36 protein-coding genes (1 of these 36 cut by a window edge) are annotated in these 40,803 nt (G+C 36.3%); 7 read left to right on the forward strand and 29 right to left on the reverse strand.

Annotation, left to right across the window (positions count from 1 at the left end; translation table 11 throughout):
- Together NK356_RS02285 and NK356_RS02290 are read right to left on the reverse strand one after the other, a co-directional pair.
- Positions 1-463, reverse strand: partial view of a PLP-dependent aminotransferase family protein gene (locus NK356_RS02285; protein WP_253316161.1) — the 5' portion only. 302 nt of this gene lie to the left of the window's left edge; only the first 463 of its 765 coding nucleotides appear in the window; the start codon lies at positions 461-463; its stop codon lies off the left edge, out of view.
- On the reverse strand, positions 381-1,157 hold the full coding sequence (locus tag NK356_RS02290) for an aminotransferase class I/II-fold pyridoxal phosphate-dependent enzyme (RefSeq protein ID WP_253316162.1): 777 nt from the start codon (positions 1,155-1,157) through the stop codon (positions 381-383). Before NK356_RS02290 ends, NK356_RS02285 begins: the two co-directional genes overlap by 83 nt.
- A gap of 94 nt (positions 1,158-1,251) precedes the next feature.
- On the opposite strand from NK356_RS02290, the gene NK356_RS02295 reads away from it, so the two are divergent.
- Complete coding sequence (locus tag NK356_RS02295; protein ID WP_034697891.1) at positions 1,252-1,587, forward strand: antibiotic biosynthesis monooxygenase; 336 nt, start codon at positions 1,252-1,254, stop codon at positions 1,585-1,587.
- Positions 1,588-1,609: 22 nt separating this feature from the next.
- The gene (locus NK356_RS02300) at positions 1,610-2,017 is read left to right on the forward strand and encodes a GNAT family N-acetyltransferase (protein ID WP_034697894.1); all 408 of its coding nucleotides are present in this window, start codon (positions 1,610-1,612) and stop codon (positions 2,015-2,017) included.
- Positions 2,018-2,168: 151 nt separating this feature from the next.
- Here NK356_RS02300 and NK356_RS02305 read toward each other — a convergent pair whose 3' ends face one another.
- The 8 genes from NK356_RS02305 to NK356_RS02340 form a co-directional block, all read right to left on the reverse strand.
- Positions 2,169-2,465, reverse strand: coding sequence for a hypothetical protein (locus NK356_RS02305; RefSeq protein WP_253316163.1), 297 nt, complete (start codon positions 2,463-2,465; stop codon positions 2,169-2,171).
- Positions 2,466-2,620: 155 nt separating this feature from the next.
- Positions 2,621-3,859, reverse strand: a complete 1,239-nt coding sequence (locus NK356_RS02310; RefSeq protein WP_253316164.1) for a hypothetical protein — start codon at positions 3,857-3,859, stop codon at positions 2,621-2,623.
- Between the two features lie 99 nt (positions 3,860-3,958).
- Positions 3,959-4,747: a DUF2625 domain-containing protein gene (locus tag NK356_RS02315; RefSeq protein ID WP_253316165.1), complete on the reverse strand. Its 789-nt coding sequence runs from the start codon at positions 4,745-4,747 to the stop codon at positions 3,959-3,961.
- Positions 4,748-4,757: 10 nt separating this feature from the next.
- Positions 4,758-5,750 (reverse strand): phosphotransferase, encoded by a 993-nt coding sequence (locus NK356_RS02320; protein WP_253316166.1) that lies wholly within the window; start codon positions 5,748-5,750, stop codon positions 4,758-4,760.
- A 78-nt stretch (positions 5,751-5,828) separates the two neighbouring features.
- Positions 5,829-6,986, reverse strand: a complete 1,158-nt coding sequence (locus tag NK356_RS02325; protein ID WP_034697905.1) for an alpha/beta hydrolase-fold protein — start codon at positions 6,984-6,986, stop codon at positions 5,829-5,831.
- Between the two features lie 158 nt (positions 6,987-7,144).
- Positions 7,145-8,638, reverse strand: coding sequence for a BspA family leucine-rich repeat surface protein (locus NK356_RS02330; RefSeq protein ID WP_253316167.1), 1,494 nt, complete (start codon positions 8,636-8,638; stop codon positions 7,145-7,147).
- Positions 8,639-8,923: 285 nt separating this feature from the next.
- Positions 8,924-11,308: a TonB-dependent receptor gene (locus tag NK356_RS02335; protein ID WP_253316168.1), complete on the reverse strand. Its 2,385-nt coding sequence runs from the start codon at positions 11,306-11,308 to the stop codon at positions 8,924-8,926.
- A 210-nt stretch (positions 11,309-11,518) separates the two neighbouring features.
- Positions 11,519-11,785 carry a hypothetical protein gene (locus tag NK356_RS02340; protein ID WP_156106519.1) on the reverse strand — a complete coding sequence of 89 codons (267 nt, stop codon included), beginning with the start codon at positions 11,783-11,785 and terminating at the stop codon, positions 11,519-11,521.
- Between the two features lie 467 nt (positions 11,786-12,252).
- Here NK356_RS02340 and NK356_RS02345 point away from each other — a divergent pair, with 467 nt between their 5' ends.
- Both NK356_RS02345 and NK356_RS02350 read left to right on the forward strand, forming a co-directional pair.
- The gene (locus NK356_RS02345; RefSeq protein ID WP_034698337.1) at positions 12,253-13,041 is read left to right on the forward strand and encodes a LexA family transcriptional regulator; all 789 of its coding nucleotides are present in this window, start codon (positions 12,253-12,255) and stop codon (positions 13,039-13,041) included.
- Positions 13,042-13,317: 276 nt separating this feature from the next.
- A complete protein-coding gene (locus NK356_RS02350) occupies positions 13,318-14,553 on the forward strand; it encodes a YaiO family outer membrane beta-barrel protein (protein ID WP_253316169.1) in 1,236 nt (411 codons plus the stop codon).
- On the opposite strand, the gene NK356_RS02355 is transcribed toward NK356_RS02350, so the two are convergent.
- From NK356_RS02355 to NK356_RS02390, 7 genes are all read right to left on the reverse strand, one after another.
- Positions 14,550-17,987, reverse strand: a complete 3,438-nt coding sequence (locus NK356_RS02355; RefSeq protein WP_253316170.1) for a sulfatase-like hydrolase/transferase — start codon at positions 17,985-17,987, stop codon at positions 14,550-14,552. The genes NK356_RS02350 and NK356_RS02355 overlap by 4 nt on opposite strands.
- Positions 17,981-19,048 (reverse strand): HEAT repeat domain-containing protein, encoded by a 1,068-nt coding sequence (locus tag NK356_RS02360; RefSeq protein ID WP_253316171.1) that lies wholly within the window; start codon positions 19,046-19,048, stop codon positions 17,981-17,983. The genes NK356_RS02355 and NK356_RS02360 overlap by 7 nt, the downstream gene beginning before the upstream one ends.
- Before the next feature lie 9 nt (positions 19,049-19,057).
- Positions 19,058-19,414 carry a response regulator transcription factor gene (locus NK356_RS02365; protein WP_034697917.1) on the reverse strand — a complete coding sequence of 119 codons (357 nt, stop codon included), beginning with the start codon at positions 19,412-19,414 and terminating at the stop codon, positions 19,058-19,060.
- A 28-nt stretch (positions 19,415-19,442) separates the two neighbouring features.
- Positions 19,443-23,339 carry a response regulator gene (locus NK356_RS02375; RefSeq protein WP_367399291.1) on the reverse strand — a complete coding sequence of 1,299 codons (3,897 nt, stop codon included), beginning with the start codon at positions 23,337-23,339 and terminating at the stop codon, positions 19,443-19,445.
- 406 nt (positions 23,340-23,745) lie between these two features.
- Positions 23,746-24,561, reverse strand: coding sequence for a ferritin-like domain-containing protein (locus NK356_RS02380; RefSeq protein WP_034697921.1), 816 nt, complete (start codon positions 24,559-24,561; stop codon positions 23,746-23,748).
- A 24-nt stretch (positions 24,562-24,585) separates the two neighbouring features.
- Positions 24,586-25,296 (reverse strand): ferritin-like domain-containing protein, encoded by a 711-nt coding sequence (locus tag NK356_RS02385; protein ID WP_253316173.1) that lies wholly within the window; start codon positions 25,294-25,296, stop codon positions 24,586-24,588.
- A gap of 79 nt (positions 25,297-25,375) precedes the next feature.
- Complete coding sequence (locus NK356_RS02390) at positions 25,376-25,945, reverse strand: fasciclin domain-containing protein (RefSeq protein WP_253316174.1); 570 nt, start codon at positions 25,943-25,945, stop codon at positions 25,376-25,378.
- Between the two features lie 253 nt (positions 25,946-26,198).
- On the opposite strand from NK356_RS02390, the gene NK356_RS02395 reads away from it, so the two are divergent.
- On the forward strand, positions 26,199-26,768 hold the full coding sequence (locus NK356_RS02395; protein WP_253316175.1) for an RNA polymerase sigma factor: 570 nt from the start codon (positions 26,199-26,201) through the stop codon (positions 26,766-26,768).
- Between the two features lies 1 nt (position 26,769).
- Positions 26,770-27,594 carry an anti-sigma factor gene (locus tag NK356_RS02400; RefSeq protein ID WP_253316176.1) on the forward strand — a complete coding sequence of 275 codons (825 nt, stop codon included), beginning with the start codon at positions 26,770-26,772 and terminating at the stop codon, positions 27,592-27,594.
- A 21-nt stretch (positions 27,595-27,615) separates the two neighbouring features.
- Here the strand turns inward: NK356_RS02400 and NK356_RS02405 are convergent, their stop codons facing one another.
- From NK356_RS02405 to NK356_RS02455, 11 genes are all read right to left on the reverse strand, one after another.
- Complete coding sequence (locus tag NK356_RS02405; RefSeq protein ID WP_034697929.1) at positions 27,616-28,740, reverse strand: ABC transporter permease; 1,125 nt, start codon at positions 28,738-28,740, stop codon at positions 27,616-27,618.
- Positions 28,737-29,843: an ABC transporter permease gene (locus tag NK356_RS02410; protein ID WP_253316177.1), complete on the reverse strand. Its 1,107-nt coding sequence runs from the start codon at positions 29,841-29,843 to the stop codon at positions 28,737-28,739. Before NK356_RS02410 ends, NK356_RS02405 begins: the two co-directional genes overlap by 4 nt.
- Before the next feature lie 46 nt (positions 29,844-29,889).
- A complete protein-coding gene (locus NK356_RS02415; RefSeq protein WP_253316178.1) occupies positions 29,890-30,633 on the reverse strand; it encodes an ABC transporter ATP-binding protein in 744 nt (247 codons plus the stop codon).
- Positions 30,623-31,552, reverse strand: coding sequence for an ABC transporter ATP-binding protein (locus NK356_RS02420; RefSeq protein ID WP_253316179.1), 930 nt, complete (start codon positions 31,550-31,552; stop codon positions 30,623-30,625). Before NK356_RS02420 ends, NK356_RS02415 begins: the two co-directional genes overlap by 11 nt.
- Before the next feature lie 23 nt (positions 31,553-31,575).
- The gene (locus NK356_RS02425; RefSeq protein ID WP_253316180.1) at positions 31,576-32,505 is read right to left on the reverse strand and encodes an HlyD family secretion protein; all 930 of its coding nucleotides are present in this window, start codon (positions 32,503-32,505) and stop codon (positions 31,576-31,578) included.
- A 15-nt stretch (positions 32,506-32,520) separates the two neighbouring features.
- On the reverse strand, positions 32,521-33,807 hold the full coding sequence (locus NK356_RS02430; protein WP_253316181.1) for a TolC family protein: 1,287 nt from the start codon (positions 33,805-33,807) through the stop codon (positions 32,521-32,523).
- An 85-nt stretch (positions 33,808-33,892) separates the two neighbouring features.
- Entirely contained in the window at positions 33,893-34,507 is a 615-nt protein-coding gene (locus NK356_RS02435) for a TetR/AcrR family transcriptional regulator (protein ID WP_034697940.1), read from the reverse strand.
- A 258-nt stretch (positions 34,508-34,765) separates the two neighbouring features.
- On the reverse strand, positions 34,766-36,091 hold the full coding sequence (locus tag NK356_RS02440) for a phosphatidylserine decarboxylase family protein (RefSeq protein WP_253316182.1): 1,326 nt from the start codon (positions 36,089-36,091) through the stop codon (positions 34,766-34,768).
- 218 nt (positions 36,092-36,309) lie between these two features.
- Complete coding sequence (locus tag NK356_RS02445; protein ID WP_253316183.1) at positions 36,310-37,704, reverse strand: alkaline phosphatase; 1,395 nt, start codon at positions 37,702-37,704, stop codon at positions 36,310-36,312.
- Positions 37,705-37,782: 78 nt separating this feature from the next.
- Positions 37,783-38,985, reverse strand: coding sequence for a GTP-binding protein (locus tag NK356_RS02450; protein ID WP_034697945.1), 1,203 nt, complete (start codon positions 38,983-38,985; stop codon positions 37,783-37,785).
- 4 nt (positions 38,986-38,989) lie between these two features.
- The gene (locus NK356_RS02455) at positions 38,990-39,328 is read right to left on the reverse strand and encodes a MerC domain-containing protein (RefSeq protein WP_034697948.1); all 339 of its coding nucleotides are present in this window, start codon (positions 39,326-39,328) and stop codon (positions 38,990-38,992) included.
- A gap of 86 nt (positions 39,329-39,414) precedes the next feature.
- On the opposite strand from NK356_RS02455, the gene NK356_RS02460 reads away from it, so the two are divergent.
- Positions 39,415-39,804: a Fur family transcriptional regulator gene (locus NK356_RS02460; RefSeq protein WP_034697950.1), complete on the forward strand. Its 390-nt coding sequence runs from the start codon at positions 39,415-39,417 to the stop codon at positions 39,802-39,804.
- A gap of 65 nt (positions 39,805-39,869) precedes the next feature.
- Here the strand turns inward: NK356_RS02460 and NK356_RS02465 are convergent, their stop codons facing one another.
- Positions 39,870-40,355: a hypothetical protein gene (locus tag NK356_RS02465; RefSeq protein WP_034697952.1), complete on the reverse strand. Its 486-nt coding sequence runs from the start codon at positions 40,353-40,355 to the stop codon at positions 39,870-39,872.
- Positions 40,356-40,803: the final 448 nt, after the last annotated feature.

A 40,803-nucleotide genomic window follows, 5' to 3' on the forward strand; every position in this document is an offset into this window, starting at 1 on the left:
TTCCCAAATCACCACTTTTAATCAATTCTGCTAATGCATTTTGCATATATCCATCCCCTCCTACATCTATTGCTTTTCTTAGAAGAACCGCTTCCTGAATGAAATTTTTAGGAGCTACCATAAAACCAATACGAATGGAAGAACCCAATATTTTTGAAAATGAACCTATATAAATGACATTCCCCTTATGAGCTCCACTTGCCAAAGGCAGGTATGGTGAGGAGGAATAATGATAATCATAATCGTAATCATCCTCAATAATAGCAAACGAATATTGATTGGAAAGCTCCAACAGTTTCATTCTTCTTTCAACGCTCAAAGTGACTGTTGTAGGATAATGGTGATGAGGAATGAGGTATACAGCAGTTATTTTTTTCTTTTTACATATTTTTTCTAGAGCATTGATGTCCAGTCCATTTTCGTCTACAGGAACTTCTATCACAGACGCCTTTGTTTTTTTCAAAAGCACTGTTTGCCATAGGATATCCTGGTTTTCCGGAAATAATAATATCTTCTGCCTGTAAAAGCAATTGAGCCGCCAGATAAATGCTCATTTGTGCACCATGGGTAATCAATAGGTTATCAGTGGAAATATTCAGACCTCTTGTTGCTGATAGATATCTCGATAACTCTTCTCTTAGTTTTAGTGTACCTTGAGTTGTCCCGACAACTGCTTTTTTAATGCTAAAGCTTCTTGATGTATAGCTACGGTAAATTTTCAATAGCTCATCTATAGGAGAAAGCCGAATATCAGGATGTCCATCATCAATGAAAGTCTCAGGAAGAGCAGTCAGTTCCTGTTGTGACGGATCTTTCTTTGAGATATGAAGCGGAAGATTAAAACTGTTTTCATAGGATACAGATGAATCTTGAGCGTTCCACTTTTGAGGTTTTAAAGTTGGAATATGTTCAGATACTCTAACCTGTTTTCGGGGAATAATCAAGATCCAATCCTGGGCATTGAGTTCTTCATATGCCGCAATTACCGTCTTACGATGTATACCCAGTGTTTTTGCAAGTTCTCTGGTGCCGGGAAGAGCCATTCCAGCCTTTAAATTACCATTTCTTATCGCATTAATAATAGAGATGGCTATCTGTCTGTAAACAGGAAGCTTTTTTTCTTTATCAATATTGATGATATGTTCAAACGGAAACATTCTGGACTACTCTATATGTTTAATCTGGTATACAAATGTAGTCCAAATTACCTATAATTTTGTCCTGTGAATCAAATAAATTTTAATTAAAAGTATGATAGCTGTAATATTTGAAGTCGTACCTGAAGAAGGAAAGAAAGATGAATATCTGGATATAGCGAGATCACTAAAATCTGAGCTGGAAGTGATTCCTGGCTTTATTTCGATTGAACGGTTTCAAAGTCTTGTAGACCCAAAAAAAATCCTCTCCCTGTCCTTTTGGGAAGATGAAAATAGTATAAAAGAATGGCGTAACAGAACCACGCACAGGAAAGCACAACAGACAGGGCGGAATTCTGTGTTTGAAGATTACAGACTGCGTGTAGCTTCCGTCATACGGGATTATGGAATGTCTGAAAGACAGGAAGCGCCTACAGATAATATCTTTTAAAATAATAATAAAAAAATAAAAAATGATTACGTATCAAATTGAAGAAAACATTGGAATAGAAGAATTTACCCAGGTTTTGGTAAACTCTACATTAGGAGAAAGACGTCCCGTCAACGAACCAGAAAGAATAACAGAGATGCTACAGCATGCCAATCTTATTGCAACAGCCCGGGATAATGGGAAATTGATTGGAATATCAAGATCCTTAACCGATTTTGCCTTCTGTACTTATCTTTCGGATCTGGCTGTAGATGAGAATTATCAAAAGAAAGGCATTGGAAAAGAATTAATCCGATTGACAAAAGAACACACTCCAAAAGCTACATTGATTCTATTGGCAGCACCAAAAGCTGTAGGCTACTATCCTAAAATCGGGATGAAACAGTGGGAACAGTGCTATATACTGAACAATGTGGAGGATTTGAAATAATGAAATACCCCGGAAAATAAGAAGACATGTAATTTTAGTACATGTCTTCTTTTAAGTATAATCACTTATTTATATTGTTTTTTTATACCAGCCGAAATATTAATTCCAGAAAGTGGGCTAAGAAATTTTAATTGAGAATTGTTTGATTTCGTTATTTTATTCTAGCAGTTATTGTATCAAATTTTTCAAGCAATAGTAAATTATAAAGTTCTGTGACTTCGTTCCAATCTGTAGCCTGATATCTGGTTTGTTTTCCTTCAAAAATTACGAAAAGTGATAAATCTTTATTTACTTCAATTACATTTTCATTATCAGTTATAACTGAAACCCAAAATGCTCCATGCTCTTCATCCATTAATTGAATGTCTGATATAGCTTTTATTATATCCTTTTCATCAATATTGTCTTTTTGATAGCCGTCAGTATATTGAATATAATTTTCTGTCATATTATCGTTTTTTGAAATTTAGGTACTTTATTATTCTAAAAAATCGTATAAATAAATTAGTAGCCAAATTGTTATTCCTGTTTTCACTTTTAAGCTTCTTACTTGATTCTCTGATATCTTCAACAATTATAAAAAATGATTTCATATAATATCTCTTACCTGTTAAACGGATATTCATTAATCCAATGAAAATTCCTTTTGTTTAAAGGATAATCTTCCTTTTTCTTTCTTATTGTTTTTATTTTTACAGAATCACGACCCTTGTTTCCAGTAAAAATGATACTATCTTTTTGAATATTGTAATGCAGGTAAGCATATAGGTCTTGATGATCTATTTTACGAAGCATAAGTGTTTTCTTTTCAGTATCTAAAACACTCTGAAACGCTTTAGTACTGTCATTGTTCAGGATTACTTTTGTCCGGCTTGGAGAACTTATTAATATTTTTTTCCAGCCAATGGAATCGTTGCATGGTATTTCCTGGTTGTTTATGATAAATTTATCCACAATATAAGCGCTTTCCATCGGAGTAGTCGGAGTTGTATAAAACAGTGCTGATGAAGAACTTAATATGAAAAATGCTACTACAAGCCATTTGAATACAATAACTGTAATACTCTTCCACTTTTTGTCAAATGTTCTTTTTTGAAAACGTAATTGTGATGGCTGATGCAAGATAAAAAAACGATATAAAGCCATTGCATCACCGCTTACAATGAAGAGACAGAGCAAAACAATATGACTGGAAAATATTTTAACCGGCACATCATAGAAAAAGTTCAACAGAGCTACATTAATCATCACTGTCATGGAAAAAAGCGCACCAAAAGTTTTGGTTCTCCTGAAAAGAAGCAAAAGTCCACCCATAACTTCCAACAATCCGGAAACAAATGTATAACCACTGGAAGTTCCCATCATAGTCCATACCATCCCCATTGGTGACATATCTCCAACTTTTTCTTCCAGTCTGCCAATTGAATTTGCAGGAAACTGTCCGTCGTGTAGCTTTGCAAAACCGTACGAAAGCATTATCATGGCTACATAATAGCGTGCTACTACTACCGTAAACCAATGAAGATCTTTAAATGTCCGTTGTTTTTTATCTGCAAGAAGTATAATGAGTGCAGCCATTACCGCTAAGCCAATATTTACAATCACTACCCAATAATCTAATGTAGTATCGCCGCTGCCAGTCATTGTAATATATTCTACCTGTGTTTGCTGAAAAACATTTTTACACAACCACAAGACTCCACTCTTGTGTATTCCTGCTAAAGGTGAAAACTGAGAGGTAAAAATAAAAAGATACCCATAAGAAATAACAAACAAATGCAGGAAACGTAGTACAGCATTGTGCTTTCCTAGATTGGGAAAAGTGACCGGTTTTGTATCCATATTAATAATATTTATTTAAGATAAAAAAGCTCGCATTAATCATATAAATTTTCAGATCGTTTTTGATATATTTTGGGTGAAATTTAAAAGCTCTATCATTTATTTCTCTGTATCAAATCCAAGCTTCTTTCTAAATTCAAGAGTTAGCTTGTAACTTTCTTCAATTGGAACTTCCTTTTTCGATCCTTTACTAATATCCTTACCTTGTTCTGTCCATAAGTAAGGAAAAAAGCTGAATACCTGGTCGCCTTTAAGTTTTGCTACATCTTTTTTCCAATTTGCCCATCTGTATTCTTTGTAAAATTCATCAAGATTTTTATTAAAACAAAAATTCAGAAATTCCGTGTAAGTAATATCAAGAGGTTCATATTCCAAATTATCTGGTGCCAAATAATACACTTTTCCTAAATCGTTTCCAAGTCCTCCGCCATTCAGAATGAAAATACCTCCTATTGCATCGTCAGCAATTAAAAGATATGGAATTGGCTGTCCATAATCCTCAAATGTTTTTCCTCTATTCCATTCCGGCAATGACCTGCTTAGCTTCTCACTACCTGAACCAAGAATTCTTATCCAGCCATTATCAACAAAAAGTCCCCCTGTCATGTATACAATTGAACCCATTGGAGATTTGGTTGTAACTTGGGTTTTATATAAAGCATCCTTTGCTTTGTTGCTATCTACTGGCAATATTTCCACTTTATTTTTTGCGGTGTCTATCCATTCTTTTACAAGAATCCAGCCTGGATCTTTATCGTTTATTAATTCATCAATAGAGCGCATTTTTGTTTGTCCATAAGTTGTTAATGAGAATAAGGATAATATAATAATTGTCAAACATTTTATCATGCTGTTTAGTTTTCTAAAATGATAGTTAGTTGTATACATTTTTCTGTCATTATTTTATCTCAATTTTATGATAAGCAATCCATCGTTTTAAGTTCCCTACCATTCTTTTTAAATGATCTTCATTCAGGAAAATATTGGTCCAATATTCAAATCTGTCGCACTGAACACTTATATAATAGTTCATAATGGCCAGACATGCGTAATGTAAAAACTTTTTTTCTTCGGGAGTAATTTTAGTTATGGTCTCATACCCTTTTATAAAGCTATCTGCTTTTGCCTCATATTCCTCTTGGTTCAAATGGGTTGTAAATAGCTGAAATAGAAAATAAGAAATATCAAAGCATAAATAACCATTACCACAAAAATCAAAGTCAAAGAATGTGATTTCTTTTTCGTTATCAATGTGTAAATTATCAAACCACACATCAAGATGAACCGCTCCATATCTCATGTTCTGTTGGTCTGCATTTTCCAACTTTAGCGTTAAAAAATTGGAAAGATTTTCTAAAAATTCAATTTCGGTAGTGTTTTTACTATAGAATTTTTTTGTCCTTATAACTGGGTTCTTGAGAAGGTTTTGAGCATTGTAAGACATTCTCATCAGTTCTACATTTTCTGTTGATTGATGAACTTTAGCTAATGCTTGTCCAATCAGAAAGCTGGTTTCGGGTGAGAATTTTGCTGTTTTTATACCTTTAGCATATGAAAATAAAACGCCAAATCTTGTTCCTTCCGGAGCTTCTATTTTCTGGATAAACTTGTTTGATTGATCTGCTATGGGAAAAGCAACTTGTCGGTCTGCTTCTTTCAGGTGATTGAGAAGTCTTAGTTCTTCTTGAATTTCTAATTCAGTTCGCCAATCATGGGTGCACACTCTAAAAACGTATTTGTTTTCGCCATCATGAACGATGTATAAATGGTTCATCGCAAGCCGGAAAATGCTGCATTCTGTTTTGTCGGTTAGTCCATACTTTTCTTGAATAAGTTGACCAAGTCTATCAGGTGAAAGTGTACTGTTTATTGTAGGAAATTTCTCTGTCATGTAATTCTCGTTCGTAGCTGGTTATATAGTTTGTGCAATTTCGTTAACATTTTTCGATTTTACACATATTACATCCGTTTATTTAGCTATTTCCTGCAATTCGATTTCTAAATCCTTCTTTTCCTTTTCTTTATAAAATTCAGAATTTGCTAATGAAATATTGAATTCTTTGACAGTTGCAGAATAATCCTGTTGCAGTAAGATTTTAGCCTTTATAATATTTAAATAAGCCTCTGAAAAATTTGGATAAGAATCTATAAGGATTTTCCATGCCTGAATAGCTTTGTCATATTGTTTTTCATTATAAAATGCCCATCCTTTTCCATTTAAAATACCCAATGAAAAATTTAGATTAACACCGTAATTGGATCGTATTTCTTTATCCAAAGATGATTTGATGCTCAAGTCTGTTTGCTTATTTGATATATACTTCGACTGAATGGCAGACCAATCTTCAAATATCTCGTAAAGAGCTGTATTAATAAGTAAACCTGGCGTTGCATTATGATCTGCTTTTTTAAACTCATATCCTTTCATATCCAGAAAGGGATTGTTAATTTTCTTAATGATGGAATCCATTTTCACGAAATCTTCGGGATAATCGTTTCCGATTCCATAGCGATAATATTTTTTTGTATGAAAAGAGCGCTTATTGAATTGGCTTATAGAATCTGTTAAGTCAACATTTTTCTGAGTAAAAAACGGGCTCATAGAAATAATTCCATTCAAGTCATTTATTCTGGAATTCAATAATGAGGTTGTAAAATATCCATATCTGGAATGACCGATTAACACTCTAAAAGCAGAGGCTTTGTACTCTCTTTCAGCTAATGGGATGAGTTGGTCAAATATAAATTTTTCATTCTCCAGTGCAAGGCCGTTGGGATCAGAAATTTTATACTGTGTTTCAAGATAGCGGTATCTTTGTTCTGATTCAACGCTTATTATGATAGAGGAAGGAATTTGTTCATTACTCGTTAAATAGTCAATTGTATTGAGAATATAATGATTACTTCTTTTATTTTGCCGATCAAATACAATGATTAATGGGAATTTATTCCCGGACTTCTTTTGCCATTCTATGGGCACCATTACAGAAATCTTTTTCTCAAATCCAAGACTTGTTGATTTTAATGTTGTGTCTTTTAGTATTTTATATCTTTCATAATTCTGGGCAAGCAGTGAAGAAGTTGCTGAAGTGAAAATTAAAAGAAAGAGTAAATACTTTTTTATCATGGCAATTGGTGTAAATATCAGTTAAGACTCAAATTTACGGATTGTGTTTATATAAAATTTGCAATGATGGGAATGTTTTTTCGATTTTACCCATAAAAAGCTCCAAAGTACAATTACTTTGGAGCTAAATTTAAATAGCTAACCTTTCTGCTGTTCTACTATTGCTTAGTGATTTTATTGAAAAAAGTATCACCTTTAAAGATATAGTCTCCTGAAGGATATTCAGTAAGATCGATGGTGTTTTTCCCTTTTCTAAATAATATATTTTTAATGAGGTTACCGTTATTATCATATAAATAAACATTTTCGTCTACTGAGGATTCCACGTTGATCACTCCTGTCGTTGGATTAGGATACGCGGAAGTTTTCGTTTTTGGGGAAACTTCTCTTGTTGACAGAAAACAGCCGGAAATATAGGAATCTCCAATAATATTAAACCCTTTGTTGATCAGTTGGGCTCTCGCCAGCATCGCTTGCGGTGTAGAATAAACCAATCCTGTTGCATCTATAGTTCCGGATGTTATGGTTGAGCTCGTCCATGTAGGATTACTATTCAGAGCGATGAGAAAATTGCTGTAATTTGTACATGATAAGCCGGCATTTTTAAATCCGAAATAGATTGAATTCCAGCTGAAGTTCTGAAGCTGGATATTCCACGCAGAAATATCCTGGTCAAAATGTGAAGCATCTGCAAACATATTAAATCCGGCAAAATAATCAGCCTTACTTACATCCCAGTTTCCGATGGGCTGATTGAATGATACTGCATTTTCAAACATATGCTCAAAATCTGTTACTTTACCTGTATTCCAGTTATTAAGCGGCTGATTAAATGCTTTCGCATTATAGAATATATAGCGGAAATTAGTAGCATTTTCTGTGTTCCATGAATTTAATGGCTGGTTGAAAGCTATGGCATCTGAAAACATAGATGAGAAATCAGTTCCGGATGTTGTGTTCCAGGCTGAAATATCCTGATTGAAAGAAGACGCAGAGGAAAACATGCTGCTGAAATTGGTTACTTTTGACGTATCCCAGTTTCCGATGTTCTGATTAAACAGAGTTGCTCCGCTGAACATACCGCTCATGTCCGTAATACGGAATGGATTCCAATAAGAAAATGAAGTATGGCCTGTCAAAGATGAACAGTTAAGGAACATTTGTGATAAACTGGTTATCTGTGTCATATCTGGAGTATCTGCAGCCGTTACGTTAAGATTGGGACAGTTGGCGAATGCTCTGTCGAATTGCTGAAGCCATGTCGTATTTCCCCACTGACTCAATTCTATAAGTTCCTGATTTCCTCCGGGAGGTATAGTGCCCGTATTGGCCCTGAACCCGTAAAATAATCCGTTACCGCTGAATACTTTTAATTCGTAAGTGGCCTGCAGAGGATCTGGATGGAATGATGGCCCAAAATAGATGAGCATAGGTTCATTGCTGCTAGAGGTTACATAATCAAACATCCCGTTATGCTCAGGATATCCTACTTCTTCCCAGTGAATGGTGTAATCGGTTCCTGTGCCGCCGAACCTTATGGAATGATCGATAATGCCGTTTGCATTGGGTTTCCAGATGGTAGTAAATTCATTCTGCGCATAGGAAATGCAAAATAAAAGAAGAAAAATGATTATTAGTTGTTTTTTACACATAGATTAAAAGAGGTTTTGTTAGGTTAAAATTGGGTTTAGTAAGACAATTAATTTCCCGGGATTCTTTATCTTATCTCTAATACAAAGGTACTTACGCACAGCGACAGAACTCGTCGTATTAAAAGTTATGACCTCTTTTTTTTAGTTTTTTTTGATTAATTTTTGTGTAAATAGACAGGGTAAAAACAGCCAGAAATAGTTTGCATTCTAAGAAGGATTTTGAATAGATAACCTAAAAAAAATCTGCAGCTATTAATGACTAATAGCTGCAGAAATGAGATTGATTTATATTGTTATTTTCACACCGGCTGAAATATTAATTCCAGGAAGCGGACTGAGAAATTTTAACTGAGAGTTCTGAAGCCTTGCCTCGGTGTTCAACAGATTATTTCCTATAATATAATACTCCAGATCACCTATGCCTAAACTGTTATCCTTATAAGCTAAACGTACATTTAGTAATGAAAATGCCGGCATAGGAAGCTCAGGATTGATATTCTTTCCTAAATATTTTTGTTTTAAATAATGGTCTAAACTTACATTCATGCTGAAGTTCTGTACATTTCCTTCCAGAGAGAATCCGAAACGGCTTGTAGGCATATTAGGCATATAATCACCATCACTCCACTTTCTTATAGAGCTGTCAGCAACGCTTATATTTCTTACCAGATCATAATATCCGCCTATCTCCCACTTTCCTATTTTTCCCAGATCTGCTTTATAAGCGGCTTCAGCTTCAATTCCATTGATTTCTGTATCATCGGAACGCCATTCTTTTACCAGAAAAATTTCTCTGGAAATTCCGGTATGGGCAAGGTAAATATAATTTTTATAAGAAGTATTGTACCAGTTGGCAGATACTCTTAGGTTTTTCAGATTAAGTCCAGCCCCGATTTCAATGGTGTTGGCTGTTTCCTTATCCAGCTTGTCATCTCCATTTTCTTCTGTCAGGATCGCAAAATGATTGTTCCCTGAGTAAAGCTCATTTACTTCCGGAGCTCTTTCTGAATGGTTATATTGTACTTTCAGATAGCCTTTTTTAAAGATATTCCATTGGGCGGAACTATGAAATTGATGAAGGGTGAAATCTCTGTCGCTGAGTTTTCCACCGGATAGTCCACGGCTTCTGACATATTTATTATCTGCTTCCGCTCTACGTTGTACATGATCATTTCTATACCCAAGATCAAACTGAATGATATTAAAATCAAGATGCTGCATCGTAAAAATTCCTATTTCTCTACTGATATTATTAGGTAAATATCTTTGGCCGCCAGTACCTTCCATATCTCTGTATTGTACTTCAAGACCCGTAGTTCCGGTAAGAAATTTAAATTTCTGCTGTGTGATTTCCAGGCGGCCATTGTGCTGGTTTACGGCAAACTGATTGGCGCGGTAACGATCCAGAAGCTCTGCGTTTTTTGAAAATACGCCCATATAATTCAGTTTGATACTTGAAATCGGAGAATGGGTAAACTTGTAACCGGATTCAAACATGGCTTTATGAGATAAGCTTCTGATGTTGATGGGACTATATTCTATTTTGGGTTGTGGTTTTCCATGGCTATGTTTGGGTATTTTAGAGATTGCATACCCGGGAACTCCAAAATAAGAGTAAGAATTCTGATAAGCTCCTCCTGCATAAAATGATTTTCCGATATAGCTGGTGCCTACATAAAATGAATTGCTTTCCGAATGACTATTGGGTATCACTCCATCTTTTGTTTCCACATAATCCTTGATTCCGTTTACTTCACTTTTATAGCGGTCGTTCACGGCATCCTGACCGGGAATGTACAGGTCATTTTTTGGATTGGGATAATATTTACCATCAGCCGGATTATAATACGTAGAACTGAAGGTATAAAGATCATCTTCAGACAGTTCATATTCTATCATATGATCCTTGGCAAACTGGCTGATGTAGGGAAAAAGACTCTTGTTGAGTACACGTCTCGAATTTACATCGATCTGGCACAACGACTGTAAGATGCTGTTGAAACCAACAAGGTTCGGATCATAGCACCTGCTGTCTTTTGATTTTCCAGGAATTCTGACCATTTCCTGCTTCTGATTGGATGCTCCTACCGTCCAGACCCAATTTTTAGCAATGACTCCTTTCGTTGAAAAAGCCTGTTTTTGTCCACTGTTGCTTCCCCCTTCAAGAAGACCTTTGAAATTGACCTTTTTATCCGGCAATTGTCTGGCGATATAATCTGTTTCAATATCTATGGCTCCTCCAATAGCTTTTCCTCCATACAAAACTGATGCTGAGTTTTTGTAAACGGTGATACTCTGAACATTATTCATTTCTATATCCGTATTAAAATCAGGACTTATCCCGGAAAGATCATTCACTGCTGTTCCGTTTTCCAGAATTTTTACACGGTTTCCGCTTAGACTTCTGATCACGGGAGCTCCGGAATTAGGGCCATATCCTGAATTTTGAATTCCTGGAATTTTACTCAATGTTTCTCCCAGTGTATTGGATTGAATAAAATCCAGCTTTTTTCTTGAAATATTTACAGTGTTATAATTAGATTTTCCCTGTACCTGAACGGATTCTATATCCTTTACAATTTTTTTTTCTGGGGTAATTTTCTGAGCTTTCAAAATGGATGGTGAATACATAAGTGTGCCACCCACCAAAAAATAAACGGTCCTTTTCATGTGCATATACTTTAATGATCCGGCAAAGCTAGAAAATTAAATTCACTAATGCAACATTGTTGCTTTATTGGTTATTTATTGAAAAGATTCCTGAATGAATATAAGCGACTGAAAATAAATGCTCTATATGAGGTTTCTATGGTCTACAGGATATAAAAAAACCGCTCTAAAAAGAGCGGTCTGATTTTTTACTGTGAATTTGCTTGCTGATTAGCAAGTAGAACCGCACTCAAGTAATTTGATGTGGATTACACCATTAACAACACATTGTGTCTGGCATAAAGCGTTAGTTACAACAGTGCCTACACCGCCTACTACTCCACCTACTGTAGATCCTACGCCAGAAACAACACCTCCAACGATAGTACCTACACCGCCTACTACTCCACCAACTACACCTCCTAGTCCACCTAGAAGACCGCCGATTGGATCTAGTAATCCGTTACCTGAAATAGCTTTTAATTCGTTTCTGTCCAATTTTTTTAAGTTTTTCATAACTATAATTTTATATGATTATTACATCACGAATATATGAATAATAACTTTACAATTGCAAATTATTTTCAATAAATTAATTATATGTTTTTATTATTTAATATTTCATTAATATAAGTGTATTTTAATAAAAATATGATTTTCACTTATATGTGATTGATTTTCTAAAAGTTAAAAATGATAACTCAATTTGCATAATTTAGAGTTATTATTTTTGCATTAAATACTCTTTATTGGTATTTATTTTTCAACACCTATGAAACCTCTCTAATTTGCCTATAAACAGACTTCTGGCAAGGTGTAAATTGATCATTTGAAGTCTTCAGATGGATTAATTTTTGAAAAAAAGAGAAAAGGAAGATAAAATTTGTGTTCTTCTTGTAGTAAAAACCATTCTGTTCATTGATAACGGAATCAAATTTTGTATTTTTGCTGACATACTTATATCAATGTCAGTTTTTTCAAATAATATACGCTTTTTAAGAGCCAGGAGAAAGCTCTCCCAACAAAATGTAGCCGATGAATTATTGATTTCAAGAGTTCGGTATTCGAAATATGAAAACGGAATTTCTGAACCTCCTATTGAGTTGCTGGTAAAAATCTCAAAATATTTCCATGTAAGTATTGATCTTATGCTGTCTGTAGATATTGAGAAGCATCCGATAGATGAAATGCTGAAGCTTCCGGACAACAGAATTGTTCTTCCGGTTGCGGTAGATACTCATGGAAATGATACGATAGAAATTATTCCTCAGAAAGCTTCCATGGGTTATCTGGAAGGTTATAGCGATATAGATTATATAGAAAGTCTTCAGCGTATTGCTCTTCCTTTTCTTACCAACGGAAAATACAGAGCTTTTCCTGCAGATGGTGATTCTATGCCTCCGTTCAGAAACGGATCTTATATTGTAGGAAAATATGTAGAAGGAATCAATGAATTGAAACCAGGTAAAACTTATGTTTTCGTTACTTTAAATGATGGAATTACCTATAAACGTTTTAAAGAAAGAAAAGAAAATGCAATCTCTGTAAGTGCTGACAATTCTTTTTATGAGCCTTATGATATTCCTTTTGAAGAAGTAGTGGAAATCTGGCAGTACGCCTCAGGAATTTTCCCTGAAGATTTTGAACCGGGCGATTATGAAAGCTACAATTTTAAAGAAATGTTCCGTGAACTGAGACAGGACATCAGGGATCTTGACAAGAAGGTTTCCGGACGTCGCCGTAAGCAATCTTAAGATGTAAAATACTTATATTATAATATCTACTCCCGGTTATACAGCCGGGAGTATTTGTTGATATGACATCTTTTTCTAACAGCATATGATGTCATATTAAAAAAAACAATTCTTTTCAATTACGGTAATAATTATTTCATCATAAATATCTATTATTTGATGTTTTGTGGAATAATAATCTTAAAAAAATAAGTTTTAATGAATAATCTCTGGTTTGAGAGATAAAAGTTCAATATATTTGTGATACCAGATGTAGCTCATTAATAATAAACTTCGATGAAAAGATATCCGACCTTTTTATTAGCATTACTTTTCCCAATTACCCTATATAGCCAGCAGAATCTTACTGCTGATGAATTGTTTGTTAAAGCCCGTACCACTGCTTTTGAGCAGAAAGACTATGCTACATCTATTGCCCTGGCAAAAGAGGCATTGGAAAAAGCACCTAATTATACTGATATTTCCGTTTTTTTGGGAAGATTATATACCTGGAATAAAGATGTAGCGGCAGCAAGAGCTGTGTTTGAAGATCTAGGAAAAAGAGAGGTTCAGGATGAAGATTATTTCCTGGCGTATGCTTCATTGGAATACTGGAATGATCAGAATACAAAAGCTATCGAAATTATAGATAAAGGACTTTCTTATCATTCTAAATCTGAGGCATTACTATTGTTGAAAGCAAAAGTATATTTTGGAATGGATAATTATGAAGAAGCTGACAAAGCGGTAACCACTCTATTATCTATCAATCCAAAAAATACAGAGGCAAGGGCTCTTGCAGTAAGAATCAAGGATCTGTCTTCTAAAAATGCTGTCGGAATTATTTACAACTATTCTCATTTTGACAAACAATTTGATGATGACTGGCATATCGTGGGAGTAAGTTACAAAAGAATTACACCTATCGGTTCTGTGATTCTTCGTGGAAACTATGCGAACAAATTTGCACAGGGCGGTACACAGATTGAGTTGGAAGCCTATCCAAGACTTTCCAAAATGTTCTACCTTTATGTAGGCGGAGGATATTCTGATGATGTAGGTCTGTTTCCGAAATACCGTACCGGAGTTTCCCTGAATGCCAATCTTCCCCACAGTTTTGAGGCAGAACTGGGGTACCGCCAGCTTTATTTCAGCAACAGCATCTGGATGTATACTGCTGCTGTAGGAAAATACTATAAAAATTTCTGGTTCAACCTGCGTACTTATATTACTCCTGACAGCAAAAACATTTCACATTCTTATACAGGAACGGTGCGTTATTATACTAAAGGAGCTCAGGATTATTTTGCTTTTCAGATCGGAACGGGAATAAGCCCGGAAGAATACCGAAATAACCTTCTGGAAAATGAGACCTTTAAGCTTAAAACCTTTAAAGTAGGTGCGGAGTATAATTTTTCTTATCGCTCCGTCAATCTTTTTTCTGTGGGAACAATGTATTATAACCAGGAATTCCGTCCGGGTGAAAAAGGCAATCAGTTTGATATTACTTTAGGTTATACCCGAAAGTTTTAAAACTTTGACTTTGTTTTTTTCTTAAAGTTGACCATTACTGAATCCGGCATCAGTTTTTTCGTGGAATAAAACTTAGCATTCATGCTTTTATACTGGTTGAACCTGCCGTTGATTTTACCCATGGCTGCAGCGTCATTGGAAGCATCTTCTTCCATGTCTTTAAGCGTGAAAAGTTGCCCATCATGGATATAATATTTTTCAGAAACAAAATCTATAAGCTGGTTTTTACTCTGCATCATAGGAATTCCGGCCTTGCTGATTTCAGAATCTGCGGAGAATCCTCTTCCAACCCATGTTACTGTAGAAGGGGTATTGATTTTATAATTATTTCTGTAGTAGGCTAAAATGGAAGGTGCAATATCAAAATGACTTACTGTTTTATGAAAACGTTTTGATTCTTTTAATAAAGGTGAATAGATTAATAAAGGCACATGGAATCTGTCAATTTTAGATTCTAAGGTAATTTCAGGCATACTGTGATCTCCTGTAATGACAAAAATTGTGTTATTAAAGTCAGGACGTTTGCTGTAGTTTTCAAAGAAGCCTTTCATAGCATCATCAGCATTCAAAACAGAAATAAGCTGATTTTTGTGAGCGGCTGCCCATTTTTTCTGTTCTTTGGTTAAAATCCCTGAGTTAAGCCTTTGGTTGTACAGCTTTTCATAATAATCCTTATTGTTGATTAAAAAAGGATTATGGGTTGAAAGTGTAAGTATCATATTGAAATACGGCTGATTCTGTGGTTTCTGCTGCTGTTGCATTTTATTTAAAACAGCCTGATCTTCATATCCCCAGCTCTCCCCGTTATTGGCAGGAAGTTTACGGTAAGGACTGCTGAATGAGGCTTCATCCACAATATGATCTACTCCACTGTACTCCAGGAATTCGCGGTAGCGGTCAAATGATACATGACCTCCGTAATAAAATCCTGTTTCAAATCCGTTTGCTTTAAGGATATTATAAAGATTGAAATTCTCCGGTGTTTTTTCTATTTCAAGGAAGCCGTTTTTTCCAAAAGGAAGTGATCCTGTTAATGATGGTAATGCTCCGAATGTTCTTCCTGCTGAACTTAAACTATTCTCCCAATACAACCCTTTATTGGATAAGGAATCAAGATAAGGTGTGAAGTTACCGATATATCCTTTCGGGGATGTATAAGCATGTCCGAAACCTTCCATAACAAGAAAAACAAGATTAGGGACTTTCTCAGACCTGTTGAAATAAGATCCCAGAAAGTCTGGGGTGTTTTCTTTTCTCCAGAATGGAAAGTTTTTATCAATCATTTCTGCATTGGCAGTAAAATCTTCATTATTGCTCAGCAATTCGGTGAGTTCCGGATGGTCGCTGATGAAATTGTCTTCGTTGGATTTAAAGAAGTAAGCCCATTTACTTTTTGCCGCATTTTGGTTAAACTCACTCTCAGAATTCAAAACCTTTGCTCCTACTAAATTGGAAGGAATAAAGAATGCTGATAATCCGAAAATCAATAATATCATTCCCGGATATATCGATTTTAAAGCTGTTTTACCTGCAATCCATAAAGGAACAAGAGAAGCTGTTATCAAAATTCCCAGTAATGCAAAGTTTTTGAAGTTGAGCATTCCGCTTGCCTGCAAAATCTGCTTCATCTCTTCTTTGCTGTAGTATAAAAGATCTGCACCCAGTACGTTACGGCTTTCAGAAAAATATAGAAATAAGATATACTGTGTAACGGCTACAACAACCAGGGTTAGCACTCCCAGAATTCTTGCCCAGCCTTCTTTGATAAAATTAATAATCAGATATATAACTCCAACACAGAATGTCAGTTGCAGAGCAAATAAGATATTTTCAAAGAAAAGACTGCCAATAATGGCTGAAGTATCAAATTTTGGAAAAGTATATTTGTACCATAGAGATTCTGCGGTTACTCCTATTAAAAACAAAGCAAAGAAAACCAACGCCAGCATTCCCCATTTTTTGAGTCCTACCTGAAGAATAGCATATATTCTTTCTTTCAGCGGTAAATGTTGTGTGCTTTGGTTGAAACCTTGTCTTGTCATTTCGCCCCAGCCATGAGATTTTTTGAAATAATCTATAAATCCGTTAACTCCTGCTTTTACCACAATGGGATGAAAATAAAAAGGTTCGGAAAAAGCGGTGAAAATTAATCTAAAAAAGTCTTTTCTTTTGGTGTAGACCTGATGGCTTACGAGATCCACCAGTATCGCATAGATGGAATAGAGGAATCCCATTGAGATCACTAGGGCGAACAGAACGATAAAGAATGGCCAGTTGATAATTCCCAGCAGTAAAAAGATGATAAAGATAATATATCCTGAAAATTCGATGAGCGGACCGAGAAATTCAAAGAAGAACCAATAAGGAAGACTTACCATTCCGAGTTTTTTATACTTCGGATTGAACATCATTTTTCTGTGTTTCCACAGGGTTTCCATGGTGCCGCGCATCCATCTGTTTCGCTGTTTTCTAAGAATATCTTTGGATTCGGGAACTTCTGTCCAGCATAGAGGATCCGGAATAGTAAGTACTTCGTAAGGTTCATTTTTTTCCTCCATATACTTCCTCATTCTTACCACCAGCTCCATGTCCTCTCCCACTGTATTTTTATCATAACCACCGCATGCCAGTACAATTTTTCGGTCGAAGACTCCAAAAGCACCGGAGATCAGAATCAATCCTGAAGCTCTGGACCATGCCATACGTCCAAGTACAAAAGCTCGGATATATTCCAATGCCTGTGTTCTTCCCAGAAGAGATTTCGGCATATTGACACTTACTACTTTTCCGTTTTCAATAACACAATTGTTGGCCAGTCGAATCACGCCACCGCAGGCAATGAACTTTTTATCGGTCTGCTCCAGCATTGGCTTAGCAAGTTTTAAAATCGAATCCTGCTCAAGAATACAGTCGACATCAATGCAAACCAGATATTCACCGGAAGAAATATTGATGCCAACATTTAAAGCATCCGCCTTTCCTCCGTTTTCTTTATCAACAACAATCAGTTTTTTAAAGGCCGGATTTTTACTTTTATAAACTCCCCTTACCGCATTGGTTTCTATTTTTCCCTGAATAAAATAAGCTACAGATTCAAGTTCGTAAGCTTCGATCAGCTTTTGAATGGAATCATCCTTACTTCCGTCATTTACAATGATAATTTCCAGATTATGATAGTAAAGAGACAAGAGAGAACGTACATTCTCCACAATGGTCATTCCTTCATTATAGGCCGGAGCAATAACACTGAATACAGGAGCATTGGGATTGGCCGCAATAATGCTGTAGTCTGTAAATGTATTTTCTTTTTTATAACGCAATACAGCACCCAACGCATAAATTCCTATCCAGCCATAGATAAGGGTTACTGCTGTTCCGTAAACCAAAAACAGCCAAATAACAACTTCATAGATGATGTGTGAGAATTCTAACATACTTTTTCCTGTAATGCGTATTTAATAATTTGATTGAGTTCTTCTGAAGAGGTTTCTTTTTGAGATATTTCTGCCAGGTATTCCTGTTGCTCCAAAGCACATAAAGCTTCTGCGGCGTGCACCTTTATTCCAGAGTCTTGGTTATTTAATAATTGATCTTTAAGAAAATCCGTACTGCATTGGTCTTTCGACTTTTTCATGACTTTCAGAATTTCTTTCTGTACTTCAACCGGCTGATTTGGATACATTTCCATAAGATGAGCAATGGTGGAAGAATTTTCCAGTGATAATAAAGTCTGTACGGTCTGTATTCGTACGTCAACAGAAGGATGATCCAGGAGATTAATTACTGTAGAATAGAGTGATAATATCTGAAATTTCCTTAAGAGTTTAAGGGTAAAAATGACTACGGATTCATTAGAACTTTCCATCCAGTTTTTAATACTGTCCCCTGAATTTTCCGGAATGTGGGTGATTGAAATAAGCAAACGAAGCTGCTGCCATTCTGATATTTTGGAGGAAATGCTGTTCAGGAAATGAAGACCTTCAAATCCTTTAAAGTTAACCATCGCATATTGAGCCTCCTGATACACCTGAGCTGAAGGATGGGTTAAAAATGTAGAAATTTTTGGCAATGCTTCTTCCACGTGCATTGCTGTAAGTTCCTGTATTCCTCCTGCAATAATATGTTCTTTCTTTTGATTCAGTTTTTTCAATGCTTCTTCCTGAAGTCCATATTCCTGGAATAAGTCTTTGAGTTTATTTTGTGCTGCTCCGGAAAATTTTTTCTCGGATTCTGCCAGTTTCTGAAGGAATAAATTTCTGAATGAAGGACTGCCGGAAGCCACTGAAAAATTAGCGTCTGGAGACATCTCCTCTTCACCATATACAATCACTTCTGAGATTTTTTTATTGATCACTTCAGACCATCTGAAGGCCTGAACCGATTCTCTGTACTGATAAAAGCTGTAAATCAGTACAACAATAATCAGTAAGAGTACTAAAGATAGCATTCCCAGAAAAACAAGAAAAAGAAAATGCACAGAAGTGGTGAGAAACATGGCTTTAGTTTATTTTAAAGAAAATCTTTTTATTCTTAATATCAATTCATTGGGACTGAATGGTTTCACAATAAAATCGGCAGCTCCGAGGTCAAAAGCATTCAGTACTACTTCTTCCTGCCCCATACTGGAAAGCATGATCACCGGTACCTGCTTGCCCATGGTTTTAATGGCTGAAAGTATTTCAATTCCTGAGGCAAACGGCATCATAATATCTGTGATGGCCAGATCTACATCTCTGGTTTTAAGGGTTTCAATAGCGTCTTTCCCGTTTCGGGTCAGGATCACTTCATGCCCTTCTTTTAATAATTTGTGTTCAATCGTTTTTAGAATCAGTTCGTCGTCTTCGGCGATTAGAATCAGCATAATTTTAGTTTTTTATTGTATTAGATTTTTAATTAATTGTAATCCTGTTGTTATTTCGCGGATAATTTCTTCTTCCATGGACATAAAATCCATGTCCGGTTCTGCTTTTTTCTCCCAGCCGGCAGTACGTTCTGCAAGTTTTACCAATCCTGCTGTTCCTGCCGTTCCTTTGAGTTTGTGAAGTGGCACTGTCTTTTTCAGCGGTGCTTTTTTTGATATTTTCTTCAGCCTGAGTAAGTTGCTCTATGACAAGATTTAAGAAGATTTTTCTGAAATCTTCATCATCGTCACCTATTTGTTCGTTCAGGAGATTTATATCAAGGTAATTTTCCTGATGGGAAGAATCTTTAGCAGGGCTATTGTCTACAGCAGGGTTATTATTTTCGTTAATGATATACTTTTTAAGCATTTCCAGCAGATCTGCCTGTCTTAAAGGTTTAGGTAGAAAATCATTCATGCCGGAATTCAGACACTTTTCTTTCTCTCCCAGCACATTACCTGCCGTTACCCCAATAATCGGAACATTAGAATATTCCGGGAGTAATCGGATTTGTTTGGTAGCTTCAATACCATCCATTACCGGCATCTGAACGTCCATTAAAATGATAGTGAAAGCCTTTTCTTTACACTGCAAAAGCGCCTGAAGTCCATCTGTGGCTTCTGTAAGTTGTGCATCAGGAATCAGTGATCTCATCATTTTGTGGTTAAGAACCATATTGACAGGGTTGTCATCTACCAATAAAACCTGTGGTGCCTGCATCAGTATGGAGGCTTCTGTTTCCGGTTGTGCAATGCTGATTACCTCCTTTTCAGTATTTTTTACAGCTCGTCTCAATGTTTTATAAAGTTCTTCAGACTTGATAGGCTTCAGCAGGAAGAATGAATTGTTTTCCTGACGGAAAGAATTGATCACATCATGTTCCTCGGAAGACGTGTGGAGAATAATCAGAGGAGAAGATTCATTTTGTTTGCTGAACAGTTCCTTGATTTTTTCTATGGTTTCCAGACCGGAAATGATAGGCATATGGTAATCCATCAGAATGACATCAAAACGCTCTCCTGCAAGCAGTATCTGAAGAGCCTCCATTCCATTGGCTGCAAGCTTTGAATCTATATTTTTATAAGCAAGCATGTGTTGAATGATAATTCTGTTCGCTTCATTATCATCTACAATAAGTACTTTGCTTATTTTCAGATCTTCGTCTTCATGACGATCAGATAGTTCATAAGGAACCTCTAAGTCAAAATAGAAAACAGATCCTTTTTGAACTTCGCTCACCAATGACAGGCTGCTTCCCATATATTTCAGAATATTATTGGAAATGGTCAATCCGAGACCCGTTCCTCCATACGTCTTACTGATAGAGCTGTTTTCCTGCGTAAAGGCATTGAAAATATGGTGTTGCTTTTCTTTAGGAATACCAATTCCGGTATCTCTTACAGAAAATCTAAGTTTGATATTCTTGTTATCAATATTGAGCTTTTCTACTTTAAGTTCTATTTCTCCCTGTTGTGTAAATTTCACGGCATTTCCAAGAAGGTTGACTAAAATTTGTTTCAACCTTGATTCATCCAGCCAGATGGTTTCAGGAAGTCCCTGTTCTATATTGAGGAGTAATTCTATATTTTTTTTCTGAGACTGGTAAAGAATTACATTAATCACCTGACTTACCATGTCATAAATATTGGATTTTTCAATGATAAGATCCATTTTTCCGGATTCTACCTTGGAAAAATCAAGAATATCGTTGATGATATTCAATAAATTCTCTCCTGATTCATTGATATAATTGAGGTATTGAGTCTGTATATCATTCAACGGAGTTTTTAAAAGAAGATCGGAAAAGCCAATAACACCGTTCAGCGGAGTCCTGATTTCATGGCTCATGTTGGCTAAGAATTCAGACTTTGCTTTGCTGGCAATATCTGCCATTTTCTTGGCATTTTTCAGTTCTCTATTGATTCTTACGGAAGGGGTGATATTTTGTGCAGAGACAATAATTCCCCCGATAACATTATTGGAAAGGTACCATGGTGTCACTTCTACACTGTAATGCTGAATGATTCCTTTACCCGGAACTTCTATGGCCATATCTTCATTTTTATAGGCCTTTCCTGCCAGTGCATCCTGATATATTTTTAATCTCTCATCTGGTACGTTGGGTGAGATTTTAAACATATTTTCACCAATAAGTCTGATGTCATTCATCTGAAACTCATCTTTCCAGCTTCTGCTTACAGAAACATAATTGAGATCTTTGTCAAACATGGCTACTGTAGAAGGTACATATTTTACAAAAGACTGCAGCATAGCCTCTTTTTTGGCCAGTTCCAGGTAGATATTTTTGAAGGTATCAATATTCTGAATGATTCCGTAGACTCTGGTGCATATTCCATCTTCAAATTCCGGGATACCTTTTACCCTTACCCAGATCATCATGCCGTCATTTTGTACAAGCTGTAATTCTTCATCGTAGGGAATTCCTTCTTTTATAGCTTTTTCGAATAAGAATTCCAGTTTTTCCCGGCTTTTTTCACTGTAGAAACCCAGTGCATTGTCAAAATCAGGCTGGAAATTTTTATCTATTTTATGGATTTCCCGGGTAGATTGTGACCAAACTACAGTATTGTTTTTCAGGTTCACTTCCCATCCTCCCACCTGGGCAACAGCACTGGTTTGTTCCAACATCTTTTTGGTATGAACAAGATCTTTTTCCAAAGTTATTCTTTCAGTAACATTCAGTGCGGTACTCACCACGTAAGGTTTTCCTTCCTTATTGATTTCCACAAGATTATGGTACATCCAGATCATGTCTTCACCTCCTTTAGTTCTCAGGATCATGGTTCCGAAATCTTCCTGATTTTTGTTGATTCTTTCGAGGTATTGTTCAAGAAGAGGCCAGTTTTTTTGGGGAACAAGGTCTTTTAAATTCAACCCTTCTACCTCTTCGACAGAATATTGAAGGGTTTCTCTTCCTTTTTCGTTGACAGCAATGATATTTCCTTCCATATCATGCATACTCATTAAGCCTATAGCGTTTTCAAAGAAGCTTCTGAAGCGGCGCTCAGAGCTTTCCAGTTTAAGCTTTTCTTCAATACGTTGGGTGATATTAATTCCAAAACAGAAAATCTCTGAATGATTTTGATTGAGCTTTAAATACCATTCAATAATGATCGTTTGGGTATCATCTATTTTTGTTGAAGTAGTAAATGTTACTTCTTCATCCGTATTGGGAAGATTTTTGGAAAGTAATTGGAGTTGAGAATTATGATTCCCTATCAGGTCCAGGAAATTCTGGCCGAGAATCTGACCTTTATTCATTTGAAAGGTGTTTTCAAAAGCCGGATTAATCTCTTTCAATGAGAAATCTTTATCCAGAACACAGATCAGGTTATTGGAAATGGTAAAAGTTTGTTGAAAATACTCAGCCTGGATATTTTTCCTTTTGCCCGTCAGAATTTTTGTGATTGCGTCTCCTATCTTTTTCAGAGCAGATATCTGGTCTTCTGTGATGGTTTTAGGTTTATAGTCGATAACGCAGATGGTTCCCAATACAAAACCTTCATCATCAATCAAAGGAACTCCTGCATAAAACCGGATTCCGCCTGCCAGAATAAGTGGATTTTCTGATGATCTTTCATCCAATAATGTATCATTGATGATCAGAATTTCTCCACTTGCAATGGAATATTGGCATACCGTATTTTTTCTGTCTACAAAATCAAGAGCCATTCCCACGCAACTCTGAATGGTCTGGGTTTCGCTTTCCATCATGGCAATAAGCGCTGCAGGGCAGTCTGTCACCAGACATGCGGTTTCTGCAAAAATGTCTAACTGGGGATCTTTTTCAAGGTTTAAAAGATCAAAATACTCCAGTTTCTTCATTCTCCCTTCTTCATTCGCAGGAATTGGATACTTCTTCATATACTATATCAACAATTAGAGACTTTTCTTTTTTCGATTATTAAAAAATGATAATCAAGGCATTAAAGTTTATATTTTAAATATTTTTAAGTACTTTAAATTATTATTTTAATAAGTAAACCAAATTACGAAATTATTTCGTATTCCGTTACAGGAAATTTGATAATAAAGCTATATGTATGTTTATTTAAAATTAACCAGGAAAAGTTTTAAATAAAAAAAGAAGTAATACCTATTATGAAGATAAAAATACCTTGTCTGATAATAAGATGCTTAGTGAATGAAATCTTTTGTATAATACATCTTAAATATGAATATTTTTAAAGGCTATGATTAATTATTAAAAAAAGTCCATTCCCGGAAAATTCGGAAATGGACTCACCACTTATCATCATCCAAATCACAACTAAACTATGAACAGGGAAGCGATAGCCTGTGCGTCGCTGCCACTTAAAATTTCGTCATAGGCTGCAGATCCGGCTGCAGCACCAAATAAAGTTGCTGTGTTGTAGCCAGCTTGATTGGTATTGTCTTCTCCGGCATAGACCGGATTGGTAGCTGAAGGCATACTTCCTCCGTTAGCAAGCTCAATCCAACCTTTGTTGGCTCTCATTCTTCTTACTTGTGAAGCATGTCTTGCTTCAACGGAATGAATCTGTAATGCTGCCTGAAGCACCACTTTGTTGGACATCACATTTCCTGCCTGTCCTTTATAAGCCCTTACTCCGGTATCTTCAAAGGCCTGAGCAAGGATAAGAAATTGATTATAATCTGTAAAAGGCATAAAGTTTCCGCCGGCTGTAAAATCAAAGGTTGGTTTATTGCCTGGGGTTGTTCCTAAAGAAGTCAGAGTACTTTTCAGGAAGCTTACATGGGCGGATTCATGTTTTGAAATCTGCATGAAAACAGTTCTGTCTCCATTAGGAATTAATCCTGGTGTTGACAATCCTATACTGTAGTACTCATTTTCCAGATATTCCAGTACCAATGCCAGTTGTAAAGCATCTGTGAGTGTACTTTTTAAAGCCATACCTGTTAATCCCGTTTTTGGAGTTTCTGCTTTGGCAGATGTAGCCATCATCGCTCCCAATCCAAGAGGTACAGCTGCTGTAGCTGCTTTTTTTCCGAATAAAGAAATATTCGTAATGGTTTCCAGTCTTGAAGCTTCTGTAGTGAAAAATTTATCATTAGAAAGCTTGTCCAGTAATCTAAGAATATTCATAATGTGAGTTTTTAAGGTGAATGATTAGTTGATTCCTCTTTCTTTCCAGGTAAAAGGTGTTTTGATAAATGCTCCGGCAGCCATTACAATATCTTTTGGCTCTTTGGCGAGATCAAGCCCATTGGCATCTATTACATCGTCTCCCGAAAAATCTGCAGATCCGGGATTGATTAAATTTCTAATAGCAGAGGCATGTCTGGCTTCCACAGAAACTATTTTACCGGCAATCACAAGATAGGCAGGATTGGAAATGTATTTTCCTGCTCCATTGTAAGCTGCAACACCGGTATCTTCTAACGCTTTTGCTGTAGCCAATACTGAATTTCGATCATTAAAATTCACATTCGGATACTGGAATTCAAGTTTAGGAAGCACGTGATCGGTAGCACCACTAATTGCAACTTTGAAGAAATCACGGTGAATCACCTCGTGATGATAGAGATCTGTAAAAACCTCTTTTTCAATACTGGAAATTCCCGTATAAAAATTGTTGACCACTTTGGTGTAAAAATCGGCTTCAAGCTGTTCTAAAGCATAGGCATAATTGAGTACGCCTACATCTCCTGTTCCAAGATCATACTTGGATTCTTCTATAATCTGGAAGTCATCATCGCCATTACATCCGATGATGGTAAGGCCTGCGATGGCTAATCCTACTCCACCTAATTTTAAAAAGTTTCTTCTGCTGGTATCAAGGGTAGCACCTTGATTAGAAACCTGAATTGGTTTTTTCATACTATTAATTTTTTTAGTGTTAGATATAAAAGAAAGAAAAACAGCATACTGAATATGCTGTTTGAAATCTTAGAATTTATTATGGCATCAATACCGTATCTATTACATGAATCACTCCGTTAGATTGGTTCACATCAGCAATCGTTACTTTGGCACTGTTTCCTTTTGCGTCTTTTATGTAAAGATCTTTACCTTTTGTCCAGAATGTAAGGTTTTCACCCTGTACAGTTTTCATCATACTTTTTCCGTTCCCTGCTTTTACGGCTGCCCATATTTCTTTAGCACTGTATTTTCCCGAAAGAACATGATAAGTTAAGATAGAAGTAAGCATTGCTTTATTTTCAGGTTTTACAAGATTTTCTACTGTTCCTTTCGGAAGTTTTGCAAAGGCAGCATCTGTGGGCGCCAATACGGTAAAAGGTCCTGCTCCCTGTAATGTTTCTACCAGACCAGCAGCTTTTACGGCAGCGACAAGGGTTTTATGATCTTTGGAGTTGACCGCATTTTCAATAATATTCTTGGAAGGATACATAGGAGCTCCTCCTACCATTACTGTTTTTTCTTTCATCGTTTGTGCAGTTACCTTCCCGCTGAAAGCAAATGATAAAGCTACCATTGCTAAAACTGTGATTTTTGAATGTGTGTTCATTACGTTGATTTTTAGTTAATTATATTGAATGTGTTTTTAAAATCATTTACGAGGCTGGTTTTGTTTTAGATTGAAAAAAAACAAAATAAATTATAACTATCTGATTTGTAGTGAATTATTTTTTTATGAAAAATAAAATCAACTCATGAAATACAATTTTAAAATTGAATATTTTTCAATAATTTTCAGAAAAACATGTACGAAATAAAAGATGTATTGGTTTTTGTTGACTATGTCTTTTATTTTATTACATTTGAACAGAAAAATAAACGCTATTAAAACAACCTATTCTGAAGAGGAACTTATCGTTTTATTAAAAGAAAAAAACGAAAACGGTTTTCATTATCTGTATGACCACTATTCCGGTGCGTTGTACGGAATTATTCTTCGAATCGTTCAGTCTAAAGAATATACCGAAGAAATTATTCAGGATGTTTTTGTTAAAATATGGAACTCTATCCACCAATATGATGCTTCTAAAGGGAGATTTTATACCTGGATGATTAATATTGCCCGGAATACAGCTATTGATTATTTAAAATCTAAAGCTTTCCAGAATGAACTTAAAAACCAATCACTTCCGGATTTCGTATATAATACTGAAGAGCTTTCAACTACCAATAATTCCTCCGATTATATCGGATTTAATAATGTGCTTGAAGGTTTGGAAGCAGACAAGCAGGAACTTATAAATCTTGCTTATTATCAGGGATATACCCAACATGAAATATCCGAAAAACTGAAGATACCGCTGGGAACGGTTAAAACGAAAATGCGGAATGCACTGATGAAATTAAAAGATTTGCTAAAAGATTATCAATAAATTGAATACTAAAGAATACATATCATCCGGAATTATAGAATCTTATATTCTTGGCCATGCTTCTCCTGAGGAAGCGGGGATTTTGGAGTGTGTGATGAAAAATAATGCTGAAGTAAAAGCAGCTTTTGAAGAAGCACAGAAAACTTTGGAACATCTTGCTACAGCTCAGGCTGTAACACCTCCAAGTGATTTGAAATCTAAGATTTGGAATAAAATTCAGCAGGAACAGATTGTTGAAGAAATAGCTCCTGTTCCTTCTACTGATATTTCCGAAGTAAAGAGACAGACAGAACATCATACAGACAGGAAAGATATTCAGAGAAATACACCTTGGAAGACCTATGCAGTAGCAGCTTCGGTATTGTTTCTGATAAGTGTTGGCGGAAATGTATTCTGGATGAATACCCAATCTGTCAATCAGGAGAAAATGGCATTAATGATAGCAGATAAGAAGAATCAGGATCAGGCTATGGAGAAAATGAATCTTAAGATTGATATGTTTTCCAATCCTGATATGCAGATGGTGATGCTGAAGGGTGTAGAAAAGCATACAGAAGCCAAAGCAATGGTTTTCTGGGACAAAAAAACAAAAGAAGTCTATCTGAATGCAGAAAAACTTCCTAAAGCCCCTGAAGGAATGCAATATCAGCTTTGGGCTATAGAAGATGGAAAACCTGTAAATGCAGGAATGTACACCAAAGATAAAGACAGCAGGATTGCTCTGGCCAGTATACCAGAAGCTCAGGCTTTTGCTATTACGCTTGAAAAAGAAGGCGGAAGCAGCGTTCCTACTATGGAAAATATGTTTGTAATGGGTGAAATTTAAGTTTCACCCATTTCATTTTGTTTAATTGGTTTTTCTGTAATTATAGATGGCGAGACCATTAAGTACCACTGCAAAACCTATCAGATAGTAGAATTCGGTTTGTACTTCATAAAATCTACTTCCTTTCAATACAATGAGTCTTACTACTTTAATAAAATGAGTTACGGGAGTAAGGTTAGACATTTTCCGAGCCCAGTCCGGCATACTTTCGGTATTCGTAAAAAAACCACTCATCAGCATAAATACCATCATAAAGAAATAGGCAATAAACATGGCTTGCAGCTGGGTATCTGCAAAGGTGGATATGAGCAGTCCCAACCCGAGTAAAGCAATAAGATAAATGGCGGCAAAAACATACAGGGTGAAAAGACTACCTTCCGGAAAAATGCCGTAAATGACATACATTACGACGAGTCCTATGGTAAAAACGATCATTCCTACAATCCAGAAAGGAATCAGCTTACCTAAGATAAACTGCCATTTTTTTATAGGAGTTACGTTAATTTGTTCAATCGTTCCTATTTCCTTCTCTTTTACGATATTTAAGGCAGTGATAAAACCTCCGATCAAAGTAAGAAGCAGTACTAATATACCCGGAACCATATAGTATTTATATTCTGCTCTTGGGTTATACCAGTTGGTCTCTTTAATAACAATTTTCGCAGGAGAGTTGTCTGATTTTCGGGCTGATAATTTAACATTCACATCCAGACTATTGTTGAAATCGTTGATCACAGATAGTAAATAACTTCCTCCCAATGCTGATTTTGTTCCATTAATTGCATCTACAGAGAGATTCACCTTCTGGCTTCCTTCCCGTACAAGATTTCGTTCAAAACCGGGAGGAATTTCCAAAACAAGGTCAGCATTTCCTTCTTCAATCATTTTTAATCCATTTTTATAGGAATCAGGATTTCCTGCCAGTTTAAAGTAACCGGAAGACATGATTTTGTGAAGTAATTTTTGAGAATAGCTGCTGTGGTCATGATCTACATAGGCAATATTGACGTTTTTCACTTCAAAATTAGCGGCCAGAGGCATGATGATCAGCTGTACTATAGGCATTACAAACATCATCGCAAGGATTGTTTTATCCCTGAATATCTGCCGAAATTCTTTTCTCAAAATGAATAGCATTATTCTCATGACAGGCGGATTTTAAATTTCTTCAGGGCAAGTGCCAGCAATCCTACCGACATGATCAGTAAAACCAACGTTTCTTTCCATACATATCTGAAATCAAGACCTTTCAGCATCACTGCTTTTACAATATCATAATAATATCTTGAAGGAAGGATTCTGGATATCACCTGAAAAACGACAGGCATATTTTCTACGGGAAACATAAATCCCGTTAATAATAAGGTAGGAAGCATCATTCCCATCATGGAGATCAACATAGCCGTCTGCTGGGAGTTAGTAACATTAGATATCAATAAACCTAATGAAAGACATGTGATAATGAATAAGATACTTTCTGCAAAGAGTAAAACAAGACTTCCGCGGATCTCTACATCTAATAAATAAACAGACAGAAGGAGAATAATGATAAAGTTAACAAGAGACAGGACAAGATAAGGAATTGCTTTTGCTACTAATACCATAACGGGTTTGAAAGGAGATACGAGTAATATTTCCATAGTTCCCATTTCTTTTTCGCGAACAACGGCTACGGATGTCAAAGCAGTACTTACAATCATAAAGATAAGGGCAATAACGCCAGGGATAAAATTAAGGGATCCGTTCTGCTCTTCATTATAAAGCTGTCTCATTTCGGTGATAATTTTATAGGAAGGTTTTATATCGGGATTGAGCTGCTGCTGGTAGTCTGCAATCATTGCATTGAGATAATTGGTAAGAATAGTGGCTGTGTTCGGATCTGAAGCATCGGCAATAATCCGTATCTGCGCTCCGTCTGAGGTATAAAGATCTGATCCGAAATTCGCAGGAAATATTACAGCGCATTTTATCTTCCCTTCCCTGAATTTCTTCTCAATATCCGGATAATTTAGAGAAGATTCCTGCATCTGGAAATAGGAACTTGATTTTATCTTTGAAATGATCTGCCCAGACTGAACATCATGGGCATTATCCAAAACTGTAATCCCGATATTTTTAACCTCACTGCTCAAAGCATACCCAAAAAGGATAATTTGAACAACAGGCATACCGAAAAGAATCAGCAGCGTTCTCCGGTCTCTGAATACATGATAGAATTCTTTTTTGATAAATACGAATAACTGTTTCATTTTTACTCTTTTTTGAACAATTTCCTATCTGTTGAGATTTTTATTTTTAATCGCCTGATCTTTTGGCTCCTCTTGCCAGTTCATAAAATACATCATCCATAGAATGGGTATTGAACTTCTTTTTAAGATTGGAAGGTGTATCCATGGCTTCTACCCTTCCATCTACCATCACAGAGATCCGGTTGCAGTATTCTGCTTCATCCATATAGTGTGTGGTTACAAAAACGGTAATTCCATCTGCAGCGGCCTGATAGATCATATCCCAGAACTGTCTTCGGGTAATAGGATCTACACCTCCGGTCGGCTCATCAAGAAATACAATTTTAGGTTTATGAAAAACAGCCACCGAGAATGCCAGTTTTTGTTTCCAGCCTAATGGCAGGGCTCCTACCAGTTTTTTTGCTTCGTTTTCTAAACCTAATGTAGTCATAAGTTCTGCACTTCTTGTCTTTATATCCTTGCGGGAAACACCATATACACCGCCATAAAACTCAATATTCTCCAGAATGGTAAGGTTATCATAGAGCGAGAATTTCTGGCTCATATAGCCAATATTTTTTTTGATCTGTTCCTGTTGTTTATAGACATTGAATCCTGCTACTGATGCTGTTCCTGAAGTAGGATAAGATAATCCGCACAGAATCCGCATTGCGGTAGTTTTTCCGGCTCCGTTAGCTCCCAGGAAACCGAATATCTCGCCTTGATCCACATCAAAAGAAATAGCATCCACAGCTTTAAAGTCTCCAAACTGTTTGGTGAGGTCTCTACAGATTATCGCTTTATTCTCCATGATTTACTTCTTTTTGTTCCCACATCAGCCGGATAAAACTGTCTTCAATGGTTGGTGTTATTTTCATCACTTCCAGACTTTCCGGATGATATCTTTCGGCTATCTCTATTACAGATTGCATATCTCCATCTTCGTTTAATGTAAGGTGCAGATATTCTCCAAAAGCATAGCAGCTTTCAATATCTTTGTCAGTACGGAGAGCTTCCAGCAATGGATAAATATTTTTACTTTTAGCAGCAAAAAGTGGTTTGGGAAAATTGTTTACAATGTTTTCAGGTTGATCTACAGACATTATTTTTCCATTCTGTATCAGTGCAATCCGGTCACAAAGTTTTGCTTCATCCATATAAGGGGTGGATACCAGAATGGTGATATTCTGCTCTTTCAGTTTAGCCAGCATATCCCAGAATTCCTTTCTGGAAACAACATCTACTCCGGTGGTAGGTTCATCAAGAAATAAGACTTCCGGTTTATGGATCAGAGCACAGCACAATGCGAGTTTTTGTTTCATTCCCCCGGAGAGTTTGCCTGCCCGCCGGTTACCGAATGGTTTGATTTGTTCATAAATATCTTTAATCAGATCATAATTTTCTTCAATTGTAGTTTCAAAAATGGCGGCAAAGAAATTCAGATTTTCATTAACGGTAAGATCCTGATAAAGAGAAAATTTTCCGGGCATATACCCTACTTTATTTCTGATGGACTGATATTCCTTTACCACATCATGGCCTTCCACTTCTGCCGTTCCGCTGTCTGCCAGTAAAAGAGTGGTCAGGATCCGGAATAGAGAGGTTTTTCCGGCTCCATCAGGACCGATAAGGCCAAAAAGCTCTCCTTTCTTTACATCAAAAGAAATGTCATCTACTGCTTTTACGCCATTGTAGGTTTTGATTATGTTTTTTACGGTAATGGAAAACATTTTCTGATGATCGTATTTAATTTTTAAAATAGTGTTTCTCCGTACATTCCTATCTTCAGGTAGCCATCATTTTTCACCCGTATTTTGATCGCATAGACAAGATTGGCTCTTTCGTCTTTGGTTTGGATGGTTTTTGGAGAAAATTCCGATTTGTCTGAAATCCATGTAATGATTCCAGGATATTCTTTAAATCCTTTTTCTCCCTGATCGATTCTTACTTTTACTTTCTGGCCAAGTTTTACCTGTGGCAATTGCGTTCCGGTAATATAGGCTCTGAGATCCAGAGTACTGATATCTGCTATTTTATACAGAGGTTTTCCAATTGTCTGCATTTCACCTTTCAGCGCATAGTTAACCAATACTATCCCATTGATGGGATTGATAATTGTTCCTTTATTAATCTGTTCCTGAAATTGTGCTGCTGTTTTTTCCAGGGGAGCTTTTTCACTTAAAATGCTTCTGTTTTGAGTGCTGTTGTTGGAATTATTGACGGAAAGCTGCTGTCGGGTAACGGAAATCTGCTTTTTGAGCTGTACAATGGCTGCATCAATATCGTCTAATTGCTTTCGGGTTGCAGCATCTGCTTTTACCAGATTGGCGGTACGGGTACGTTCATGAATCTGATGATCCAGCTGTGCTTCCTGTACTGCAAGTTGTTTTTTCACCAACAAATCCTGTTCATTGGTATTGCTTGTTTTTTGCTGTAAGGCTTGAATGCTGGCTTCTGCCTGTGCTTTTTGAAGTTGGACTATGGTAACGTCAATACGGCCCACCTGAGCTCCTGCTTTAAGCGTGGCTCCTTCCTGTATGGAATAGGAAATTAATTCTCCGTTTTGCTGGGCAGAAACAATAACTTCATCTGCTTCAAAGTTTCCTGAAGCATCAAAATCGTCTTTGGATTTACATGCACTTAACAGGACTAAAGCACTGAGTATGATGATCATTTTTTTCATAGGATTCAAGGATTATTAATTTCCGGAAATAAATTTCTGATTGTATCTGGCCTGTAACAACTGAATCTGATGAAGAATCATTGTCTGATTAGCCAGGTGTTCTGTATTGAGCTTCTGAATATATTCATGGGTAGTAATCACACCATTTGCCAGCTGGGCTTCTGCTGATCTGGTGACGGATTGTCTAAGGCCGATTACGGTTTTATCCTGCTCCAACAGGTTATTGTATTTTTTAATGTTTTCTTCCTGCTGCGCCATGTCCATTTTGGTATTGAGTAAAAATGTTTCTTTGTCTGTATCGGTTGTTTTTCTGTTCAGCTCCAGAATTTGTTTTTTATTGGAAGAAGTATATAAACTTTCCAGAGACCAGCTGAATCTTACTCCTGTAATAAACCATGGTCCGAATTTATTTTCAATAATATTAAGAGTTGGTCTTCCATATGCTCCCTGAAAAAAAGCACTAACCTTAGGCATAAGATCAGATTTGAGCTGTTCTTCCTGTAATGTGTAAACTGATTTTTGAAGATCAAAACCTTTCAGTTCAGGTCTGTTGATTTCCGGAGACAGAAGTTCAGGTTCCGGGGATTCCAATACCGAAAAATCGGAAAGTTCTTTTCCAATAAAGATTCCAAGCATTTTCAGATAAGCGTTGCGACTGGATATATATTCTGTACTGGCCATCTCTGTATTCACTACTTCTGCCTTCAGTTCATCTACATTACTGCGGTAGGCTGTTCCATATTGCAGCGCTGCTTCTGCTTTCTGTACCTGTGTCTGCAGGTTTGCTTTTTTGATTTCATTTTGTTTGAGCTGAGCATTGGTTAAAAGAACAGAGAAAAATAAGGCATTGATTCTCTGTTTTAATGTATATAAGGAAACTTCTATATTCTGGGTCTGCAGTTCAGTATTGGCTTTTGTAAGTTCCTTCTGGTTGTGTATTATACCACCATCATATAATAACTGATCTACCTCACCCTGAATTTTATATTGATCTTTACTCAATGATGGAAGTGATGCATTGATAGGAAGAGCACCTAAAGCGTCAGAAAAGCTGATGGTTTGGGATTGATAAGTTGCCTGACCGGTAAATGAAATTTTGGGCAGGTAACCTTTATTCGCATTCTCTATCGTGTAATCTGCGGTTTTTGCTATAATTCCCAGCTTTTTGATTGCAGGATAATTTTCTTTTGCAAGGTGGTAACATTCTTCAAGCGTTAATGGTACAGACTGAGCATTCAGTGAGGTAACAGCTGTCACACTTAGAAAAAGGGTAAGAAGAGGTATATGAAATTTTCTACACATAAGAATTGATTATTTAAAGTTAAAATCAATTTTGCATTTATTATTCATTGGATTTAATCATTTGATTAAATTCAGGGCAAAAAAATTATCCTATAGACATAGTGGCTTTTATCCACATAGGAATGAGCTTCTTACGTTCCAGCATCAGCTTTTCAAATTCTTTGTCATTCAATTTACTGCTTCCCAGTAACATGGGTTTGGCAATAAAAGGAAATACCGTAAGCCCGAGGATATTGATCAGAAAATGTAGAGGATTGGGCTCTTTAATGCTTCCGTTCTTTACGGCTTCCTGATGTTGTTTTAAAAATTCGGAGGTTTCTATTACCTCTTTCAGAGGAATTTTTTGTAAAAGCAGATTAGGATTATTGCGAAGTTCACTGATGATGAATGTCGGAATTTCCGGTTCTTTAATGATGAGATCAATATACTTTCCAACAACTTCTACTACTTTTTCATCAATGCTTGTCTTTTTATTGTTCAGTACAATCATTAAATTCTGAAAAAATCCAGCCATTGTTTCTATCATAATCATCTCAAAAAGCTTTGCTTTGCTTCTGAAATAATAGTTGAGTAAGGCCAGATTGATTCCCGCTTCTTCTGCGATATCCCGCGTTCTTGTGGCAGCAAATCCTTTTTTATAAAACACAGTACGGGCTGCTTCTTTGATTTTTTCTTCCGTACTGCTATCTATTTTTTTCATTCCTACTATTTTCTTTTACAAAGATATAAACAAAATTTATTATTTAATCAAATATTTTAATCATTTGATTAAATTTTGCATAACGATATTTAAATTATTAATAAATAACATGTTGCATGTTTGAGTATATAGCGTTTCATATGTTTTGAGAACAGAATTTTTGAAAAATTTACTGTTTCATAACCCTATAAAAAAATCATAGAAGCAGAAGATTATTCTCTGTTTCTATGATTGATAAATATGATTTTGACGTATGATTTAATTTGTAACTACTCCGATTCTTGCTTTCAAAGGAATGTTGTAGGTATTCAGGCAAGGTGTCTGTCCATGGAAGTCAAAATCGATATTGACTTCAGGTCTGAAAATCAAACAATGGGTAGATCCACCAAAATGAAAAGTACCTATAGGATCTCCTTTTTTAACGTGATCCCCTTCTTTTACCGTAATTTCACAGCTGGATACTTCAGCCATTCCAACAGCAACAAAGCACATCAATCCTATTTTATCATTATCCGACTGAATGAAAATCAAGGCACGTGCAGCCAGTTCAGTGATATATCCCTGAGAATCATTTGGGCCGGAAGGGTCATATCCTTCAATAGGAGCTTCGGCGTAATAGGTTCCCGGAACATTCTCAATGGCTACAATAGTGCCATCTACCGGACTGTTCCATCGATGATAGGTTTTAGCACAAAGAAATGCTTGATAAACAGTACTGTTATCACCAAATTTCTGAGCCAGTTCATGATGGTTCATAATATCCAGCAAAGAATAAGGTTGTCCTTTCATCCAGAATTTATCTTTCATCTGAGCATTGGTAACGCAATTATAAGGAGCCGATTCGCAGGCATTAACAATTACTGACGGATCTTTGTCTTCTTCACTTACTTCTCTCACTCCCGGATTGAATTGACGGGTAAAAAAATCGTCCCAGCTTTTGAATCCAAAATAAGGTTCATGAGGTTGGCATTGATAATTGTAAATGAAATTCTGCAAAGGATCTTCAGGATTATTCCCTTTTCCTCTTAATGGATCCATGGCGGCAATTGCTTCCAGGGCTTGTGGAGAAAACCAGCCTAAAGGATTGGTATAATCAGGTTGTGGCTGGTTTACAGGACCATTCACCAAAACATATTGTGATGCCGGAGATTCCAGAAAAGTTTTCCATTCTCCTAAAATAACGCTTAGTTTTTGGTTCACTTCGGGATGAAGAAACGTTAAATATCCTGCCTGTGTTCCCATTGCCCAGTCTACAATTGCATTAATGGGAAATCCTACAAGTCCTATATTATCTTCTATAACACTGTAGCAGGGCGCTTCCTGTAAAACCTGATTGATAATAAGGAGCATGGTTTCGAAGTTTTTTACAGGCCCATTATATCCTTGAGGGATCTCATCATACATGCTGGTAAAGCTCATATATAAAACAGGATCATTGTAAATAGCGTCTCTGAGATCAGCAACAGCAGGATTCATTGGGAGTCTGCTGTTTTGGGCCTGCTTTACTTTTTTTTCCAGCCAGGTATTGAGGAACTTTCTGTCGGAGGGCAGCCATTTCCCTACTCTGTATTTTACATGGTTCATAATAAGGTTTTTAAGGTTACTTTTTTTAATCGATGATACTATAAAGTTACTTCAATTGACAGAATGCTACAATAGTATTTCTACTTAATGTGAAATAAGTAAAAATACTTACCGGGTAATTTTGGTGGAAGTTTGCTTTTTATGCACAAAAAACAAGGCGGACACAATCAATCCGCCTCGTATCTCCCAAATAATTAAATATGAAAAAATATGAATGTCTATACTAAACAGGCCTTCAGCATCAGATCATGAAGGTCTGTATTTTTAATAAACGGCTGTAAAAGCTCGTTTCCAGGGCCATAAGCGGCTACTTCCACATAATCTCCGGAATGATCCATGCTGATCCATCCTACAGAATTCCTGCTTTTCTGAATTTCTGAATATAATTTAAAAGGCAGTTTCTTATAATTATAAAGTCCTTCTTCTTTTTCAAGTCCGTTATAAAAGCTTAGCAGATGTTTGGCTTCATCATCGTTCAGTGTAATTTTATTGCCTTCATAAATCCAGTCTTTGATGTCTTTTACCGAATAATCTTTCTGTATCTTGTTCAGGATATATTCATTGGTATATCGATAATCTGAAATACTGTTAAATTGCTTGGTGGCTTCTGCTCCATAAATCGTTCCCGGATTCGCATTTCCATGATCTGTTGTGATGATAACTAAAGTATTTCCGTCTTTTTCAGCAAAATCTATTACAGCCTTTACAGCTTCATCAAATGCCAGCTGATCATGTATCAGAGCTGCTACGTCATTGGCATGGGCAGACCAGTCTACTTTTCCGGCTTCTACCTGAAGTACAAAACCTTCTGGATGGTCTTTCATCTGATGGATCGCAGTACTAGCCATTTCAGCAAGAGTCGGAGTATTTTTATGCTCAGTAAGATGCGTTCTGTCAATAGTATAGGGTAATGCTCCTGTACTGAAGATTCCTAATAGTTTTTCCCCTTTTTTGATTTCTTTCAGATCGCTTTGTGTTTTCAGAATCCGGTATCCTTTTTTGCTGTAAACAGAATAGAGGTCTTTTTTGTCATCTCTTTTGGCAGGGTTGAAAAATTCGTCTCCGCCTCCTAACAATACATCGAATTCCAGCTCTGCATACATTTCTGCAATTTGAGGTTCAGCATTTCTTTTGGAAGAATTTATACAGAATCCGGCAGGAGTTGCATGAGTAATGGTTACAGTAGTCACACAACCGGCTTTCTTTCCTGCTTTTTTATACTTTTGCCATATAGGAAGATGCTTTTCTCCATTAGCCCCCATGTTTAAAACTCCGTTTTTCACTCGGATTCCTCCTCCAAATGCTGAACTGGCAGCAGCAGAATCTGTAACAATAGAACTCGCTGAGGCGGTGTCCATCAAAGCACGGGTTACCTTTTTATCATGATACAGATTAAGCCAGTTACTTCCTTTTCCTAAAATATTCCGTGAATACAAGTCTGCCATTGAAAGTGTTCCCAGGCTCATCCCGTCACTTACCATGAAGATGATATTCTTCGCTTTCCCTTTTCCGTGTTGCTCAGTGTTCTTCCCGAAGCTCCAGAGATCGGATGGTGATAAGGTCAATAACCCTGAAAGCAATGCAGATCCTTTTAGAAATTTTCTTCTGTCCATATTTTTTTTGAAATAATGCTGTAAGTTATCGTATTTAAATTTTTATCGTAACATTGTTGCATTAATTAAAAGTTAATTTTAAATATTCTTCGGGAACGGATCTTCAAAACTGTGATTTTTATCAAACAACTCCTTTTCCCTGTCATTAATAAGACAATGCTGAAGGTCTGATAATATTTGTTCTTTATCCAGATTCTGACCGATAAACACTAATTCATTAATTCTGTCCCCCCAGTTTTTATCCCATCTGCTTTCTATGAACTTTTGGTTTTCTACAAATGAAGAATACTGAACCCTGTGATTCATAGGCATACTACTCCACCAAACGCCTGCTTTTTCAAGCCTGAAAGAACCTCCTGCCTGGGAAAAATTCAATGCATCATTAGGTCTTGAGGCTAACCAGAATAATCCTTTAGCTCTGATGGCCCCTTGCGGATAATGGTGATTCAGATATTCCCACAATCTTATAGGATGGAAGGGTTTTTTATCTCTGAAAACCATTGAACTTATTCCGTATTCTTCCGTTTCCGGAGTGTGATGTTCTGATTGTAATTCTTTTTGCCAGCCTGCGGATGACTGTGCTTTATCAAAATCAAAAAGCTGTGTATTTAAAATCTTTTGAGGATCAATTTTTCCAAACTCTGCATGTAAAAGTGTTGCATCGGGATTCAGTTTTCTGATCGCTGCTTTTAAAAAGCCTAATGTTTCTGCGTCTATAAGATCTGTTTTGTTTAAAATAATTACGTTGGCAAATTCAATCTGGTCGGTCAAAAGATTGACAATAGTTCTGTAATCGCCCTCCATATCGGTAAGATCACGATCCAGCAACATTTCATTAGAGCCAAAATCATTCATGAAATTGAAACAATCGACCACCGTTACCATTGTATCAACATAGCTGAAACGGGAAAGGTCTATTCCACTTTCCTCATCAATATAAGTAAAGGTTTGGGCAACAGGAATAGGTTCACTGATTCCCGTACTTTCGATAAGGAGATAATCAAAACGGTTTTCATTTGCCAAACGTTCTACTTCTACCATAAGATCTTCACGAAGTGTACAGCAGATGCATCCGTTACTCATTTCTACCAGTTTTTCTTCAGTTCTTGAAAGGGTATTTTGATTTTCAACAAGGCGTGCATCAATATTAATTTCGCTCATATCATTCACTATGACTGCTACTTTTAATCCTTGTTTATTGTGAAGAATATGATTCAATAGTGTCGTTTTTCCAGCTCCCAGAAAGCCGCTGAGTACCGTTACAGGAAGTTTTTTAACCATGCTCTTAATGTTTATGATTTTTAAAATTGATAATATGACCGGTAATTAATCCGACAGCTCCTGCATAAATCAGAGGAATATGGACTTCAAACAGGAAATCTGCCAGTATAGAAATGAAGATAAGGGCAAGAGATATCCAGAAAAGGAATTTTAACCATCGGTTTTCCATTTTCTTTGTTATTCTGAATACGACAACAGCTCCAATGCAAAGAAAAGCCAGGTCAATATAGGGATTGTGTGATATTCCCAGGGGAACAATCAGTAATAACGGAAAGACAATACAATGAATCAGGCATAAAACAGCAGCGGAGATTCCTACAGCATCAAGAATTTTTGATTTCATAATAGTATGGATTAATTTTCTTATCGTAACTTTGTTGCAAAAGTAGAGATAAAAAATTAAATAACGCAACATTGTTGCATTAAAATATGAAACAGGTCAGAAATACGCACGCCAAAACGGAAATTTTAAACCTTATCAATGGTTCAGATATAGCCCTTACCCACTCTGATATTCAGAAGAAACTGGGAGATCTGTGCAATAGAGTAACCATTTACAGGGTGCTGGAAAGGCTTGAAAATGAGGGCGCTATACACAAGATCGTCAATATTGATGGTGTAGTGAATTTTGCAAAGTGTAGTGGAAAATGTACACATGAACAGCATTTTCACAATCATGTTCATTTCAATTGTAAAGAATGTCATTCTGTGACGTGTATTGAAAACGCTATTCCGGAAATCAGTTTACCGGAACATTTTATCGCACAGGAATATAATTTTATTATCAGCGGGATATGCCCGAAATGTGCTGATGCTTAAAAAATAAAAAGGCAGAAAAGCGAATATGCTGATCTGCCTTTTGTTGTATTGAAATATAAATTCTGTTATAAAGAAGAAATATAGACTTCTATTTTGGTACCATCATAATTGAAGGTTCCGTCAGAATTCTTTTTACCCAATACCCATTTCATATCCACAGGTACTGTCCATGCTGATCCTAATGAAAATCCGTTGACAGATCTGATTTCATTTCCGTTTCCTGTGGTAATCGCTGAATGAAAAAATGTTTTATCAATAAGCCTGTAAAAACCAATGGCTTTTCCTGCAGGAATAGGTGTATATCCATCCCATTTTTCTCCAGCCGGATAATTGAATAACGTTAACCATTTCTGTCCTGCAGATTCTGCAAGCTGAGTAGGACTTATCCTGGCACCACGCATATACAATGCATAGGCCACCACATCATGACATACTCCACTGTTGTATTTCGAAATATTCTCTTCCCCTGAGAGAATGGAATGAGCAACGGGTGCCCTTTCAGATAGGGATAGCTGAGCCTTCCTGGCTCCTTCAGGTGTTATAAATGACATATTGTAATATTTTGTTTGGTATGGTAAAGATACGGCTTTAAAATTTAATCACTGTTGAAGGAAAATATGATGACGTTTTTTAAGGAAATGTTTTAAGTTTTGGCTGAAGCCTTTTGATATGATGATTAATAAATTAGGTGGGCTAAAGCCCACCTCTATTGATATAAAAACTATCTGAAAATTAATAATTATAAATATTCAATAGGAACGGGCTTTAGCCCGTTTTAATAAGATCACTAAATCCTATGGCTTCAGCCCAAATTTAAAAAATATAAGGTTTCGGCTAAAGCCTTTTGATATGATGATTAATAAATTAGGTGGGCTAAAGCCCACCTCTATTGATATAAAAACTATCTGAAAATTAATAATTATAAATATTCAATAGGAACGGGCTTTAGCCCGTTTTAATAAGATCACTAAATCCTATGGCTTCAGCCCAAATTTAAAA

The organism is Chryseobacterium sp. S0630, from assembly GCF_024158915.1.
In the GTDB taxonomy this organism is placed as follows: domain Bacteria; phylum Bacteroidota; class Bacteroidia; order Flavobacteriales; family Weeksellaceae; genus Chryseobacterium.

Bases quoted from the DNA above. Each gene is read 5' to 3' on its own strand.
- NK356_RS02440 (WP_253316182.1), bottom strand. From the start codon at position 36,091: ATGAACCATGTAAAATACAGAGTAGGGAAATGGCTGCCCTCCGACAGA.
- NK356_RS02330 (WP_253316167.1), bottom strand. From the start codon at position 8,638: ATGTGTAAAAAACAACTAATAATCATTTTTCTTCTTTTATTTTGCATT.
- NK356_RS02365 (WP_034697917.1), bottom strand. From the start codon at position 19,414: ATGCTGATTCTAATCGCCGAAGACGACGAACTGATTCTAAAAACGATT.
- NK356_RS02300 (WP_034697894.1), top strand. From the start codon at position 1,610: ATGATTACGTATCAAATTGAAGAAAACATTGGAATAGAAGAATTTACC.
- NK356_RS02450 (WP_034697945.1), bottom strand. From the start codon at position 38,985: ATGGTTAAAAAACTTCCTGTAACGGTACTCAGCGGCTTTCTGGGAGCT.
- NK356_RS02410 (WP_253316177.1), bottom strand. From the start codon at position 29,843: ATGAAACAGTTATTCGTATTTATCAAAAAAGAATTCTATCATGTATTC.
- NK356_RS02405 (WP_034697929.1), bottom strand. From the start codon at position 28,740: ATGAGAATAATGCTATTCATTTTGAGAAAAGAATTTCGGCAGATATTC.
- NK356_RS02435 (WP_034697940.1), bottom strand. From the start codon at position 34,507: ATGAAAAAAATAGATAGCAGTACGGAAGAAAAAATCAAAGAAGCAGCC.
- NK356_RS02415 (WP_253316178.1), bottom strand. From the start codon at position 30,633: ATGGAGAATAAAGCGATAATCTGTAGAGACCTCACCAAACAGTTTGGA.
- NK356_RS02305 (WP_253316163.1), bottom strand. From the start codon at position 2,465: ATGACAGAAAATTATATTCAATATACTGACGGCTATCAAAAAGACAAT.
- NK356_RS02445 (WP_253316183.1), bottom strand. From the start codon at position 37,704: ATGGACAGAAGAAAATTTCTAAAAGGATCTGCATTGCTTTCAGGGTTA.
- NK356_RS02290 (WP_253316162.1), bottom strand. From the start codon at position 1,157: ATGTTTCCGTTTGAACATATCATCAATATTGATAAAGAAAAAAAGCTT.
- NK356_RS02345 (WP_034698337.1), top strand. From the start codon at position 12,253: ATGTCAGTTTTTTCAAATAATATACGCTTTTTAAGAGCCAGGAGAAAG.
- NK356_RS02350 (WP_253316169.1), top strand. From the start codon at position 13,318: ATGAAAAGATATCCGACCTTTTTATTAGCATTACTTTTCCCAATTACC.
- NK356_RS02430 (WP_253316181.1), bottom strand. From the start codon at position 33,807: ATGTGTAGAAAATTTCATATACCTCTTCTTACCCTTTTTCTAAGTGTG.
- NK356_RS02315 (WP_253316165.1), bottom strand. From the start codon at position 4,747: ATGTATACAACTAACTATCATTTTAGAAAACTAAACAGCATGATAAAA.
- NK356_RS02455 (WP_034697948.1), bottom strand. From the start codon at position 39,328: ATGAAATCAAAAATTCTTGATGCTGTAGGAATCTCCGCTGCTGTTTTA.
- NK356_RS02460 (WP_034697950.1), top strand. From the start codon at position 39,415: ATGAAACAGGTCAGAAATACGCACGCCAAAACGGAAATTTTAAACCTT.
- NK356_RS02420 (WP_253316179.1), bottom strand. From the start codon at position 31,552: ATGTTTTCCATTACCGTAAAAAACATAATCAAAACCTACAATGGCGTA.
- NK356_RS02310 (WP_253316164.1), bottom strand. From the start codon at position 3,859: ATGGATACAAAACCGGTCACTTTTCCCAATCTAGGAAAGCACAATGCT.
- NK356_RS02425 (WP_253316180.1), bottom strand. From the start codon at position 32,505: ATGAAAAAAATGATCATCATACTCAGTGCTTTAGTCCTGTTAAGTGCA.
- NK356_RS02355 (WP_253316170.1), bottom strand. From the start codon at position 17,987: ATGTTAGAATTCTCACACATCATCTATGAAGTTGTTATTTGGCTGTTT.
- NK356_RS02325 (WP_034697905.1), bottom strand. From the start codon at position 6,986: ATGATAAAAAAGTATTTACTCTTTCTTTTAATTTTCACTTCAGCAACT.
- NK356_RS02465 (WP_034697952.1), bottom strand. From the start codon at position 40,355: ATGTCATTTATAACACCTGAAGGAGCCAGGAAGGCTCAGCTATCCCTA.
- NK356_RS02385 (WP_253316173.1), bottom strand. From the start codon at position 25,296: ATGAAAAAACCAATTCAGGTTTCTAATCAAGGTGCTACCCTTGATACC.
- NK356_RS02295 (WP_034697891.1), top strand. From the start codon at position 1,252: ATGATAGCTGTAATATTTGAAGTCGTACCTGAAGAAGGAAAGAAAGAT.
- NK356_RS02390 (WP_253316174.1), bottom strand. From the start codon at position 25,945: ATGAACACACATTCAAAAATCACAGTTTTAGCAATGGTAGCTTTATCA.
- NK356_RS02320 (WP_253316166.1), bottom strand. From the start codon at position 5,750: ATGACAGAGAAATTTCCTACAATAAACAGTACACTTTCACCTGATAGA.
- NK356_RS02380 (WP_034697921.1), bottom strand. From the start codon at position 24,561: ATGAATATTCTTAGATTACTGGACAAGCTTTCTAATGATAAATTTTTC.
- NK356_RS02335 (WP_253316168.1), bottom strand. From the start codon at position 11,308: ATGAAAAGGACCGTTTATTTTTTGGTGGGTGGCACACTTATGTATTCA.
- NK356_RS02360 (WP_253316171.1), bottom strand. From the start codon at position 19,048: ATGTTTCTCACCACTTCTGTGCATTTTCTTTTTCTTGTTTTTCTGGGA.
- NK356_RS02375 (WP_367399291.1), bottom strand. From the start codon at position 23,339: ATGAAGAAGTATCCAATTCCTGCGAATGAAGAAGGGAGAATGAAGAAA.